This is a genomic window from Clostridium bowmanii, assembly GCF_018861315.1.
GTDB lineage: Bacteria > Bacillota > Clostridia > Clostridiales > Clostridiaceae > Clostridium_AD > Clostridium_AD bowmanii.
In genome coordinates this window covers 1-54,454 of the sequence record NZ_JAHLDL010000032.1, presented here as the reverse complement: position 1 = coordinate 54,454, position 54,454 = coordinate 1, and the positions used below count along the sequence as shown (strand labels likewise).

Sequence of the window (54,454 nt, the reverse complement as noted above, 5' to 3'; positions counted from 1 at the left end):
GTTGTTATGTTAAGGGTTACGAGGACGTAGATGTGGGAAAATTTATTGGCAACAATAGAAGCTCGTGACTTCAGTCATGGGAGGTTCACTAAGGGTTATTGCCATGGTAGAAGTGTGATTATTTGTTAACTGTACCTTGTGCTTTTCAACATGACATTTGAGAAATATTGTTAATAAACAATAATAAATATATTGCCTTTTAGTAAGCTATATGTTAAAATAAGTTTATATTAGTTGTATAATAGCGGCTAGTGCTGAGATTAAACTAGATAACAACATATCCTCTTTTTAGAATATAATTGTTAATCGGTTCTACATCTTAATATTTGGAAAAAGGAGGAATGTTTAAAATGGCAGATAAGACTTTAGTTTGTAAAGACTGTTCTAAAGACTTCGTGTTCACTGAAGGCGAGCAAGAATTCTACAAAGAAAAAGGATTCGATAATGAACCTCAAAGATGTGTTGATTGCAGAAGAGCAAGAAAACAACAAAATGACAGAGGATTCAGAAGATAGTTAAAGAGTGTTATAACCCTATAGGATTAAACCTATAGGGTTTATTTTTTTTGTGAAAATATTTAATTATATGTTTCCATGAGTGGAAAATATAGTATAATAATTATTAAGGGGGGATTAGATGATTAAAAGCAAAAGCAAAACTTGGTATAATAGGATAAAATTATTAAAACAGTTTACTGCAATATTTTTACCACTATTAATAATTTTAGTATCAGCATTATTCCTAGTTAATAATTGGCAAAATCAAAAGAATAAGCAATTGCTTATGCAAAGAGAAAATAACATAGGAAAAATTAATAAATTAAACATCCAGGCTACTATTAATTCTATAACCTCAGATTTGAAAGTTATCAAGGACTCAGCTATACTTTATGACTATGCTAATAACCCTACAGGGAAGAATCTTATGGAGCTAAATAAAATGTTTATGAGATTTAGTAAAACTAAGGCAATTTATGATCAGTTAAGATTTATAGACATAAAGGGAATGGAGCTAGCTAGAGTAAATTATAATAATGGAAATGTATACATAGTAGAAGAAAAACAACTTGAAAATAAGAATGATATGGAATATTTTAAGAAAACATCAAATTTAAAACCAGAAGAAATATATATTTCTCAATTTGATTTAAACACTGAAAATGGGATAATTGAAGAGCCAATTAAACCTACCATACGTTTTGGAGTGCCAATATTCAAAAATAATGGTGAAAAGATCGGCATATTGATTTTTAACTATTTAGGTGAGAATCTGTTAGATACAGTTAATGAAAATTTAATAGACATAATTAATGAAAATGCAAAACAAAATAGTGATTTTAATATTGAACTAATAAACCCAGATGGAAATTTTATAAAAAGTATAGATCAAGAAAAAGATTGGAACTTTATGTATGATAATAAAAAACTCTTTTCGTTTAAAAGTGAAAATAGTGATATGTGGGATACCATAAATAATAATGAATTTGGATATGTAGAAAATAAAGACAGAATATTTTATTATAATACAGTTTATCCACTTTCTTATATAAAAGAAAAAAATGACAAAAACTTCTCAAATAATAGTGGATATTCATATTGGAAGACTATCATCAGCTATCCTAGTGAGGACTTTAGTTTTACAAACAGCTTAAGTGCAAACGGTTTTTGGGAAATAGGTTGTATATTCCTTATAATCATCGTATTATGTTCTACTATAGTCACTTATATTATTTTTAAAAGACAGGAATCTCTAAAAAGAGTAAAGGCCTTAAGCAAGGTTTTTGATAATTCAAAGGAAGCTATATTAATTACAGACTCAAAAACTAATATTACATATGTAAATAAAGCTTTTTTAAATATTACAGGGTATAAGGAAGTAGAAGTTTTAAGTTTAAAAACTTCGACTTTTAAATCAGGAAAGCATGACAAAAAATTTTACAAAAATATGTGGCAAGCTATAGAAACTTATGGGAATTGGCAAGGCGAAATTTGGGACATAAAGAAAAATGGTGAACTATATCCTAAATGGTTAAAAATAATTGCTATAAAAGGTGATGGTGATGAGGATATACAATATGTAGGGATATTTGAAGATTTAACTTTAATAAAAGAAAAAGAAGAAAGTATTAATATTTTAAAGAATTATGATAGACTTACTTCACTACCTAATTTATCACTAATGAAAGAGTTAATTCGTAAAAAAATCAATACGAATTCTGATAATTTAGATTATGAGTATAGTTTACTATCATTATCAATTATAAATTATGATACCATAAAAACTGGTTTAGGATTTAAAAAGGCGGATTATCTAATAATAACAACATTAAAAAGAATAAAAATTTATATGAAAGATAACTTTATTATAGGATCTCCAGGAAAAAATGAATTTATTATTCTTTTAGAAGGTAATAAAAATGATAATAAAAATGATAATATTATTATAGAGTTTGTTAATAATATTTTAAATGAATTCAATAATACCTCTATAATAGAGGAACAAGAAATGCACGTTCAATTAGCTATGGGAGTTGCAAGATATGAGGGTCATTTAGATACTGTAGAGCAGCTAATTGAAAATGCTAATATAGCCAAGGCATATGCCGCAGAGGATACTGAAAGCAATGCAAAGTTTTATAAGTCTGAGCTTAAGGATAAATATTTGGAAAATATTAAAATTAAACATCTATTAAGAGGAGCACTAGAAAGAGGCGAAATATATTTAACTTATCAACCACAAGTGGATTTAGCATCTGAGCAAATAGTTGGAACAGAGGCATTAATAAGATGGGAAAGCCCAGAACTGGGAAATGTATCACCAGTTAGATTTATTCCTATTGCAGAAAAAACAGGACTTATTTTGCCAATTGGCGAATGGGTGTTAGATGAAGCTTTAAGACAAAACAAAAGGTGGAGAGAGCAAAAGCTTAAACCTATCTTAATGTCAGTAAATATTTCTCCTGTGCAGTTTAAAAAAGCGGATGTTTTTAAAATTATACAAGAAAAATTAAAGAAGTATGATTTAAGTGGCGAATCACTAGAAATAGAGATTACGGAAGGGTTACTTCTAGATAATGATCTTAATTCGCAGACTCAGTTAGTTAGTATTAATAGTATTGGTGTAAGATTGGCGATGGATGATTTTGGTACAGGATATTCTTCATTAAGTTATTTGAGAAAATTCAAATTCGATAAGATAAAGATAGACAGAGAATTTGTTAAGGATTATCCAGAAAATGATGATGGCACAATAGCAAAAACAATTATAAATTTATCTGAAAATTTAAAGATTACTGTTATAGCGGAGGGTGCAGAAACAAAGGAACAAATTGATTTTTTAAGGAAAAACAAATGTGACCAAATTCAAGGGTACTATTATAGTCCGCCGGTTTTACCAGAGGAACTTGAAAAGCTACTCCAGAAAGGACATTTTATAAGAAGATGAAATTTAAGAAAACACCAAACACTTAAATAGCTTAAGAGTTTGGTGTTTTCTAATATTTAACATAAAAATCTAGAATTAAAAATTATCTAATTTTAGAAATTAGATGTTTTTAGTTGTATTAACTGTATTAATTGTAGAATTTTTTATAATTTTATTGTGCTTTGAATTACTTAAAAACTTAACTATTTCCCACCAACCTGTGGATACAGCACCAAGTAGGCAGGCAATTATAGCTGTTTTAAAATCCAGCGCTACAGTTTTGAAAATAGGATGGGCAGCTGAAATATACACAATGGAGAATAACATTACTAAAGCTAAACTATTAATGTAAAATCTAGCTTTACTACCTTTTTCCTTAAAAAGACTAATTAAATACTTAGTGTTAGATCTATTAACTAAGACTAGAACTACATTTCCCACAATTAAGACCATTAGTGAAAAAGTTCTTGCATAGTCTGCACTGAAACCTGAATCAACCATATAGTGGAAAGGCAAAAAGGCTGCTAAAAACAATGTTGTACCCTGAAATATTACTTTTCTTGTTAACTTTTTTGTGAGTAGTGGTTCACTTGGAGATCGTGGGGGCTGCTCCATGATATAATCTTCTGCAGGCTCACCTTCAAAGACTATAGAACAGGTTGGATCTAGTATTAACTCTAAAAGTACGATATGAACAGGTAGTAATATTTGCGGTAAGTTGAAAATAGGTGAAAATAATGCTAAGGCCATAATAGGAATATGGATTATCATTATATATACCATAGCTTTCCGAATGTTATCAAAAACCCTTCTTCCATCTTCTATGGAGTGAACTATAGTTGTGAAATTATCATCCATTAGAATCATATCTGCAGCTTCTTTGGCAACTTCGGTTCCTCTTTTTCCCATTGCAATGCCTATATTTGCATTTTTTAGTGCTGGAGCATCATTTACACCATCGCCAGTCATTGCAACAATTTCGCCATTCTTTTTAAGTGCCTTAACTATCTTCATTTTATGTTCTGGAATCACTCTTGAGAAAATATCACAATGGCTTACTGCGGTGCTAAGTTCGTCTACCGTCATAGCATCAATTTCTTCACCAGTAATGGCGCAGTTATAAAAGTTAAGACCTATTTCATTTCCTATGGCTATAGCTGTTTTAGAATAATCTCCGGTTATCATCATTACTCTTACACCAGCTTTTTTACAGTTGTTTATAGCATCTTGTACACCAGCTTTTGGTGGATCTTGAAGTCCAATTAATCCCTTAAAACATAGTCTATATTGATCTAAATGATCATTTATAGTATTAGTTACTAAGTCTGCAAGTGCAAGAACCCTTAACCCTTTGCTAGCCATATCATCTATAGTATCTAAAATTTTTGTATCTTCATTTTGTGTTAAATTGCATAAAGGTAGTATGGTCTCTGGTGAACCTTTAGCTGCTACATAATAAGCGCCATTTTCCTTATAAATATTTGCCATTCTTTTAGTTTTAGAATCAAAAGCAAATTTTTTAGTTAGCTCAAGATTGTAAAGTTGATGTATATTTATTTTATCCTTACCAGCATTTACTATAGCTTTTTCCATAGGATCATAGGGATCCCTCTCACAAGCTAAAACTAAAAGTTTAGCTAAATCTTTATCCTTCAATTTATCAGGATCTACGAATCCATTTCTATATATAACTTTAGCTCTCATAATATTTTGTGTGATGGTTCCTGTTTTGTCTACGCAAAGCACTGTGGTAGAACCTAATGTTTCCACTGCAGGTATTTTGCGAATTAAGGTATTCTTTTTAGCAAGTCTGAAAGCACCTAGGGATAAGAATATTGTAAGCACCACAGGAAATTCCTCTGGAATAATTGCCATAGCCAAGGTTACACCTGCAAGGATACTCTTAACAAATTCTCCTGTGTACATATAGGAAAAACCAATTACCATAATACATAGAATAAAGCCAGCAATAGCTAAAGTTTTTACTAACTGAGATACTTTTTTCTGGAGAGGAGAAAGTTCCTGGTTTGTTTCACTTATAGCTTTTCCAATTTTCCCATATTCCGTCTCAAAGCCTATTGTCGTTACTCTAGCGGTACATTTACCGAAATTAGACAAGGTACCTGCATATAAAGTATCCTGTTTCCAATAGGATTTAGAGGAATCTATACTTCCGAGTGGCAATTTGTATACAGGTTCACTTTCTCCAGTAAGTGAAGACTCATCTACTGAAAAATTTGATTCCTCCATAACTTCACAATCAGCAGGAATACGATTTCCCTCGGATAAGAAAATTATATCTGAAGGTACAAGTTCACAGCTTTTGATTACTTGTTTTTTACCATTTCTCATTGCCACAACATGAGGAGAAGTCAAATCTTTTAGAGCATCCATAGTTTTTTCGGTTTTCCATTCTTGAACGAAGGTTATGGTAGCAACAAACATAACAAAGATAAGCATTATACTACCTTCTCTGGGTTCCCCTAATATAAAATATAAGGTTGCGGCTCCTACTAATAATATAAACATTGGCTCTTTGAATACACTTAAAAATTTTAGTATAGGATTAGACTTTTTAATTTTTATAAGTTCATTAAAACCATATTTCTCTCTAAGGGATTTCACTTGTTCAGTGCTCAGACCCTTTAATGATTCAGATTCCATTTATTACACCTCATTATCAATTAATAATATATACATTAATTATTATATGCTACAAACGTGGAAATGTTATACAATTTTTAAAAATAATCATAGAAATAACAATTATCAATTGAGAAATAATTATAGATATTAATGGGAATTAATTGTAAACAAAAAACATTAATATATGATAATAATTATTAATTAAAACGAGTAAAAGAAAAAACTTTACAAAATATAATTAAAGAAATATAATAAGTGAGTAATCACTCATTATATATTATAGTTGAAAGGAAGAAGATAAATGTCTAAAGAAAACAAAGAAGAAAAGATACTGGAATCTGCAATATTACTATTTTCTAAAAAGGGTTTTAGTGCAACGACTACCAGTGAAATTGCAAAAGATGCAGGGGTAGCTGAGGGGACAGTTTTTAGGTATTATAAAACAAAAAAACATATTTTAATCAAAGTTATGAGTAGACTTATTGAAGTTATGAGTGAGGAACTTGTAGCAAACCCTGTGGGGAAAATTTTAAAAGAGAATAGGGACAAAGATGATTCGGATATACTAAAAATGCTACTAATGGATAGATTAGAAGTGTTCAACAAATACTGGGATATCATACAGGTTATTATTACTGAAATTCAGTTTCATGCGGATATTAGAAAAAGTTTTTTCGAAAATGTGGTTTTAAAAGTTAAGGATTTTTTAGGGGAATTTATTAAAAGTGGAATTGCAAAAGGTCGCTTTAAAGACTTTGATCCAACAGTAGTTAGCAGAGCACTATTAGGTACTTTTATGGCTTATATTATTCAAAAGAAAATTATGGGTGACAACAAAGAAATTGGAAATAAACAAGAAGTAGATGAAATAATTGAGTTATTCTTAAATGGACTTACAGTGAATAAAATTGGATAGTAGATGCAATAGTAAAATCAGGAATAAAATTCAAAAGGAGTTGTATGATGAAAAAAATCGGTTTGATGTTGATCAGTTTATTAGTGGTTTTTACTTTCACAGGGTGTAATGCATCTAAAGATGGAGGAGATAATAGTTATACTGCAACTGTAGAGAGTGATAGTTATAATATTTCTACAGAAATAGGTGGAAAGCTAAATTCAATAAATATAGTGCAAGGACAAGAGGTAAAGCAAGATGAAAAGACAGCACAACTTGATACAAAGATGTATGAGCTTCAAAAGAAACAAGCAACTATAGCAATGAATTCTGCAGTGCTTAAAAAAGACTCCTTACCTAGCAATGCTTCTGATAATATGATAAAGCAAGTTGATAATGGAATTGAAGCAACGCAAAATGCCGTGGACCTCGCTCAGCTTCAAATAGACAAGACTAATATAAAAAGTGATTTTAACGGTGTGGTTACAGAGGTTTTTGTAAACAAAGGCGAAATGGTAACACCAGGAATGAATATTGCCAAGGTAATAAATAATAGTGAAAAATTTGCTCAAATATATGTAGAAGAATCAAAAAGAAATGAAATTAAGCTAGGTGGAGTCTTAGATATTTATTTTAATGAAGTGAAAATAGGAAGTGGAAAGATAACATTTATTTCTCCTGTATCTGAGTTCACCCCTAAAAATACTGAAACAAAAGCAGAAAGAGAAAATACTGTGTTTCAAGTTAAGATTTCAATAACAGAAAATAAAAATATTGTGCCAGGAATGATGGTAGATATAATGCTGAAAGCTGGTGAATAATATGGATATGGCTATAGAGGTAAATAATCTTACAAAAAAATTCGGAGACTTTTTTGCAGTTAATAATATAAGCTTTAATGTGCCAAAGGGAAAAATATATGGGTTTTTAGGACCCAATGGTTCGGGAAAATCCACTACTATTAGAATGCTCTGTGGGGTATTAACTCCTAGTGCGGGGAGTGCTAAGGTTTTGGGCTACGATGTTTTTAAAGAGGGAGAAAAAATAAAACAGAATATAGGTTATATGTCTCAAAAATTTAGCTTATACGAAGAATTAACTGTAAATGAAAATCTAGATTTTTACGCAGGGATATATGGATTAAGTAAAAAACAAAGAGATGAGAGAAAAAAAGGAATAATAAAAATGGCTGGTCTTGTTGGACGGGAAAAAACTATAACTAAAAATCTTTCAGGTGGATGGAAACAGCGTCTTGCCTTAGGGTGTGCACTAATCCATAAACCAAAGCTATTAGTTTTAGATGAGCCTACAGCTGGCGTTGACCCGGTTTCTAGAAGGGTATTTTGGCAAATAATTTATTCCCTTGCAAACAGTGGAATAACGGTGCTGGTTACAACACACTATATGGATGAGGCAGCTAGTTGCGATATGGTAAGCTTTATTTTTAATGGTAAAATTATTGCCAGTGGAACCCCTAAAGAATTAATTAAAAAAGAAGGGGTAAATAATCTAGAAGATGTTTTTATAAAGTATGTTGAAAAAGAGAGCAATGAAAAAATTGAAAGTTCCTTTGAAGATATTAAATTTGCTCTGGGAGAGGAGTAACAGATTATGAATATGCAGAGATTTATTTCAATAATTAAAAAGGAATTTATTCAAATTAAAAGAGATAAAGCTAGCTTTGGTATTGCAATTATGATGCCCATCATAATGATGGTGCTTTTTGGATATGCTGTAACTACAGAGCTGGATAATATATCTACAGCAGTGATAGATCAAAACCACACTAAAGAGAGTAGAGAATTTATAAAGAGTTTTGAAAATACAGGATATTTTAATATAACTAAGGAAGAAAACAACATGGAAAGTGTTCAAAGCAAAATGGATAGTGGTCTGGTTCATGCAGCAATAATAATTCCTCCAGACTATAGCAGCAGAATACTAAAAGGAGAAAAGCCTTCAGTGCAATTTCTAATTGATGGTTCAGACCCAACTACAGCTAGAACAGTTTTTAGTAGTGGTGCTTTGACAGGAGAAAGATATGGTGCTAAATTTTGGAGTAAGGCTATGGAAAAGTATCCAAGTATTGCAGACATAGGAGGGGTAGAGGTGAATACCAGAGTCCTCTATAATCCTAGTTTAAGAAATCAAAACTTTGTAATTCCAGGCCTTGTAGGACTAATAATGCAGAATATAACTATATTATTAACAGCCTTTGCCTTAGTTAGAGAAAGGGAGAGAGGAACTATAGAGCAGTTAATGGTGTCTCCTGTGACAGCTCCAGAATTAATACTGGGGAAACTTGTACCATATGTTGTAATTGGGTATTTAGATTTTATTTTTGCACTGTCCTTAGGAGTTGGATGGTTCTCTGTACCTGTTATTGGAAGTTTGCTACTACTATTATTTTTGGGTCTAGGTTTTGTTATTTGTTCACTAGCTATAGGAATTTTAATATCTACTGCCGCAAAAACTCAGCTTCAAGCAATGCAACTTAGTTTTCTAGTACTACTTCCAAGCATTCTTTTGTCTGGTTTTATTTTCCCAAGAGAATCAATGCCAAAAATAATACAGTTTTTAGGTAGCATTATACCACTTACGTATTTTTTGAATATATTAAGAGGCATCGTACTCAAGGGAGTAGGAATGGAAGTGCTATATAAGGATGTGCTTATTCTATTTTCTTTAGGACTAATTTTATTAACACTAAGTATAGTTCAATTTAGAAAAACTTTAGATTAATTGGCATATATAAACTCTTGTAATTATTAGAAGAGCAGTAAAAAGCTCTACGGCTGATATATTTTCTTTTAATATAGTTACTGAAAGTATAATAGAAATAGTCTATGTTTTAAAATGATAGGAGGCTAAGCATTGTTAAAAAAATCCACTATAATTTTAATGCTGATATTGATTATATCAATATTGTCTGCTTGTAATATAATTAAGAAGATTAATAATAAAGATGTAAATAATAACACGTCACAGGAGATGACAACAAAAGGCAATGATTCACAAGATTTAGAAGTGATAGAGGAGCCTAAGGTAATAGATCCCATTATAGAGCAAATAGGTAAAATGACTATAGAGGAGAAGATAGGACAAATGCTCCTAGTAGGAATTGAGGGATATGATTTAAATGAGAATACTAAAAGTCTCGTACAAAAGTCTAAGGTAGGAGGAGTTATATTATTTGCAAATAATGTTCAAGAGAGCAATCAGTTACTTAAACTACTAAATTCATTGAAAGGTGAAAATCTACAAAATAAAATACCATTATTTTTATCTGTTGATGAAGAGGGTGGTAGAGTAACAAGAATGCCTAAGGAGTTTGAAAAATTTCCAACAAACAAAGCCATAGGAAAAATAAATGATGAGACATTATCGTACAATATAGGTGGTGCCATAGGAAATGAGATAGGTTCTTTTGGTTTTAATATGGATTTTGCACCGGTTCTTGATGTTAACAGCAATCCTAATAATCCAGTTATAGGTAATAGATCCTTTGGAGCAAATGTAAGTGTTGTAAGCAACTTAGGGAGTCAAACTATGAAGGGAATTCGATCACAAAATATTATACCAGTAGTGAAACACTTTCCGGGACACGGAGATACCTCCGTAGATTCTCATATGGGATTACCTTCTGTAAATAACGATTTAAAAAGGTTGAAGAGCTTTGAATTAAAACCTTTTGCAGAGGCAATAAAAAACAATGCAGATGCAGTAATGATTGCACATATACTTTTGCCTAAGATAGATAAGGAAAATCCCTCATCAATGTCAAAAATAATCATTACAGATATCTTAAGAAAAGATCTTAATTTTAAAGGGGTTATAATTACTGATGATATGACCATGGGAGCTATAACGAAAAACTATAATATCTATGAAGCTGCTGTTAAATCAGTAAAGGCAGGAACCGATATAGTGCTTGTGTGTCATGGTTATGATAATGAAATGGCAGTAATTAATGCATTGAAAAATTCAGTTTTAAAGGGAGAGATATCGCAGAAAAGGATAGATGAAAGTGTTTATAGGATATTAATGTTAAAGGGGAAATATAAATTAAAAGATGAAATAATAAAGTCGATAGATGTTAATGATATAAATAATAAAATTAATGATGTATTAAAAAATATATTTTAAAACGCAATTGATTATAAAAAGTATATATATGCTAAAAAAACATGAAAAATAAGGGTGCTCAATTATGTACCCTTATTTTTTGTTTTTACCTTCAGCGAATTATTTGATATGTATTAAGTAGAAATTAATATTTTTATCTCCCCAGCCTAAATCCCAAGGCACATGATATCTATCAATGGTATGGGAGTTAACAAGAGGATAACCATGAGAATCAAAGCCTGTAACTAAAGCAAAATGGTCTATATCACTGCCTTTGGCATAACAAATAACATCGCCTATATCTAATTTTTGAACTGCACCACATGGATAGCCAGGCAGGGGAGAAATTAATTGAGCAAAAGTTCCTTTTCCCAGTAGTTTTCCTCGACCACTGTAAAGTAAATATTTCTTGAAGGCATCTGCATTAACCCATGCAGAGCTTCCTTCAGCTCCGCCATATTTCTTATAAGTACAGTTCCAAATACTATCCAATGGTAGCCCACCACCTTCTATATCGCCAATTGATTGAGATACATAATTAGTACAATTTCCACCATTGCCAGTATAATTTGTATACTTTTTATTATATTTTGTTGAGCTTCCACTTGCCCAAGGCACTCCACAATATTTATCTGCATATTTAACAGCATTTATTTTGTCATAATGACTTTTAGTAACAATGCCTACTTCGCCTGGTGTTTTAGGACAATTACCTAGCTGATAAATAGGCTCTTTATAAGTAGGGAGCTTTAGGTTTTTTAATTCTCCCAAATATGATTTTAAAGCATCTTCAAAGCAATCCAAATACCAATCATAATATATTATCCAATTTTCTCCGTTTTTTATTAATTCCATAGTGTGTATTAGTCCAACTCCAAAAACATTTGTAGTGGGAGTTATATCATTTTTATAAGTATACTCAAATTTATAATACTCATCCACCAATAAGCGAATACCTCTCATGGTTGTAGCTATTTTTCTAACCTTGGGAGTAGATTCAACTTTTATAACATTCATTCCTCTTTTACTTGACCAATCATTAAAATAATTAAAGCGTTTTACCTCATGTTCTAAGCTCCACTTCCCAAGCTTTTGAGATGAATCATAGTAACTAGGTAGAGTAGAAAGATCTTTAGTGATAAACATAGAGCAACGCTTCTTATAAATATTTTCAAGCACCTTTGTAATTTCTGTATTATCATAAGTATTAAAATCTATTGTAGAAATAGCCACGGTAGCAATGGTATTATCACTATTGGTGTAAAAATTATTGATATCATAGCTAACAAAGCAAAATATTAAAGTGAAAAATAAAATAATAATTTTGTGAATATGTTTTTTCACGAATTTATACACCTCCAACTTATTTAAATAAAGAAAAAAATAACCACTAGTTTAGTATTCCATATTAATATGATTTCTTGCAGAAATAAAGTGTGAAATAATTTCCACTCATTATATATCCTACTTTGGATAAAATAATTACTAAGATTATATATTTTAATCAATTTAAAAGGAGAAGATATGAAAAAAAAATATTTGAGTGGTATTACAGTTTTATTACTAGTGGTATTTTATTTGTTTATTAATTGTTATTCATTTATAAGTCCAAAGGCATTAGCATATTCTGTATTAAGTAAAGATGAAGAAAAAGTTATATATTTGACCTTTGATGATGGACCTAGCATTATGACAAATAGGGTTTTAGATATACTTAAAGAAAATCATGTAAAGGCCACTTTTTTTCTTATAGGGAACCAAATTAAAGGTCAAGAAGCTGTGGTTAAAAGAATGTATAATGAGGGGAATAGTATAGGACTGCATACTTATACCCATACATATAAGAAAATTTATCCCAGTAGAAAAGGGTTTATAAATGAAATGTTAAAAACACAAGGTGAAATTAATTCTCTTACAGGAATTAAACCAACAATAATAAGATTTCCATTTGGTAGTAGAAAACATTTAACTATGTCTTTTTTAGAAGAACTTCATAGCTATAATTTTAAAGTATACGATTGGAATGCTAATATGTCCGATGGAATTAAAGCTAGAACACCAATAGATCAGTTGTACAGAGAAGCTACAAAAACGACCATTACAGAGCACCCTATAATTTTACTTATGCATTGCGACTATATGCATAAAAACACTTGTGTGGCACTTCCTAAAGTAATAAAATTCTATAAGGATAATGGATATGAATTTAAGATTATAAATGATGGAACACCTGAAAATTACTATCCTATAAAATAATTAATAGTAGAAAATATAAAAGACTAATTGCAAATTTTGCAATTAGTCTTTTATATTTTCTTTTGAATATTTATCTGCAAAATTTATACCCGTTGGTAATATTAATCAAATCCCTAAGAATAGATGCTGCTGCAGGGGTTACTCCTGAGGCACCTCCTAAAATGGTTAAATCACCAAGGGTATCAGAAGTAAATCTTACAGCTTTATTTTTGCCTTCTACCTTGTATAAAGCATGGTTAGGTTCAAGTTTTTCAAGTTTAACTGTCATTATTAGTTCATTGTTGATTTTGCATGCGCTACCAATAAGTTTATATTTTTTATTTTCACATTTGGCATTGTTTATATCCTTAAGTGTGATACTAGTAATTCCATCTATAGTAATATCTTTTAATGTTTTATTTTCATGCATTAGAACATTGGTAAGAATAAGTAGTTTAGAGGCAGTATCCCATCCTTCCACATCTAAGGTAGGATCAGTTTCTGCTATGCCTAATTTTTGTGCCTTTTTAAGAGCTACATTGTAGGTTACATCATTATCTTCCATTTCTTTTAAAATGAAATTTGTTGTACCGTTTAAGATACCTTCAATAGATAGAATCTCTGAACCAGCCAAATCAAACATACCAGCATTTATAGTGGGAAGTGCTCCTCCAGTAGTGCATCCAATAGCCAATTGTACATTATTCTTCACAGCTAGTTCACATAATTCATTATAGGCTAAAAGGATTGGACCCTTATTTGCTGTTATTACATGAATACCACTTTCTAAGGCTTGTTTAATATGAATCATACCAGCTCCACCAGTTTCTTTATTAGTGGGGGTAAGTTCTATTAGAATATCAACATCATTATTTTTAAGTAGTGTAGTAAAATTAAGTTCAGAACTGCCACCTTTAGGGTAATTGATTATATTTTTACCCTTTAGTGAGAAACTTAAGACGTCTTCACAATTTATTCCTTTTGGGTCATAAATTCCACCACTTGAGTTTAAAATATAATTTATTTGAAAATTATATCCATCCCTATGTAACTCAGCTTCTTTATTTTTGATTAAAGTTATAAATGCTTTTCCAAGGCCGCCATACCCAATTACTGCAATCTTCATAAAATTTACTCTCCCCATATTTTTGGATAATCTAAGTTTGATAGTTATATTAAAGCATAATAGTAATCAATCGTAAAGAAAGTTCTGATAAAAAATTGGTGCCACCAAAATTGGTGGCACCTAGTTATTTATTTAGGGGTAGTGAATCCATCAATGCAAGTTACAAGTTGCCCAATTTCTGGTTTACTTAGCTGTGCATCTGCTCCAACGGCGTTTCCCTTATGTTTTAAATCACCCGTGATTAATGAGGAGAAAAGTATAACTGGCAATTTTTTTAGAATGCTATGTTCTTTAATTTTTCTTGTTAGTGTATGACCGTCCATTTGTGGCATCTCAATATCAGTTATTAGTACATTAACATCTTCTATAAATTTTTCTTTTTTCTGTCCGACTAAATTAAGTAAATAGTCTAAAACTTGCTTTCCATCATCAAATATCAATAAGTTATTGAACCCAGCCTTAATAAGAGTATCCTTTAATAATTTTCGAATTAGTGGAGAATCATCGGCGAGTACTAGTTTAACTGATGATCTGTCTTTATATGCTATATCCACAATTTTATCCTCACTGATTCCTGTAGAAGGACTGATATCTGTAACTATTTTTTCGAAATCTAACAATAATATTATTTTATTATTTAGAACGATATTTCCTATAACTAGTGAATTAACAGAAATGTCATCGGGCTTGGTTATTTTTTCCCATTTAATACGATGAACACCAACAATATTATCGATACTAAAGGCAACCTCAATCTTATTAAATTCACAAAGGATAATTTTTGCTTCAACTTCATTTTTATGCTGTTTTTCTAACACATATTTTAAATCTATTAAAGTTATTATTTTATCTCTATAGAGCGTAAGTCCTGCAATAGCTGGATGTGAGTCAGGGAGTTTTGTTAAATTAGTGGAATTTATTACCTCTTTAACCTTTATAATATTAATTGCATAATGTTTGTTATTTATCACAAATTCTAATATTTCAAGCTCACCGGTTCCAGATTCTAGTAGTATATTATTATTCATACTTTTCCTCACTTTCAAATGTATATAAACATAGGATTTAGTAAAAATTAACTGATAATTATTAAAAAAATCTATATACTTAATATTTCGAACAAAATCTTAATAACTTTACTTAAACCTTTGAGAATAATGAATTACTAACATTTCAGCAATATAGTCCATAATTTAAGGGTGTAATACAATTTAAAATTAATAAAACAACATATAAAATTGAAATTTTCAAGGTAAATATGGTAAACTGTATAGTATGCAATAAAATATTAATGGCATTATTAGAGGGTGAAGTAAATTGATATTAAATGGCGGATGGATAGAAACTACAGAAGGTAGACACACTTTTATATTGTGGGGCCAAAACGGAGAAACTAAGTGTACTAGAAGAGGTAGATTACCTAAAAATGGACTTTCACTATATGAGGATATGGCCTCAGTTCTAGAATTACGTAACAAAACAAATAACGAAGCATCAGAAATAAGATGTGGAAAATATAAATATGATGTGATAAAGAAGCAGCTTCTAAAAAGAGAAATTAGAGGCATTACTTTTAATAATTTAGATTTATTTCATATGATTTTAAATATAGATAGAAACCATCTAAATGGGATAGAGTTGTCTCATGAATTAAAGTTTTGGATTACAGTGGCAAAATTTACAGCTGAGTTAATTATAAAACATAAATATTTGCCTTCCTTAACTATAGATAGAATAAATAAAAAAGTAAATTCTAGGTGGAGATGGCATACAAGTGACTCTGAGTATATTGTTAAAAAGAAGGTACTATGCAGTAATATGCCTACAGAGTGTAAGGCTTATTTTCCTTTAGAAAATCAAGAGTTTATTTATACCAATACCACTAAATTGGTAAGTGATTTTATGGATTCTATGATTGATACTATGGTGAGAACTAGTTGCAGCGAAATAAACAAGGATAATGAAAGTTTGGAGGAATATTATAGTAATTTAGGAAGCAACTGGATACATTCTCTTTTTTCAGAACGTCCTGAGATTTTAATTGAGACAAGTGATCAAATTAAAATGCTAAATGAGTACAAGAAATGGATAGAACCCATAAAGATAAAAAACACTAATTTTAAGTTTCGTACCTGTTTCAAGGTTGTTCCACCTAGCCACGGGGATGAGTGGACAATTGAATATGTACTTCAAGCAAAGGACGATCTTAGTCTTATGCTTCCAGCAAAAATGATTTTTGAAGAATCCTTGGATACTATAACCTATTTAAATAAAAAATTTAACAATCCACAAGAAAGGCTTCTAGAGGATTTAGCAATTGCATCAAAAGTATTTATTCCTATTGAAAGGAGCCTTTATGATGCAGTACCCATAGAGTGTAAATTATCTATGGAGGAGGCCTATTCATTCTTAAGAGAGTCAGCTTATTTTTTAAGAGAAAAAGGTTTTGGTATTATTGCGCCAGCTTGGTGGAAGAAACCTTCAAAGCTTTCAGTTAAATTGAAGGATAGAAACCACACTACAAATAGTAATTTGGCAACAAAAAGTACATTTAATATGGATACTATTCTTGAATATGATTGGAAGTTAGCCTTAGATGGAAGTGAGATAAGTGAGAAAGAATTTGAAAGGATTTCAAACTTGAAAGTACCATTTATCCAATTAAGGGGTCAATGGGTACAGGTTGATATACATCAAATTAAGATACTTTCTAAGATGAAAATGAATAAAAGCTTAAATGGAAAGATTCCTGTTGGAGAATTATTAAGACTAAACTTAAGTGACGAGGAAATAATTCCAGGAGTTAGTGTTGATAATATTGATAATCAAGAAGCCGTGGGGAATTTTTTTGAAAAATTATTTGATCACAATACTATAGAGGAAGTTGATATTCCTCAAGGATTTAGGGGCACTTTAAGGGAATATCAAAAGAGAGGTTTTTACTGGCTAACATTTTTGCGAGATCATGGTATAGGTGCTTGCCTTGCTGATGATATGGGTCTGGGGAAAACAATACAAAGTATATGTCTTTTGCTTTATGAGAGAGAAAATAAGTTAACTGACAAACCAACACTTATAATATGTCCTACTTCAGTTGTGGGAAACTGGGAAAAAGAAATAGAAAAATTCGCACCAGGACTTAAATCTACAATTCATCACGGAGATAATAGGTGGGGTTATGAAGCTTTTAGTAAGGGAATACATAAAAATGAAGTTGTTATCACAACGTATGCACTAATAGTAAGGGATAAGGCACTATTTCAAAAGCAAGAATGGGCGGGGATTATATTAGATGAAGCTCAAAACATTAAAAATAGTGCGTCCAAACAGACTCAGCACATAAAGTCCCTTAAAGCAGAATATAAGGTTGCATTAACAGGAACACCAGTTGAAAATAGACTTTCAGATTTATGGTCCATTATGGACTTTTTGAATAAAGGGTATCTATACAATTGGTCAACCTTTAGGGCGGAATATGCAGTGCCTATAGAGAGGGATGGAGATCCTAAAAAAAGTACTAAGCTAAGAAAAGTAATTTCTCCTTTTGTACTAAGAAGACTTAAAACTGATGCAAATATTATTAAAGATTTACCTGAGAAAATTGAGACTAAGGAATATGCACCTTTAACAAAGGAACAGGCTACATTATATCAGGCGGTAGTAGTGGACTGTCTAAATAAAATTGATAGTTCTGAAGGCATTCAGCGTAGGGGTCTTATTATTTCTTCTTTAACAAAGTTCAAGCAAATTTGTAATCATCCTGTGCAGTTTTTAAAGGACAATGGCGAAATTGAAGGCCGTTCTGGAAAACTTGAGAGGCTTTTGGAAATGCTAGAAGTTATTATAGAAGAAGGAGATAGGTCATTAGTATTTACTCAGTTTGCAGAAATGGGTCATATTTTGCAGACAGAACTTGAGAAAAAACTGGGGGTAAGAACACTATTTTTACATGGAGGTACTAGTAGAAAGAAAAGAGAAGAACTCATTAACATTTTTCAAAATGACACAAAGGAGCCTATGATATTTGTATTATCTCTAAAGGCTGGTGGACTTGGGCTGAATCTTACTAAAGCTAATCATGTATTTCATTTTGATAGATGGTGGAACCCTGCGGTAGAAAATCAAGCAACAGATAGAGCTTTTAGAATAGGTCAAATTAAGAACGTTCATGTGCATAAATTCATATGTATGGGAACTTTAGAAGAAAAAATTGATGAGATGCTAGAACGAAAACAAGCACTTGCTGAAAGTATAGTTTCTACAAATGAGAACTGGATTTCAGAGATGAGCAATGAAGAACTTAAAGAACTGTTTATACTAGAGCATGACAATATATTGGATAAATGATAGCTGAGGAGATGTTGTCTTTTGACTGGAAGGATAAGGAATGAGTTTGGCATAAATTGGTGGTCAAAGAAATGGAATAATGCAATTTCAAGTTTTACTATAAGTTCTAGAATTGACAAGGGACGGGAATATGCAAGAGCTGGTAATGTTTTAAGTATGCGTGTTTCAAAGGGAGAAATTGAGGCAGAAGTTCAGGGTGGTAGCCCAACCCCTTATAGAGTTAATATGGAAATTGATGTTTTTTCAAAAGAGCAGTGGAAAAATATAATGAATATCATGGCACAAAAGGCTATATTTTGCGCCATGATATTAAATGGAGAAATGCCGGAAAACATTGAGGAAGCTTTTAAAGAAGCTGGAGTTTCTCTCTTTCCTAAAAAACAAATACATTTAATTACGGAGTGTTCATGTCCAGATTCTGCAAATCCCTGCAAACACATAGCTGCAGTTCATTATATGCTTGGGCTTGAATTTGATAATGATCCTTTTGTAATTTTGAAATTAAGAGGAATGGAAAAAGAGGAATTTTTAAAAGCCCTGAGGGTTTTGAGAAGTGGGAATGAAAGCGAGCAGGTGAAGAGAAAAGTAAGAAAACAACTAAAATCAAAAAAAACTATCCAAGATTTAAAAAGAGAATTTGCCAGTTTTAAAGAGATGGATGAAGATATATTTGACATGCCCTTCTCTTATGTAACTCCTGAAGTTAAACATGGAGTTATAAAAACATTGGGAATTCCAGATTTCTGCACTAGTGAAGATGAATTTGTACATAAAATGAGGATGGCATACACAAATGCTGAGGAAGAGACTAGAAAGTACTTGATGGAAAAGTAAAAAAATACTATCTGGCCATAAGGGGGGGATTTATATGAAGAAACTTTTAAAACTAACTAAGGGAAATAGACTACTATATTTTACTGCAATACTTTCTATAGCAGCAGCTACATTTATAGCAATGCTTGAACCTATGATTATAAAAATAACAATAGATTCTGTAATAGGAAATAAACCATTAGACGTTCCGGTGCCTATAGAAAAGTTAGTAACACTGGTTGGCGGTACAGGAGTGCTTCTTAGAAATTTGTGGATATGTTCTTTATGTCTTGTAATATTAACCTGTGTAAGAGGAATTTTCTTATTTCTTAGAGGAAAGCTTTCTGCAAAGGCAGCTGAAAACATAGCAAGGAATATGAGAGGGAAGCTTTATGATCATATTCAGAATTTGCCTTATGCATATCATGTAAAAGCAGAATCTGGAGACTTAATTCAAAGATGTACTTCAGATGTAGAGACCGTTAGAAAATTTTTTGCAACGCAAATGGTGGAAATCGGAAGAGCATTCTTTATAGTATCTTTTGCAATTATCATGATGTTGTCGCTGAATAAAAAAATGACGGTTATTGCAATGGTTATAGTACCTATTATATTTATATTTTCTTACGTGTTTTTTTATAAAATTAAAAATACCTTTGAGAAGGCGGATTCGCAAGAGGGAGTTTTAACATCAGTGCTTCAAGAAAATTTAAGTGGAGTTAGAGTTGTAAAAGCTTTCGGAAGACAGAACTTTGAAATTGAAAAATATGAAAGTGAAAATATGAAATATAGGGATTTGAATTTCAAATTAGTAAAGCTGCTTTCAACTTATTGGTCTACATCAGATATTCTTTGCATGACTCAAATTGGTCTGGTTTTAGTATCAGGCATATATTTTGCAGTTAATGGAGAAATAAGTTTGGGGACCCTTGTGGTATTTAATACTTATGAAGGAATGCTATTATGGCCTGTAAGGCAACTAGGTAGAATTCTTTCCGATATGGGGAAAATGTCAGTTTCTCTTCAGAGAATAACAAATATTATGGATGTTCCAGTGGAAGAGGAATATGGTAAAGCACTAAAACCAGAGATTAGTGGAGAAATAAGTTTTGTAAATGTAAATTTTGAGTATGAGAGTGATAATGAAATTCTTAAGGATATAAGTTTTAAAGTGAAGAAGGGCGAAACAATTGCTATTGTTGGGCCAACAGGTTCAGGTAAATCCTCACTAGTACATCTTTTATTAAGACTTTATGACTATGATAGTGGTTCTATAAAAATTGATGGAGTAGAGCTTAAAAATATTGAAAGAAAGCATATGAGAAACAATATAGGAATAGTACTTCAAGAGCCCTTTCTCTATTCAAGAACCATAAAGGAAAATATCAAAATGGCGAAGATAGACTCAAAGGACATAGAAATTCAAAATGCTGCCACAGTAGCTGCTGTGCATAATGTTATAAATTCCTTTGAAAAGGGGTATGACACCGTCGTCGGAGAAAAGGGTGTCACCTTGTCAGGAGGACAAAGACAAAGAGTTGCCATTGCGAGAACACTGATAAAAGATATGCCTATATTAATATTTGATGATTCATTAAGTGCAGTGGATACTGAAACGGATAGGGTTATAAGGGAAGAACTTAAAAACAAAAATAAAGGTAGCACTACTTTTATAATCTCACATAGAATTTCCACGGTTATGGCTGCAGATAAAATTATAGTATTAAATCATGGAAAGATTGAGAATATAGGCACCCATAAAACACTTATTAAAAAAGATGGTATCTATAAAAGAATATGGGAGATACAGACATCATTAGATGCACTAGATGATGAAAAGTAGGTATGAAATGAGTAAATCAGTGTACAGCAGGTGCACTAAATATTCAAGGGCGGTGATATTATGGCTAGTAATGATAGTAAAGACGAAAATAAATTAGTGGAAAACAAATCAGCAGAAAAAATAGATATAGGAATATGGAGAAAGCTATTTAAATACCTTACGGAATTTAAAAAGGGACTTGCATTTTTGGCTTTCTTAATGGTGGGTGTGGCAGGAATAGATGTTGTAATGCCACTACTTACAAGGTATGCCATCGATAATTTTATAATGAAGAAAACAACGCAGGGGCTTACCATCTTTGCAATAGTTTACTTTTGCATAATTGTTTTTCAAGCATTAAATGTAAGATTATTTATAATAAATGCAGGTAAGATCGAAACACATCTGGCCTATCATATAAGAAAGCTTGGGTTTAAAAGACTTCAACAGTTATCCTTTTCATATTATGATAGCTCCTCAGTGGGATGGCTTATGGCAAGAATGACTTCTGACGTAGCAAGACTTAGTGAAATAATATCTTGGGGACTAATTGACATGGTTTGGGCGCTAGTTATGATGATTGGGTTTATAGGAGTAATGCTTTATTATAATGTACGATTAACCCTGATATGCATGAGTGTAGTACCACCCTTATTTTTAATAGGAATATTTTTTCAAAAGAAAATTTTGAAATCCTATAGGAAAGTAAGAAAATTAAATTCAAAATTAACTGCAGATTTTAGTGAAGAGGTATCTGGGGCTAAAACTACAAAAACTCTTGTTCGAGAAGAAGAAAATTTAAAAGAATTTAATATTGATGCAGGTCATATGAGAAATGCTTCTGTAAAGGCAGCTATGTTTTCCGCTTTATTTCTTCCCATTGTTATATCCATGGGAAGTTTAGGAGCAGGATTTGTTCTTTGGATAGGAGGGAAAAGCGTTATATCAGGAGCACTAACCTACGGTACTTTTGTAATGTTTATTGCGTATACAGTACAGTTTTTTGACCCTGTAAGTCAGTTAGCTGGAACCATTGCAGAACTTCAGAATGCACAGGCATCTGCAGAAAGAATAATAACACTAATAGAAACAGAGCCGGAAATATGGGACACGGAAGATGTAATTGAGAAGTACGGAGATTTATTTAACCCCAAAGCGGAAAACTTTGAAGATATACAAGGAGATATTGAGTTTAAAGATGTATGCTTTTCCTATAAAAATGGAGAAAAGGTGTTTAAAAACTTTAATCTAAAGGTTAAAAAAGGAGACACCATAGCACTAGTTGGAGAAACCGGTTCTGGTAAAAGCACCTTAGTAAACTTACTCTGTAGATTTTACGAACCAAGTAGTGGAGAAATATTAATTGATGGTGTAGATTACAGAGAAAGATCACTATTGTGGCTTCAATCAAATATTGGCTATGTACTTCAAAGCCCACATTTATTTAGTGGAAATATTAGAGATAATATTATGTATGGAAAGCTTAATGCAACTCAAGATGAAATTGAAAATGCAGCAAGGCTTGTAAATGCTCATAGTTTTATAAGTAAACTAGAAAAAGGCTATGATTCTGAAGTTGGTGAAGGGGGAGGAAATCTATCTACCGGAGAGAAACAACTTATTTCCTTTGCTAGAGCCATTGTAGCAGACCCTGCACTATTTGTTCTTGATGAAGCCACCTCTTCTATAGATACGGAAACAGAAAGAATGATACAAAATGCCATAGAAAGAGTTCTGAATGGCAGAACTAGCTTTGTGGTTGCCCATAGACTTTCTACAATTGTGTCTGCAGATAAAATTCTTGTCATAAGACATGGAAAGATTACAGAATCAGGAACTCATAGAGAACTACTAAGAAGAAAAGGTTACTACTATACCCTATATACCAATCAGCTGCTTGAGGAAAAGGAACTAGAAAGCAAATCAGTGGTCTCCTAAGGAAGGTGCCACCCACGTGGCAAGTGGCAAGTTGTACATGCTGGTGGTCACTGAATGTAAATTTGATTTGTTAACAAATGTTTTTATACGCAAAAAAAAGTATATATTACGCGTATTGCAATACGCGTAATATATACTTTTTTTCTATGAAAATAAATCATTTATAATTGGGATTATATTAAATACTGGTTCTTCATATGGATGAATTTTCTTCATTATAAGCACTGCATTTTTAACATACTCTATTTTACATCTTACTTCAACCTTGCATTCCTCACCACTACAAATCTCTCCTATTTGGCCATTATAAGGATTAGCGCCTTGTAGAGGTCTCCAATATCCCATAACATTGGTTATTGATATACAATTATCATAATCACCCACTCTACAAGCATTTATTCTATTAAGTTCATCTCTCAGCACAATGACAAACTCTTTTGGAATATATATTTCGATTTTAACTTCTTTAAATTCCATATATTTGCTCACTCCCTTTGTTATTTTAGCTATTTAAATAAAGTTTTATTTAAATCATCAGTAGGCATTTGCAATACAAGCTATCCTTTCGAACAGTTATTAACTGTCTTTATTTGGCTTAAGTTAATCTACCTCCATTTTGATAAATATTACTTATTAATGTATTGTTTTACTAAAATAAATATAGCTAATTATAACATAATTGATTTGATAAATAAGTATGTAAAAATATATTACCAGCTTAATAGTATCCTAAGATTATTCAAATTATAAAATATGAATTAAATTTGTTTATTAAAGTAAACTTTTAGAATATAATTGAAGGATGTTTAAATTCTAAATCTCTAAATTTAATATATGAAAAATAATGATGTGTTAACATGTTGTTGACATTACACAAAATTGAAAGGGCAAGGTAATCTTTATGTTTGAAAAATTTCTTTCAAAAAAATCTATAATATTCATTGTTGTTATTATGTCATTAGTTTGCTTTTCGTATTTCGAAAACAATAATATAGTAATTTCTAAGTACAATATAAATAGTAATACACTACCAAAAGCTTTTAATAATTTTAAGATCGTTCAAATTTCAGATTTACATAACAAAGTTTTTTATAAAGATAACAATACACTTGTAGCCAAAATAAAATCACAAAAGCCAGATATTATAGTAATTACCGGAGATTTAGTAGATAGAAGATACTACAATGAAGAAAAGGCTGTAGGCCTTATTAATAAAATAAAATCCATAGCACCAATATATTATGTTAACGGAAATCATGAGGGATTGTCTACTAAATTTGCATCTTTAGAAAAGAAACTTAAAGAAAGAGGAGTATTTGTTTTAAGAAATAAATCTATTTTTTATGAAGTGGGTAATGAAAAAATTCTTATTTCGGGAATAGATGATCCTGTCTTCAGTACTATTGGTCAATATAAAGTTCTTTTCAATGAAGATATAATGAAAAGAGAATTGCTACTTGTCAATAATAAAAAGTATTATAATATACTGCTTTCTCACAGGACTGAGTTTTTTGACTTTTATGTTAATAATAATATAGATCTTGCTTTTACTGGTCATTCTCACGGTGGGCAATTTATAATTCCCTTTATAGGCGGAGTTTTTTCGCCTGGGCAAGGATTTTGGCCAAAGTATTACAAAGGAATGTACACAAAAGATAATACAACTATGGTAGTAAGTAGAGGACTTGGTAATAGTGTTATTCCTCAAAGAATATTTAATAGACCAGAAATAGTAAGTGTGACATTAAAAGCAGTTGAAAAGGCGGATTAATATAGGATAAACACTGGCTAGAGAATTTACAATACTTCAGTTATTTTTATCTCATACTAAAAAAGTATTTATTAAAAAGTTATAAATGATACTATAAATATTAGAAAACAATGTCAGGCAAGCAAAGTTATCCATTATAACATTAAATATATGTATGCTAAAAAGGGGATGTATTTGCTTATTGCCATAAAATGCTACAGAAAGATATTAGCATCTCTCTGTAGCATTTTATGATTATACTAGAATATTACTTATGATCTCTTACAAATATTAGTTTATATATTTGAATAAGAATTAGAGGCATAAGTGATAACCCGTATACTACAGCACGTTGATTTAAAGTTAGTGGGACTACTTCAAAAACACCCATAAGTGGCTTAAAGCTTAAAACAAATTCTAAAAGTAAATACCCGAGTATGGTGGCAATCCATAAATATTTATTTGAGAAAACACCTATTTTAAATATGGATTGTTGTGACCTAGAGTTAAATCCATGGAGCAGTCTTGAAAAACACAGTGTTGCAAATGCCATTGTGCTGGAAGCCGAGGTATCACCTGTTGATAATCCTATATAAAATGCTGTCATTGTACCTAGTGCAATAATTAAACCTTCAATTAGTACTCCTATTGAAAAGGATTTACTTAATATAGGTGAGTTTATACTTCTAGGTTTTTCATCCATTATATTTTTATTATGAGGCTCAAGCCCTATTGCAATAGCTGGAAGACTATCTGTTACCAGGTTGATAAACAAAAGGTGTACCGGTGCAAAAGGCATTGGAAGCGCTGCAAGTGAAGTATAAAGTACTGAAATTACAGCGGCTGAATTTCCAGATAACAGAAATCTAATTGAATTTTTTATGTTCGAATATATACTTCTGCCATTGGAAATTGCCTTTACAATAGTTGAAAAGTTATCATCCATAAGAACTATGGATGCAGCATCTTTAGCAACCTCAGTACCTGTTATTCCCATAGCAATACCAATATCTGCTTGTTTTAGTGCAGGAGCATCATTTACACCGTCACCGGTCATTGCGACGATATTTCCTCTTTCTTGCCATGCTCTTACTATTCTTATCTTATGCTCAGGGGATACTCTTGCATATACAGAAATATTTTCTACCTTAGCTTTAAGCTCTTCATCACTTAAAGAGTCAAGCGCATAGCCTTCTATAGCTTCAGATTCATTATTTAATATACCTATTTGTTTAGCTATGGCAGAGGCAGTTATTTTATGATCTCCAGTTATCATTACTGGCCTGATGCCAGCCTTAATACATTCTGCAACTGCTACTTTAGATTCCACTCTCGGAGGGTCCATCATGGAAATTAGCCCTACAAATATCAAGTCATTTTCATCGTCAGTACCTAATATTTTTCCATTTTCTATTTCTTTATAAGCAAAGGCTAAAACTCTCAGGCCACTTTCAGAAAACTCCTTATTTACCCTTTCAATCTCCTTTTTATCATCTACAGTTAGGGTTTTAACACCATTTGATGTGACAATACTTATCGCTTTTAATAAAAGTACATCAAGTGCACCCTTGGTTATCATAAAGGTTTTGTCTTTACGTTTATTTGCTGTACTCATTAACTTCCTATCAGAATCAAAGGGTACTTCAGAAGTTCTTGGATAGTCTTTTCTGATATCTAGCTCATCCAAATCATATATTTCACCTAGGTTCACAAGTGCAACTTCAGTGGGATCTCCTATCTCTTTGTCTTTAATAGTTACAGCATCATTACATAATAGAGCCATTAGTACAAGATTCTTTTCTAAAAGCTTATCATGGTCAAGTTCATCATGTAATATTACTTTTTTATCAACATATACCTTTTGTACAGTCATTTTATTCTGCGTTAGAGTTCCAGTTTTATCTGAGCATATTACTGAAATGCTTCCTAGGCTTTCAACTGCATGAAGTTTTCTTACAACAGCATTTTCACGAGACATTTTTTGTGTTCCAATAGCAAGAACTATTGTTACTATTGAACTTAAGGCTTCAGGTATTGCAGCAACAGCAAGAGATACAGCAAACATGAAGGAGTCAATAATTGCATATCCTCTAAATATATTTAGAATAAAAATAAGGGCGGATATTGCAAGTATAACAAAGGCAAGTTTTTTTCCGAAGTTGTCCAAATTAACTTGTAATGGAGTCTTCTTTTCCTTTGCAGTTTCTAAAAGGTTAGCTATTTTACCTAGCTCTGTTTCCATTCCAATAGATGTAACTAAAATTAAAGCTCTTCCATAGGTTATAAAGCTTCCGGAAAATACCATGTTTTTTTTATCTCCAATCGATACATTAGCCTCAGTTATTATATCGGTTGTTTTTAAAACACTTTCAGATTCACCTGTTAAAGAACTTTCATTTACCTGAAGACTGTAATTTTCAATTATTCTTCCATCAGCACTTACATAGTCGCCTGCATCTAAATACAAGATATCGGAAGCCAGCAATTCCCTTGAAGGGATTTCTAGCTTTTGACCATTTCTTAAAACCTTGGCGGTGGGAGAGGAAAGAGCCTGAAGGCTTTTTAAAGATTGTTCTGCCTTAACATGCTGAACAGTTCCAAGAATAGCATTTATAAAAACAACAACAATTATAACAAGTGTACTCTCAAACTTACCAAGGAAGGCTGATATAAGAGCAGCAGCTAAAAGTATTAGTACTAAAAAGTCCTTAAACTGTTCTAGGAATACCTGTAGGTTACTTTTTCTAGCGCCTTCAGTTAATTCATTAAAGCCCTGCTTTTCTCTTCGAATTTTTATTTCAAGGTCATTTAATCCTTTGTCATTAACTCCCAGAGTTTTCATCGCCTCTTCTGATGTTTGTTTATAAAATACGTTCATTAATATTCCCCCTTGAGTAATATTTATTTTATTATAACCAAAGGAATAATAGCTAATGCATGTAGATTCCCTTTGTCGTATATAAAACTTATTGATTATAATAACAAAATAAAAGACTCTACAGTTGGCATAAATACCAACTGTAGAGTCTCACTAAACTTTAGAAGTTATCAAAGCCGGGATTTAATCCGTGGTGACGACTTTGATCCTGTTAATAACAGGAAGTTACTCCCTCTACATATATTATTTTTAAGACCTACATAATCTCTATATTAATATATTAACGTGTTTTAATTTAATTGTCAACAAATATACTTTTCATTTTTTATACAAAATCTTGACTTAATCTTTCAATAACACGTTTTTCACCCATAACCTGCATTACTTCATACAAATCTTGAGTTTGTGTTCTATTAGTTAAGGCCACTCTGATAACTGCTGCAACATCAGAAACTACACCTTTATATATATCAGGATTCTTTTTATAAACTCTTCCGTTTTTTGCATATCCAAGTTTTTCAGAAAGTTCTTTAACTCGTGAAAACCAAGTATCTGCATCATCACTATGATTATATATAGCTATATAGCCATCAAGGATTATTTTCACTTCTTCACTTAATATATGATCAGGGAAATTAGTGCCAGCACTAATGCTATTTTTATAAAAATCATCAAAGAAATATTCAATATGTTCTTTTACATCTAACCATTTTACAAAATCTTTTCTTGGTTTTTCATTTTCTCTTTCAATGTTAAATATTTTCTTTGCATAATCCTCATTTTTAGTAAGTAAACACGCAACTTCGGTATCATTCTCTTTAGCCCAAGCAAGGTATAAGTCATAAACGGTGCTAGCGCTCATAGTAGCTATAACGTCCTTACTCATGTCGTTAAGTTTTAAAATATCAAATAGTGCACCGCTTTTACTCATATTTTCAAGTATAATAGTAAAGTTTGCACAAGGTTCATCTGCATGCTCTATTCTCCATTCTTGAAAATTAGAATTAATTAAATTTGAAAGATATTCAGTAACAGAAACAAGAGGATAACCTTCAGATTTATAATAATCTACACGTATTTCTGGATCTTTTCTTTTACTAAGTTTACGCCTTGATGTCCCATCCATTTTCATTATTGTGGGAATATGAGCATATTTTGGAACAGCAAAGCCTAACATTTCAAATAATTGCAAATGTATAGGTAGAGAAGAAAACCATTCTTCTCCACGTATAACATGGGTTGTTCTCATTAAATGGTCATCTACAGCATGAGCTAAATGGTAGGTTGGAAGACCATTAGTTTTAAGTAATACAATATCTTGATCATTTTCTGGCATACTTATATCACCTTTAATTAAATCATTACAAATTACTCTTTTATTTGGATCACCAGGAGATTTAAGTCTTATAACAAAGGGTTTGCCTTTTGATAAATTTTCATTAATTTCATCGAAAGTGGCATTTCTGTGAATTGCCCATTTTCCATGATATCCTGTATTAATTTTAAGTTCTTGTTGAATTTTTCTTGTTTCATCCAATTCTTCTTCCGTGCAAAAGCAAGGATAAGCTAAGCCTTTTTTTATTAAATCTTTTACATAGGCATGATATATTTCCATCCTATCGCTTTGCTTGTAAGGTCCATAAGCACCTTTTTCACTCTTAGAATCCACAACTCCTTCATCAAAGAAAATTCCAAAATCGCGTAGAGTGGTGGTGCTTTCTTCAATGGCACCAGCTACCTCTCTTTTCTTATCAGTGTCTTCTATTCTAAAATAAAATATTCCTCCGCTCTGATGAGCCGTACGCTCAGATATAAGAGCAGCAAATACCCCTCCAAGATGTTGAAAACCAGTGGGACTAGGGGCATATCTCGTAACCATAGCGCCTTCTTTAAGGTTTCTTTCTGGGTAAAGATTCGTATAGTAGTCTGGAGTTTTGTCTATGCTTGGAAGTAGTAAATCTGCTAGTTTCATGTTATCCATTTTAATCATCCTTTCTTGTTCATATTATTTCATCGCAAAAAAAACCTCTCATCCTATACTATAATAGGACGAAAGGTAAACTTCCGCGGTACCACCTAAATTGATGTAAAGGCATCTTTCAATACCTAAATCCACTCATTAACAGTATAAATTCATACTGTACTTTTTTAACGGAAAGTTCCCGTTGGACTTACTCAAAAATTTCAGCCCACTGCTCCAGAGCTTCTTTCTGTAGTTACAAATGCCAAATTTCCACCATCATTGGCTCTCTTTAAATTGAAATATACATACTTTTCTCGTTCATTGCATTATATGTTCAAATTTTATTATTTCATTGTTTAACTATAATTATACATGCATTATTTAGAATGTCAACATAAGAGCATTTTGTTATTTAAACAAAAATTATAAAATTATAATATAATATTCGCTCAATAAGTGTATTCTATAAAAAAAGCTATTGATAAAATTTTATAATTAAATTGTTTTATATTGACAATATGTTGACAATACCATAATATATAACATATACAGTGAGTGTACCTAACAAATTGTAAGCGGTACAGGGAAACATCCTACACGTAGATAACTTTACGGAGTCACTTCCAAAGTGATTTTGTGGAGCTTTTTTTGTTTTATAATTAATATTTCAAGGTGGGGTATTTGGTAGTTAGTGGTAAGAGCACATTTTAATAAGTTTGAGTGATTTATGTTAGTCTATGTTAATTTTATGCTAAATTTAATTACAAATAGTTGATAATTTGGTAAAGGATATGTATGATTATATTTGAATAAGTAACAAAAATGGGGGAGTAGATGTGGATTTTATAATAAGACCAGTAAAAATTGAAGATGCAGTATTTATAAATGAAATACGACGTCAAGATGGGGTTAGAGAAAATATATAATAGAGGGGGAATAATAATATGTACACTGGTGAAAAAATTAGATTAAGGGAATATAGAAAAGAAGATGTAAAGCAAGCTCAATGTTTTATAAATGATCCTGAGCTAAAGAGACTCTTACACCCAGGAATTCCTTATTTATTCACTCTTGAAGATGAACAAAAGTGGTTTGATGGAATGTCAGCGGCTAAGGAAATATACAGTTTTGCCATAGAGACATTAGAAGATAGCAAATATATAGGCGGCTGCGGAATAAATAATATAGATTGGAAAAATAGTGTTATAGTTGTAGGTATATTTATTGGGGATAAAGACTACTGGGGTAAAGGTTATGGCACTGATGCAATGAAGGTACTAATTAAGTTTATTTTTGAGCAGATGAATATACACAAAATAAAATTGCAGGTATATTCTTTTAATGAACGTGCAATTAAATGCTATGAAAAATGTGGATTTAAGCAAGAAGGAAGGCTGAGAAAAGAAATTTTCAAAGATGGTAAGTATTATGATGAAATTGTTATGGGGCTATTAAGTGAAGAATATTTTGCATAAAAGGGTATTTATATTAAATTTTACTTTAGCACCTCAGGTACAAATTTAAGGAACAAAGCATAAATATATAAGTATGCAATATGAAAGGAGATGATAATAATATGGGAGCCTTGATTATGCTCAGTGATTTTACTGGAAATGATAATGTGAATTTGAAAAGAAAAATGAAAGAAATATTTTCTGATAAAAAATATACTATAAGCTATATACCTTCAATGACTGATAAAGAATTAAAATATTTTAAAAAAACAAAAGATAAATTAAGTGAATATGGAAATTTCAATGTTGATTATTTTGATATAGATGATTTTTGTAACATGGATAAAATAGAAAAAATATTTAAATCAGACATAATATATCTATCAGGAGGGAATACCTATTATTTTTTGAATAACCTAAAGAAAAGATATTTTATAACTAGACTGAGGAAATATGTTGAAAATGGGGGCCACATTATAGGAGTAAGTGCAGGTGCAATACTTATGTCAAAAGATATATCAGCAGCTCAATTTGGTGACGAAGATATAGTTGGATTATCAGACTTATCATCCTTAGCCCTAGTTGATTTCGATTTTATGCCACATTGGAATGAGGACAGCCATTATTTAGTTGATTTAAAAGAATATTCTAAAAACACAGGAAACACAGTTTATGCATGTAATGATGGCGATGGAATTATTGTAATGAATAATAAAGTGCATTTTTATGGAAATATAAAAATGATAAAACAAGGGGATATAGTGGAAGTCAAAGTGAAAAATGATAAAATAATCTAATTAAGGCATCCTAAAAAAAATAAACTAGTCTGATAACTAGTTGTTTTTTTAAGATGCCTTAGTGCTATCTTAGTGCCACCCACGTGGCAAGTGGCAAGTTGGACAAGCAATTTATTCTAAAATACTTAAATTTAAAACTACACATTTTTTTTAAATGTTTGCATTAGCGAGTCTAGCTTTTGTAAATTTAGCCTTGTTTATCTTATAAATTTGATGCATCTCTAATATTTCTAAAGAAATGTAAGTATATTTAATGAATATTGCAGCTGTAATGAAGGATATAACATCTGATATTGGGTAAGCAAGCCATGCCCCAAGTACTCCCATATCTAAGCCTATTACAAGGGTATATACTAGTGGGATAAATATTATTAGTTGTCTATAAATAGATAGCTTGAAAGATGCCTTAACCCTATTTATAGCTTGGCAATAAGAAATTGCCAAGTAATATATCCCAAGACAAGGGAAGACAGCTATGATTATTCTAAAAGCCTTTGCCGTGGATTCTATAATAGCACTATCATTTATAAATATGCCTATAAGTGGCTCTGCAAAAATCATAAATATTGCCCATAATATAGTTGAACTTACAGATACCGCAATGATAGATGTTTTAACAACTTCTTTTAATCTTGTATAATTTCCAGCACCATAGTTATAAGCGGCTATTGGTTGCATAGCTGAGCTTATGCCCATTACTGTCATAAATAAAAACATGGAAACTCTTGTAGTTAACCCAACTGTTACAATGGCCATATCTCCACCATAAGAAGACAGTAAATTGTTTAAGATAGCAGCTACTATTGCATCTGATATTTCTACTATAAAAGTTGAAAATCCAACATATATTATTCCAATTGATACTGCTTTATTAAGAGTTAATTTAATAGAAAACTTTAAGTCGTTTTTTATTTTCATAAATTCAGTTAGTACATATATAAAAGCTATTATTTGAGATATTACTGTTGCTATAGCAGCGCCTTTTATACCATAAGAAAAAACATTTATTAGTAAATAATCTATAATTACATTGAAAATTGCACCAAGAGAGGTACTTAATAGAACTATTTTGGTATTGCCAAAGGCAGTTATAATATATGAAGCAATTACTGTAAAGGATTGAAACAATACTCCAAGGAGTATTATACTTACATAATCTTTTGCAAGAGGGAATATATTTTTTGAAGCACCTAAACCTTTTATTATTGTATCTTGAAAAATAAAAATACCAGCACTAATTGTACATACTATTATAAGCATTAGAACTATAGCATTAGGTATTATAGTTCTTAAATTTTCATAATCTTCATCTCCACAGCTTCTTGCTACAGAGGTAGAAGCACCGATAGCTATAAGCATTGAAATAGCTAAAAACAATCTTTGAATTGGAAAGGCTATGGTTAGTGCACCAATAGCATCTGCCCCTATGGCTTGCCCCAAAAACATGGAATCTACCATGTTGTACATTTCTGATACCATTAAAGAAATTATTGCTGGCACGGAAAATTTTAATAATAGTTTCCCAATCTTTTCCTCACCAAATGTTTTATTGCTTTCTGCTACATTACCCATTGTCATGAAACCCACGTCTCCTTAAGAATTCTTTGTTTCCATAAGTATTATTCTACGCCATTATGAATATATTAACATTCACAGGGTTGCTAGATAAAAAGGACAAAATTGCTAACCTATTACTTTCAATAATACACAAATAACAAAAAAACACCTTAAAATAGGTGTTTTTGTACTTTTTGAAGAACTATTAAAGTGGCGCCATAGCCTTCAATCTTTATTATGTTATTGTAAACTGTAGTTTTTTTTGCAAAAGATAGTGAAACATTAGGAGCAGAAATCTTAGTTAGGATTTTCCACTCATCATAACTAAGTCTTTTTGGTTTACCCATACGTAACCAAATGTCGTAAGCTGATCCAATTTTTTCACCAATTTCATATTTGATTACTTTATAGTCATTAACTAAATTTTTAATGGATAAGGATATCTTTCTCTCAGTAATATTTTTGCTACCCTTACCTTTGGATAAGTCCTCTAGCTTAATTAAGGAATTAAGTTCATCACTATAACTGTAAAGGAGGACCTGAATATCCTCATCTTGCCTTGTGATAATATATCCATCACCTTGCTCTATAGTCTCATTTCCTAGTTTTGATAATAAATAATAAGCATAGTAGGAAACTTTCTTTATTCCGTTTAAAGTAAGAAGTCCTGGGGAACCAAAAAATAATTCGTTATTTAAAATAGAGTTTTCCTCCACAGTATCAAAAGCTTTTAGTGTAAGAAGATTATTATTGTTGCTAATAAAATTATGAATAATATATGGAAGCATGTACGAGGAGTCGTAAATAGTATTTATAGCTTTAGGAACATCAAAAGGCTCCTCTATTAAATTCAGCAATTCATATTTATTAAAAATTTCACGTGTAATATCTATATACTCTACCGATAAATCTTTGGAGGCTTGGAATTTCCACAGCCTAACTATTTCAATGCCATATATATCAGCAAAATATAGTATAAAGCTTTCTAAAAGTTTTATAAAAGAACTTTTATCTTCAAAAGTCTGGTTTAAAATTATTAATGGTACAAGAGATATATCCATTAAAAATTCTAATAGTTTTTCAACCTCATTCCAATTTAAAAATCTTACATTTTCATTGAAATATATTTTCATTTCTTTTCCAAATAAATTTTGAACAATACCATTTTCAAAGCCAATAGCTTCTTGAATAGATCTCAGATATCCCTGTTCACCAGATTTTATAAGTTCTTCTGCTTGACCTAAATTCAATTTTTCTTTCCATATATGTTGTAATTTTATACCTGGCAAGAGAGAATCTATCTGGAGTTTAATGATTTTATTGGTATAGTTAAATCTATCATAGTTTTCTAAATAGTAAGATATATATGGCAGAGTTTCGGATAAATCATGAGTTTGTATATTTTTAAAGCTATCAAATTTATCTTCATCTATATGATATTTTTTTCTGAACTGCAAGGGAGTACATTTATAGTAATCTTTAAAGCTCTTATTGTAATATCTAGCATGAGAAAAACCAACATCTAAAGAAATATCTGAGATGGTTCTATCTGTATCTAATAATAATTTAATAGATTCATCTACCCTCACAATATTGACTAACTCAGTAAAACTTGTTCCAGAGATATCCTTTATTTGATGAGATAAATAATAAGTACTTAAATATTCTGTATTAGCTATATCTTGTAAACTAATTTTATTCATGTAGTTATTATAGATGTACTTTCTTATTCTGTGATACCTTTGAAATTGGATTACATTTTCTTTTAAATCTTTCTCATCGTAATTAAGATAGTGAAAGTTATTTATTAAATGAAATAATAATTCTACTAAAACAACTTCTATTTGATCATCAAAGTTTTCACTCTTTTGTATTAATTCGCAAGCTAGAATAGATAAGTATTTCCTAAGAACGTCATACTTTTCTTCAAGCTGTGCGCCTTCCTGCGTAGAGTTTGTATAAAAATAAATGTTTTTCATATCATCATAATATTTCTCGAAAAATGTGGGGTCAACGTGAAAGATTAACACCTTGTTTTTTTCTTTTGCATAAATTCTGTGGGCTTCGTCACAATTTATAATTTCAATTTCACTGTCTTTAATTTCATAAGTTCCAGATTCTATAAGTACATTAACACTGCCCTCAAGCACAAAAATTATTTCTATAGAATTATGCCAATGTATTGGATAGTCCTTTATACTCTCAAGGGAGATGGTTATAGGTAAATCGTTTATATAAGTTATATATTTCTTTCTCATTGTAATTAATCTCCTTTGGTGCACGGTGCCACCCAGGTGGCAAGCTTGCAGTATATATATTCATTATACATCATGAATTAAAAAGCGCCACCACATGACAAGTGGTAAGTAAGGAAAAATGAAATAAATAACTAGATTTATTATTTAATAGAAGGCAAGGTTTTTACAAATTCATAGAAATCCTCGTATTCTCCACTATAATCAGTTATTATTTCTTCTTCGGTCCTATGTAGAAGATTATTTGTTATTAGATATGTCTTTAGTCCAAGGTTTTTAGCAATTATATCTTCTTGAACATCATTTCCAACCATCAAGCAGTCTTCTGGTGTTTTTTCTATATCCTTTAGTATCTCTTCATAATATTTTAATTGAGGTTTACAGTAATGGTTTTTTTCAAAGGTTGAAATATATGAAAAGTCTTCTGGCTCAAAGCCTGCCCAACGTATTCTATGATGAATAGCTTTTTCAGGAAACAGTGGATTTGTAGCTAGTGCAACGGTATAACCTTTTGATTTTAATAGATTAACACTTTCTTTTATGCAATGAATATCCAAAGCATATTCACTGATTTTTAAAAAGTTTGTATCATAAAAATCATCAAAGCGTTTTTGCAAAGCAGGAAGCTTCATGTTCATTCTAGTGGTAAAATCAGCCATGAATATTTCTTCATTGGTTTTGTATTCTGTGTTTTCTACCATTATTTTAGTAGAACTCCATATATTTTTGGCTAGTTCACTAGGGGATATTATATTAGCAAAATTTTTTGAAAGTTCTTTAAAATATAGCTTTTCAAATAGAATCATGTCTATAGGAAGCAAAGTACCATCAAGATCAAATAATAATGTATTCATTTATTTACGCTCCTTTACCTTAAATAATATTTGTGTTTTATATTATAGGTAATAAAGAAATATTATGTGTAATTCTAAGTTTTGTCAATAATAACCTATGGTATTATAATAGTAACTATATGTTATAAAAGTGTGTACTTGCATTAAATGATTATAGTGGTAAAATTGTATTTATAAAGTTAATATTATTGAATTGTTTTAAAAATATTGTACTTTGTGTAATGTCTGGGGTCCCAATTAAATAATAAACTAGGGAAGAAAAAATAAAAAATAAAGAGGAGAATTTAATATGAAAAATTTCAATTATTCAATTCCAACTAAAATATTTTTTGGCAAAAATCAGATAAAGGTACTTGGTAGTGAAATAAAAAAATACGGCTCTAATGTATTGCTTGTTTACGGAGGAGGTAGCATTAAGAAAAGTGGATTATATGATAAAATCGCTGGAATATTAAAAACCAATGATATTAATGTTTGGGAGCTTTCAGGAGTAGAACCAAATCCAAGAGTAACTAGTGTTAGAAAAGGTGTTCAGCTCTGCATAGACAATGAAATAGACCTTATACTTGCAGTTGGTGGGGGAAGCTCAATTGACTGTGCAAAGGTTATTGCAGCAGCCTGTTATTATGAAGGCGATGCATGGGACATAGTGCTTGATCCAAGGAAAATTAAAAAGGTGCTTCCACTTGCTACTATATTAACACTTGCAGCAACAGGTTCTGAAATGGATGCTGTAGCTGTAATTACTAATTTCGATACAAAAGAAAAATTAGGAACAGGACACAAAGATATGGCACCTAAGTTCTCTATATTGGATCCTACTTATACATTTACATTACCTGAAAAACAAACTGCAGCGGGTACTGCAGATATAACTAGTCATATATTTGAAGTGTATTTTAGTAGCACAAAGGAAGCTTTTCTGCAAAACAGAATGGCTGAGGCAATGCTAAAAACTTGTATAAATTATGGACCAATAGCTCTAAAAGAACCAGAGAATTATGAAGCTAGATCTAATTTAATGTGGACTTCAAGCCTTGCAATAAATGGTCTTTTAAGCTACGGAAAAGAAACAGAGTGGAGTGTTCATGCAATGGAGCATGAATTAAGTGCATACTATGATATCACTCATGGAGTGGGCCTTGCAATATTAACACCACATTGGATGAAATACATTCTTAATGAATCGACCTTAGAAAAGTTTGTTGAATATGGAGTAAATGTTTGGAATATAGATGAAAGTGGAGATAAGTATGAAATTGCAAATGAGGCAATTGAAAAGACAAGAGAATATTATAATTCCTTAGGGATTCCTTCTTCATTAAGTGAAGTTGGCATAAGCGAAGAGAAATTAGAAGAAATGGCAAAGCAAGCTACAAGAAATGGTAATCTAGGAAACTTTAGAGTTTTAGAAGCTCAGGATGTATTAAATATATTTAGAGCATCCCTGTAGTACAAATCACATAAGAATAAATATAAAGTTGAAATATAGTAGGATAGAGTGATATTTATTATAATCAACTTATGTAAATAAGAACTCCAAAAGCTTAGAAACATTAAGGTTTTGGAGTTCTTATTTAGTTGGAAAATTGAGTAAGAAGTGTGTAATAGGTAAATAATACTACAAGAACATTTTACAAATAAATTGGCAAATATGCTGAAAAAATAATTTTATGGAAAATAATTAAATAAGGTTTATAATAGAATTACTTTTATATTTCATAAAGTTTATTTAAATAATAATTAGGTAATTTCAAGGAGAAGTAAAATGGAAAAGTATGTTTATGTTATTATTTCAAGAACACCAACTTCTATGGGCAAGATAATTAGAAAATTTTTAAAAGGAAAATATAATCATGCATCAATAAGTTTAGATGAGAAATTAAGCAAAATGTATTCCTTTTGTAGATTGGCAGTTACCAATCCTCTTGTAGGCGGTATTATCAGAGAGAGTGTGTTTACACTTACCATAGGAGTTAAGGATGATGTACCTATTATTGTATATCGCATACCTGTAACTACAGAGCAATATGAATTAATAAGTAAATTCATATATGATATATATAATGATAAAGAGGTTTATTACTATAATTTCATTCAAGCCCTTGGGCTTATTTCTAAAAAGAAGCATGCTATGTATAAGACCTACATATGCTCTGAATTTGTCATGGAAACCCTAAGACAAGGAGGACTTAAACTTACAACATTAGAATCCTATAAGATAACACCAACAGATATTAGCGAAATTATAGGTGAATTTATTTATTATTCAGGTAATCTCAAGGATTATCCATTTATACAGACGATAAAAACAAAAGATGATGATCGTTTCTTTTGTAAAACAGGTCTTCTTTATGAAGGGGTTCACACCATTAGGCACTTTTGGAGGGTTATATCTAGAGATAGGAATATCAAAAGGGGTAGGAGACTGCTTTAAATTGGAATTATTATTAATACAATGTATTATATAACTATAAGACTAATTAGAATATATTTATAAACTCTTTTAAATATATTCGTTTGGAGTAGTAATGTAGGGTATATTTTAAGTAGATATTTTAGAAACTAGGGGGCAAATACAATGAATAATTATCAGCATACAATTTCTATGAAATTTGAATTAAATGAAGAAGACTGTAATGCTATTAAAAGGTTAGAATCAATATGTTATGAGCAGCAGAAAATTAATTTGAAATTAGAGCTTGATTTTAAAATGCGCCAAAGGGAGAATTGTATAAAGAATAAAATTATGACTGAGTTTTTCTATTACGAAAATGAAATTTTAGTGGGTTATTTAGGCTTAGGTAATTTTGGTGGAAGTACAGTAGAAATCAATGGTATGGTGCATCCTAAGTTTCGAAGAAAAAGAATTTTTAAAAAACTATTTTTGCTTGCTAAGGAAGAATGGCAAAGAATATACCCAGCAGAAGTTTTAATGTTATGTGACCATACATCTATTTCAGGGCTAGAATTTATAAACTCACTTGGAGCTGAATATGCTTCCTCAGAGTATAAAATGTGCTTGAATAAAAAAACTTTGGAGGTTACGCGCACAGATGTTATAAACCTTAGGTTAGCAACTAATGAAGATGCAGCTGAAATTAATGGGCAAACATCTATTTACTTTGGACACCCTGAAAATGAGGATAAAGAGGATGTGCAGCAATTACCCATTCAGGTAGATAATAATTTTATTAGCTATATGGCAGAGCTTAATGGAAAAATCATTGGTAAAATTCATACTAGTGTAACAGATAATGAGGGGTTTATTTATGGATTTGGAGTACTTCCAGATTTTCGAGGAAAGGGCTATGGTCGTGAAATTTTAAATTCTGCTATAGATATTTTAAAGAATAAGGACGTGGATAATATACTTCTTGATGTTGCTACTGAAAACAAAAATGCATTGGGACTTTACGAATCCTGCGGCTTTGAAGAGATTTCAGTAATGGATTATTATTTAATATCTTAATATCTTTCTTAATAAATAAGAGAAAGAAATTTGATAAAGATGCCACTTGCCACGTGGGTGGCAGCTGGCATCTTTAGATTTTCTCACATTGTATATTACCAAGTATGTCCCTTAGCGCATTTGTGATTACCAAAATGTCCTTCACTTAATTCACATTTTCGTACACCACACTTAGGACAGGAATTACTGCAATGAGCTGTAGTTTCATCATTATTAGAAGAATTAATTAGTTGGCCTTTAACTAATAGTTCCTTTTGCATAAAACCGTCATATGGTAAATTTTCCATTTAACAACATCTCCTTGTAGTTTATTCTTATAGTTATTATTTGTTTTTTAACGATATATATTCGTAGTTTAAATATTACTAAAATTCTCAAAATTTAAACAAAACATAATCAATCATTAACGTGTTCTTAACCTTCCAAGCATATAATGAATACATAAGGGAGGTTAACAAAAAATGAAAAATTTAAATATATGTATTGATATTGATGGAACAATAACGGATGCTTATTATTGGCTTAATATTACCAATAAGTATTTTAACAAAAATATAACTGAGGATCAAATAACTAATTATTATATCCATGAGGTAATGGGCATTAAGCAAAGCGAATATGAGAAATTTTATGATGAAAATAAAATTCAAATTCACTTACAGCAAAAGCTTAGAGAAGATGTACAAATTGTAATAAAAAGACTAAGTCTTATGCATAATATATTTTTCGTTACGGCAAGAGAAAAATCACTAACTATGTTAACTCATTCTTATCTAAGAAAAAATAGAATTCCCTATGATGATCTGTTTGTTTTAGGAAGTCATTACAAAGTGGATAAAGCAAGAGAATTAGAATGCAATGTGTTTATCGAAGATAATTATGACAACGCAATTCAGCTATCAGATGCAGGATTTAAGGTTCTTTTGTTAGATGCTAATTATAATCGAAAGCCATTGAATGAGAATATAGTTAGGGTTTATAGTTGGAAAGAAATATACTCAATAATAAATAAACTGTTATTACAGTGCAAAGCAATGTAATGGCAGCTTATTTTATTTTTTTGATAAATTAAAAGAGTTAAAACTGTTTACTGCTGCATGAAAGCATGATACTATTTAACCATAATATAACAATAATGATAAAAAATATTTGCGTTTAGCTTTTAATAAAAACAAGAAGGGTTAAATTGAAGTTGTTATGGGGAGGTGGGTATTATGAAAAGCAGATTGAGAAAGAAAAGATACATAAAGAGAATTTTACTCCTAATATTAATTATAATCTTAGGATTTTTTGTTTTTGATTTATATAAATACCAACATGAAAAAAATAAATTTAATATTGTATTAAGGTATGGTGTTGAAGAAGATGTAAATCTAATATTATTCAAGTATAGTGGAAAGCCAAAAAATGTATTAAACACTTTAAATGATACTTTTGTGAGGGAATTGGTGAATAAGGGGAAAGCTAAAACAAAGTTATCACTTACTAAAAGTGAAATGAAGGGAATTGAAACTTACATCACTGAAAAAAGCATTATGAGCTATCCTGATAAAATCACAGATGAGACTAAAATGGATTCAAGCATTATGAAATCATACTTAATCATATACCTAAGAGGGCACAAGAAAACTATAGAGTGGGATAACTTAGGCTCTGGAAAAAATTACACAAAAGAAATGAAGAATCAAGTGAAAAATTTAGACCAATTAGAACTTAGAATTATAGAAATTATTGAAAACAAAAAAGAATTCAAATGAAATTCGCGATTTTGTAATGAGTTGACGAAAATTGGAGATATTGAGGTGAATTTGTTATGTCGTCAGTGATTGGTGTGTTAAAACCAGATAAACTGATGTTTAATACAGCTCTTTTGGAGCTAAACATAAAACCACAAGAAGTTATATTTATTGATGATAATATCGTTAACGTTGAAGCTGCTATAAAGCTTGGCATGCAGGGGATTGTGATTTTAAGGGGTGATGAATTAAAAGAAGATACGGATATACTATGTATTGATAATTTGAGTGATTTTGAAGAGCTATTAGCTGTGCATTGACATGTTTTAAATAAAAGGATAATATATAGGGGGCGGGGGTATGCAAGAGCTAATTATTTAATAATGAATCTAAAAGATGCCACTTGCCACGTGGGTGGCACCGAGCACCGTCTAGGAGGAATAATAATGATACAACTAAATACCTTAGATGAAATAGATAAGTTCATAAAAAACAATACTATAGCAATGCTTTATTTTAGTTCAGGAGGATGCAACGTATGTGGTGGACTGCTTCCTAAGATTGAAGAAATGTTAATTAAGTTTCCACAGATTGTGATAAGTAAAATTAGCGTTGATAAATTTACGCAGGCAGCGGGGCAGTATTCAATATTTACTTTGCCAGGGATTTTGGTTTATATTGAGGGAAAAGAAATTATTCGTGAGGCAAGATTTATCAGTGTAAACATGCTAGAAGATACTATAGAAAGATATTATAATATGTTGTTTTAGAAGAATAAAAATATAGCGCAAGCAAACTCATAAAATGGATACAATAATAGGGTCCATTTCATTATTAAATTTGCCTGCGCTCTATTTATTTTAAAGATATTCTTCTTTGAATTCTAAATATCCTTTTTTTCTTAATTTACAAGAAGGGCAGTTTCCACAACCATTGCCTTTTATTCCATTATAACAAGTTAAAGTATCTTCTTTAACTACATCGAGTACACCTAAATCATAAGCCATTTTCCAAGTTTCGGACTTGTTAATCCACATTAAAGGTGTTTCAATTACAAAATCATAGCCCATGGCTAAGTTTAAGGTAACATTTAAGGATTTTATAAATACATCTCTACAATCTGGGTAACCACTAAAGTCACTTTGGGATACACCAGTTATAATAGTGTTTATTCCTCTTTGCTTTGCAAATACTGCTACAAAGGTTAAGAATAATAAGTTTCTTCCATCTACAAAGGAATTAGGTACAGTACCACTGGGCGCTGACTTGTCCACTTCCATATCTTTTCTTGTTAATGAATTTGGTGCCAGTTGATTTAATAGGTTTAAGTCTAAACAGTGATACTCTACATTGTGCTTTTTACATATATCCTTTGCACAATCCAGTTCTAATATGTGTTTCTGACCATAATCAAAAGATACAGCTATAACTTTTTTATATTTTTTTAAGGCCCAAAATAAACAAGTTGTGCTATCTTGTCCGCCACTGAAGACTACTATTGCTTTCTCACTATTCATAATTAATACACCAACCTTTATTTATTAAAAAGCATCATCAATTTATTATTTAAAATTACATCGGTATTAAATCTTCCGGTATAAGTAGTTGTCATTGTTTTAGTGCCTGGCTTTTTTATACCTCTTGTGGTCATGCAACCATGTTCACCTTCTATAATAACAGCCACATCGGAGGAGTCAGTTACTATCTGCATAATCTCAGCTATGTCTGTGCCTATTCTTTCTTGAAGTTGCAATCTTCGGCCTACCATGTCAGCTATTCTTGCTATTTTACTTAAACCAATAATTTTTTTAGTAGGGACATATGCAACTGAAACTTTCATATTATACATAAGAGCTAGATGATGTTCACAATGACTAAAGATTTGGATATCCTTCATTATGACTATATCAAGGCAATCCTCTTTAATTATTAAATTATCTTCAAAGGTTGTATTAAACATCTCAGCAATTTCATTATTGCTGTAGCACATGCCTGAAAATACCTCTGCATACATCTTAGCTACACGTGCTGGAGTATCTTTAAGGCCTTCTCGACATGGGTCATCACCTAGAGCTATTAAAATACCTTTTATATGTTCTTCTATTGCTTTCGTATCTATTGCCATAATTTTATACACCTCTCTTATTTTGATCCCAGATAATTTTATGAAGTTGAATTTGAAGATTAATTCCATTCATTTTATTATACACCATAAATCCTACAATCTTCTCTAGGTCAATTTGTCCAAAAACTGGACTAATATACACATTAGTTTTATCTGAAAGTTCATATGTATCTATTATTAATTTAGATTTTTGTACATCTTCCATAGTTCCACATACAAATTTAACTGTATCTCTAGGGCTTAAACCATGAAAGTTGTTTAAATCCATTTTATCTTCCATATTGCTACAAGGCAATTTATAATCCATAGTAAAACTTGGTGGGTTTTCTATGTGGCCAAATTCATTTAGAGGAATACTACCATTAGTTTCAATTTCTACATGAAGGGATCTATCTTTAGAAAGTAATTCTAATAGTTCAATAATTCCTTCTTGAAGTAATGGTTCACCACCGGTTAAAGTTACATTTCTTATTTCAGTAGATTTAATATATTTATATATATCATTTGAGGTCATGAAGTCATAACATACATTGTCTTTATTAGCCCATTTAGTATCGCAGTAGCTACAATTTAAATTGCAGCCTGCAAATCTTATAAATACTACTAGCTGTCCTGCTAGTGGACCTTCACCGTTAATGCTTGTAAATTTTTCAACTACTTTAAATTTCATGCTACTGTGCCTCGCTTTCTTCATATGCTGCACTATTAGTAGGTGTTTCATAAACTGTAGTTCTCTTTACCTGATATCCTATATCCTTAATTAGTTTAAAGAAAAAAAAGGCAAAGTTCTCTGCTGTTGGTCTAAAATCAACTTCAATTACATTGAAGCCATCTTGCTTTATACAATTTAAGGTAACATCTCTCATGGTACATTTTTGCACTATTAAGGCATGATCATAAGAATCTATAATAGCTTTAACATCTTTTTTCAAATCACCAAAATCTATTATCATTCCATCAAGCTGACCGCCTTGTGCCAAGATTTCAGATTGCACTTCAACTTCAACCCTCCATCTATGTCCGTGAATATTTGAACATTTTCCATCATAGCCAGAAAGAAAATGTGCACTGTCAAAGCTATGTTCTGCCTTTAGAATATACATATGGTACACCCCTCCTAGAATTTATGTTAATTTAATAAACATTCTTTATAAAATCTGTGGCAGTTCTAATATCTTATAATTTTTTGCAAATAAAAAAGGGTATTATCCACCCTTATACAAAAAAAGCTACCTAAAACGGTAGTTACGTCCTAGTTTTGTTTATAGACAGGATGGTTTAGAACTGTCTTATTTAGTTTTATAATTACTAACTTTACTATAAGTTAGGAGGTATGTCAAATTCCAATGTAAAATTTTAAGCTCAAATTCAGTTTACTTTGAACTAAAATTGTGTAATAATATAAAGTTGTAAAAGCAAATTTAATTATATTATTATGTAAAAGTATTGGTTATAATATATCTAACAAAAAACGGTGTTAGTGAGGAGTAAAAATGAAAATAGGATTTGATCAGAAAAAATATCTAGAAGAGCAATCAAAGTATATTTTAGAAAGAGTTAACAATTATGATAAGTTATATTTAGAATTTGGTGGAAAACTTTTCAACGATCTTCATGCAAAAAGAGTTTTACCAGGATTTGATGAAAATGCAAAGATTAAACTATTACATAAATTAAAAGAAAAAGTTGAGGTTATTATTTGTGTATTTGCAGGAGATATTGAAAGAAACAAAATAAGAGGAGACTTTGGGATCACTTATGATGTGGATGTTTTAAGATTAATTGATGATTTACGTGCATACGAGCTTGATGTAAATAGTGTTGTAATCACTAGATATGACGGGCAACCAGCAACTACAATTTTCATAAATAAGCTTGAACGCAGAGGAATAAAAGTTTATAAACATAGAGCGACTAAAGGATATCCTACAGATGTAGATGCAATTGTAAGTGATGAAGGATATGGCAAAAATCCATTTATTGAAACTACAAAACCTATCGTAGTTGTAACAGCTCCAGGTCCAGGGAGTGGAAAGCTAGCAACTTGCCTAAGTCAGCTTTATCATGAACATAAGCAAGGAAGAGCTGCTGGATATTCAAAGTTTGAAACTTTCCCAGTGTGGAATATCCCACTAAAGCATCCTGTAAATATAGCATATGAAGCTGCAACAGCAGATCTTAACGATGTAAATATGCTAGACTCATTCCATTTTGATGCCTACAATAAGATATCCGTAAACTACAATCGTGATATTGAAACTTTTCCTGTACTTAGACGAATTATAGAAAGAATAACAGGAGAAGAGGCTGTTTATAAATCCCCAACAGATATGGGAGTTAATAGAGTAGGCTTTGGAATTATTGACGATGAGGTTATTAAAGAAGCATCAAGGCAAGAGGTAATAAGAAGATATTTTAAAACAGGTTGTGAGTATAAAAAAGGGTATATAAACAAAGAAACTTTTGATAGGGTTAAGCTTCTTATGGAAGAACTTAATTTAAAACAGCAAGATAGAAAAGTTGTTATGCCTGCAAGAGAACGTTCAGCTACTTTAAAGCAATGCTCAATTAAAACTGAAGCTTGTCCAGCGCTTGCAATAGAGCTTAATGATGGAACGATATTAACTAGTAAAAGTTCAGATATAATGGATGCAACAGCTGCTATAATTTTAAATGCTGTTAAATATTTTGCAAATATAAATGATGAAATTCATCTTATTTCTCCAGTTATACTTGAGCCAATTATAAATTTAAAATCAAAAGTATTAGGCAGTAAGAAACCAGCTTTGGATTGTGAAAATATACTTATTGCACTTAGTATATGTGCTGCTACGAACCCAATAGCAAAGGTAGCTATGGATAAGTTAGTAATGCTAAAAGGATGTCAAGCTCACTCAACTACAATTATAAGTACAGCTGATGAGCAAACTTTTAGAAAGCTTGGCATAGACATAACATCTGATGCGGAATACGCAACTGAAAGTCTTTACTACATATAGAACAAAAGAGTTGCTATACCAGAGATATGTGGCAAGTTGTATAAGTGAACAATCAAAAAAGAAATAAGGACAGATTATAATTTTAATGAATTATTATCTGTCCCTATTTCTTTTTTAATGATTATTTTAAATTATCTTGCATACATAATTGAAAATTCTCTTTTACCAAAAGAGTCTTATTATAAAAAAAAGACCACTATAAAAACGTACTTCCATAGTAACAGCATCCAATTGCACCGTTAAATTGTGGTTCTTTGATGGATACTATATCTTCATAATCTTGTCTTAAAAATTCTTTTATTGCAGTATTATTAGCAACACCGCCAGTTAAAATTAATTTCTTATCTTTGAATTTACTTAAAAGAGGTTTAAGTCTCTTGTATAAAGAGTAGTTAACACTAGAGCACAAGTTTTCTATACTAACACCTTCAGCTATTTTACCAATCAACTCTGACTCGGAAAATACAGCGCAGGTTGAATTAAGTTCCACAGGATTCTTGTAATGCAAACTCATGTCTTGGAGGGATACTTCAAGTACATGTGCCATATTCTCTAAATATCTTCCACAGGAGGCAGCACATTTTTCATTAAGCTCAAGGTCTGTAATGATGCCTTTTTCTACTTTTACAACCTTAACATCTTGGCCGCCTACATCTAAGAGTATAAAATCCTTTAGGCCAGTTTGATAGAAACCTCCGTAAACATGGGCTTTTAATTCATTTATTGGAGTAAATAGCAACAAATCAGTATTGTTTTTTCCATAGCCTGTGGACACCGCATTATTGATTTGTCCGATATGAAGCTTTTCTAGATTAACAATAACCTTACCATTAAAGTCGCAGTAATTTTTGTAAAAGTTCATGGTGCTTACTTTCATGGAATGAATTATTTTATTATCTTCCATTAAAACAATCTTAACTGCGCGACTTCCAAGGTCTATACCAAGTACTCGCATTTTTTAGCCTCCTTTATGTCTATTAGCATATCAAGAAAGGCTTCTAATCTAAGTTTCGTTCTTGCATCTAAGACGTTTAATTTGTCTCCCTCAATATTTAATATGGGTATATCTAATTTTTCTTTTAAAACAATATGTTCTACTGCTCTATAGCAAAAGGCTTGAGTGTAATGAATTATACCATCTAATTTTCGTTGGTATATTTGCTTTTGTAATTCTCTAATTCTAAATTCAACATTATATGGATAAGTGTAGTCGTAATATTGATGAAATATATCTAACGCACTATCAACTCTTGGAAAAGCAAATTCTCTTTGAACTTCATTGTACACAAAATTAGCATCTAGCTTTTCAACAAATTCATATATATCTGAAGTCATAGGCGGAACACCTATGTATCCAAGTCGCAACTTTCTATTTAAGGGCTTTCTATTTTTAATATTAAGAATAACTTTTTTTAGGTCAGCTTCAAAATCATCTACATCTCCATTAAAATCACTTGTGCATAATTGATATAGGTGATTTTCAAAACCTGTAGTCTTATTACTAATATAAGTTAATTCATCAATTTCTTTAGCGAGGTTTCTAACTTCATTTAACCTTTTTCTAACTAATTCAACTTTTTCAATGGTTACGTCAAAGGTATTCATAAATTTGTTTATTTCATATTTTACGTCCTTCACCTTGTGACTATGTGGAAAAGAAAAAGGATAGATTTTAATTCCTCGAAGTTCAAGCACTTCAATAAGAGCTTTTGTATTAGAACAGTCACCTTCCACAACTCCAACTATTTCTTTAATATTGTTTTCTAAGCAAGCTCCATAAATTCCCTTTATCCAAGAGCATAGGTTTTTAGGAAAACCATCTCTCTCAGCAATATCTATATATTTCATATAGTCCTTAGAGGTTATGAAAATATTATTTAAGTCTAAAGGTGTATAACCTGCTGCAATAAGAACCTCTATTGGTACTGTAGTTGTTAAACCTATTTTTTTCATTATGAATCCTCCTATATGGTTATAACTAATAATTAACAGATGATAGTAAATTAATCTATTAATTATTTATCTGTATAAAAATTGAGTAAATAAAAAAGGGCGCAAACCGCCCTTAAACAAAAAACTACCTAAAACGGTAGTTACGTCCTAGTTTTGTTTATAGACAGGATGGTTTAGAACTGTCTTATTAACTTTTATATTAATAGAGTCTACTATATGTGGCCTAGTATGTCAAATAAATAAAAAATTTATATTGACTCTGACGTAGTGTTATAGTTTATTATAAATTATAGGGACAAAGCAAATAAATGTGGGGATTTTATGTCTTACAAAATAAAAGAAGTAGCTGATATGGTGGGGGTAAGTGTGCGTACACTTCATCATTACGATCAAATTGGTATTCTAAAGCCAGTAGCTGAGTTAAGACAGCAAATTACAGATAATTTCTACAATTGTACTATAGAAATATTTAGGGGACTTGGAGATTTATACGTTTGTGATGAATGTTTTACAACTAACATTGATAAGCATAAGGTGGGATTAGCTAAGTTTTTAAGTGAGGCAATGATTTACTATTGTGATAACAACTAGGTGCTACCAAAGTAGAAAGTAAAGAATACAAGCAAATGCTAGGTACAGTCAATAATTATTACTAATTATTAACTGTACCTATTTTTTTCGATAATATTGTACTGAAAGTTGTTAACTATCCCCTTAAAAATTTATATTATTACTAAATACTTGTAAAAGCAACAAAATAAATTGCAACATATATATTGAAATGGTACTATTAGACTGTAAACCTTTAATAATTTTTAACAACTTTAAAAAAATCTAGTTGTGAGGATAAATGCATATGACAATTATGAATACTGAAAAATATAAAAAAATGATTATAATATCTATAATTATTGCAATAACTTCACAGATAAACATGAATTTACTTATATCTGACTTTAGAGTTTCAGTTGCCATAATACTATTTCCAGTATTTCTGTACTTGTTTGATGAGATAGATACAATAAAAACGGGGGTTATGTGTGCTATTTCTGTTTATATTTTAAGAGTAGGTATTTATTTTATTGAAAATGGGAGCTTTATTGAAATTTTATTGGCCTATTTTCCTGAGATTTTTTTCTATACTTTTTACAGTATATTTTTCAAGATTTTAAATAAGAAAAATTCAATTAAATTTAATCGTTTATTGATAACTTTGATATTAAGTGATTACTTAGGGAACTTTGTAGAAATATTAATAAGAAACCTTAGAAATTTTAATACACTAAAATTTCAGATAGTTACTACACTATTTTATGTTGCAGTTATACGTTCTATTATAAGTTTAATAATAGTAAATAGCTTAAAGTTTTATAAGTTACTGCTTATAAAAGAGGAGCACGAACAAAGATATAAAAAACTTGTATTACAAACCTCTGAATTAAAAACCGAAATGTATTGGATGAAAAAAAACATGAGTAGCATAGAAAAAATTATGAGTAATGCCTATGGACTATTTGAAAAAATCTCTATAAAAGAAGATTCTGATACTTGGGCTCAACTTTCTTTAACTATTGCTAAAGATGTGCATGAAATAAAGAAAGAATATGGACTTGTTGTACGAGGGATTGAAGAAATAACAGAAGATAAAAGTCAAGATAAAGGTATGTACTTTAAAGATATTATCAATATATTAGAAGATAGTATGAAGAATGAAGTTAAATTTAGACAACTTAATGTAGGCTTAATTTTCAATGTGAATAAAAATTTCTATACAACTAAACATTATTATCTTATGTCTATTTTTAGAAATTTGATAATGAATTCACTAGATGCATTAAGTGCTAAAACTGATAAAGTTTATATTTCTTTTATACAAAAGGCTATAGATGAAAGATATATTTTTATAATAAGTGATACTGGTTGTGGCATAAAAGAATCTGATTTGATGTACATATTTTCTCCAGGATTTTCAACTAAAATCAATTATGATACTGGTGAAATAAATCGTGGTCTTGGGCTGAGTATTGTTAAAAATATTGTTGAAGAAGATTTAAAAGGTAATATTAATGTAGATTCTATAGAAGACAGTGGAGCTACCTTTTGTGTGACTATTAATAAATCAGAATTGGAGGATGTATAATGAACATATTTATAATTGAGGATGATATTAATATCGTAAAAAATTTCGAAAAGATAATATGTGATAGAGATTTAGGCACACTCATGGGTTATTCGTTAAAAGGATGAGAGGGCTTAGTGGAGATTCAGTGTTTGAATCCAGATATAGTTCTAGTTGATCTTTTTATACCTGGTATTGATGGATTATCACTAGTTAAGAATGCAAAATCTATGCATCCTGAAATGCAATTTATAATGGTTTCCCAGGTATCAGCTAAAAATATGATCGAAAAAGCTTATAAAAATGGAGTGGAATTTTATATACAAAAACCAATTAATGCAGTTGAAATTGAAACTGTTATAAAAAAAGTATCTGAAAGTTTAGAAACAAATAGAACTTTAAATCAAATTCAGAAGCTTTTTAATAAAGATACTAATATTTTAGATGGTAATTCACTGAAATCAGGAAATGAAATACAGACAATAAAAAATATAATGTTGAGAATAGGAATAATAGGGGAGGCCGGAAGTAAGGATTTAATAGATATCACTGTGTTTTTAAGGGAGAAAAATGAGAATATGGGAAACTACACTCTAAATCAATTATGCAAAAGATTTGCTGATAGTCCAAAATCAATGGAACAAAGAATTAGGAGAACAATATCCATAGGCATGACAAATATTGCTAACATAGGAATAGAAGATTATATGAATGATGTTTTTGTAGAATACTCAACTGGACTTTTTAATTTTGAACAAGTAAAAAAAGAAATGGACTATATTAGAAAAAAAAGTTCTGATAGAGGAAAAGTAACAATTAAAAAGTTTATTGATGGATTAATTTCTTACTGTGAAAAATAATTTTATAAATTCTCATTTGCATTTTGAAGTCTTGTGAAGTTTTCTGAAACTTCGGAATTATAATAATTGTGAAACAAATCACAATATTAAAAATAATTTATTATAATTATTCTGAAATGCAAAGGAGGAAAAATATGTTTGTATTAATTAAAGGTATTGGATTATTACTTTTCACATTATTCTTGTTCTCACTTTTTAGTTTAAAAATGCCTAAAGGTCAAAAGGCTATGTCAGGCCTAGCAAATGCTGCTGTAGCAACATTTCTAGTGGAAGCGATACATAAATATATAAGCGGGAATTTAATGCATATAAAATTTTTAGGTGAAGTAGGTGCCTCTTCTGGAAATATGGGTGGGGTTGCCGCTGTAATACTAGTTAGTATAAATATGGGATTAAATCCTATATATGCTGTAACAGCTGGGGTAGCAGTAATGGGATATGGTATTCTTCCAGGTTTCGTAGCTGGATACATAATTGCATTTATCGGACCAGTTTTAGAGAAAAAACTTCCCAAAGGAGTAGATATAATAGTTGGTGCTCTTTTAATTGCACCACTTGCTAGAGGAATCGCTTTTGGGGTTGATCCAATAGTAAATTTAACTTTACTTAGTATTGGAGGTATGATAACTGTGGCTGCAAATCAGTCTCCTTATTTAATGGGATTCTTATTAGGTGGAATTATGAAAATGATATGCACATCACCTTTAAGTTCTATGGCATTAACAGCAATGCTTGGATTACAAGGCCTTGCAATGGGGATATCATCTATTGCCTGTGTTGGTGGATCTTTTACAAATGGTATAATTTTCAAAAGACTTAAACTTGGTGATGCAGGTAACGTAATAGCAGTAATGCTTGAACCACTAACACAAGCTGAATTAGTGACAGCAAATGCAATTCCTATATATTGTTCAAACTTCATAGGTGGTGGACTGGCTGGTTTAAGTGCTGCTTATTTTAAAATAATAAATAATGCGCCAGGTACAGCTTCACCTATTCCTGGGTTACTAGCACCATTTGGTTTTAACGAGCCTAAATCAGTTATTTTTGCGGTGTTCTTTGCTATATTAGGAGGAACTATTGCTGGAATTTTTGGTTCTACTATAACACTACATATTAAAAAGAAAAAGAGGGAAATAGTTGAAAAAGAGTCGCTTGCAGCATAAAGCAGGATAAGGTGCAATCCGCATAGCAAGTGGCAAGATACTTTCTTTAATATATTTAGGTGAAATAAAAACTGCCACAGAAATTCTCTGTGGCAGTTTTTGTGGTTGAGTATTATTTAACCATATAATGAATTTTGCGAAAATAATTAATCTAGTATTTGCACTTTAATGTATTTAACACCCCAATTAAGAGCCTCTTTATTGGTATTGAAAAATACATCTATAAAATTTCCTTTTATTGCAGAACCTTTATCTGCTGCGATAGCATAACCGTAATCTTCAACATATAGCTTTGTTCCCATAGGGATTATTCTAGGATCTACAGCAATGGTACTATAGCCATTTGGATTCCGGACAGTTTTTAGTCCGGAGGCAGTATAGGTATTGTTCATTTCATCTGCAGAATAAGCAGTAGCTTTTACAGTAATTATATCTTTAGAGCTGGTTAAAGATCCGCCTCTTGAAAAGGTTATCCTTGGCAGCGTACCTTGAACTATAATTTTATCTTTAGCTGATTTAATTACCTTTTCACTAGTAACTTTTCTAGATACTTCTTTACCATTCTCATAGGTAACATTTACTGTAACACTTTTTTGACCTAATATTCCGTTTTGTAGAACCTTAATTTTAGAGTTCAAGGTATTAACATCTTTTTTAGTAATGGTTTTAAAAGCAATTGGTGCTGTTTGCTTAATTGTTGATATTTTAACCCTAGTTATGATAATATTCATTCCGGGAAATAACATAGCTCCTATTGATGGCGAAACCCTATCAGTGGTACTTAAAGATATTTTTTCAGCTTTTAACATTAGATCAATAGTTTTTTCTGAAGAATTTATATTAAGCTCTTTATTGTCAACAAATACCGTTACATTTACAGGCATGGTATCATTTATTTCAGCACTACTTAGAGTGCTTTGAAAAGTTTCCTGGTAGGTTACTAATTCCATCGGTTCGCCATCTACAATTAATGTGCTGTTTTTACCTGCGAAGCACATGAAAGTAGTTAAGGTGGTAATTATTGTTATCATAATAAAATTAATTGCAGATTTTTTCATCTTATATTTTATAAATTTAACGATAATAATCATCTCCTATTATAAATTTCCATATAATTATTTATGTGGTGGGTGGGGGGGGGGGTTT

The 54,454-nt window shown here is 30.8% G+C and carries 45 protein-coding genes, 2 pseudogenes and 1 other annotated feature; of the genes and pseudogenes, 29 read left to right on the top strand and 18 right to left on the bottom strand.

Translation table 11 applies throughout. The features are described from left to right. Positions 1-350: 350 nt before the first annotated feature. On the top strand, positions 351-515 hold the full coding sequence (locus KPL51_RS18225; protein ID WP_125002068.1) for a zinc-ribbon domain-containing protein: 165 nt from the start codon (positions 351-353) through the stop codon (positions 513-515). 121 nt (positions 516-636) lie between these two features. Beyond that, the gene (locus KPL51_RS18220; protein ID WP_216164569.1) at positions 637-3,444 is read left to right on the top strand and encodes an EAL domain-containing protein; all 2,808 of its coding nucleotides are present in this window, start codon (positions 637-639) and stop codon (positions 3,442-3,444) included. Positions 3,445-3,543: 99 nt separating this feature from the next. Here the strand turns inward: KPL51_RS18220 and KPL51_RS18215 are convergent, their stop codons facing one another. Next, positions 3,544-6,087: a cation-translocating P-type ATPase gene (locus KPL51_RS18215; protein ID WP_216164567.1), complete on the bottom strand. Its 2,544-nt coding sequence runs from the start codon at positions 6,085-6,087 to the stop codon at positions 3,544-3,546. Positions 6,088-6,370: 283 nt separating this feature from the next. On the opposite strand from KPL51_RS18215, the gene KPL51_RS18210 reads away from it, so the two are divergent. From KPL51_RS18210 to nagZ, 5 genes are all read left to right on the top strand, one after another. Beyond that, complete coding sequence (locus KPL51_RS18210) at positions 6,371-6,985, top strand: TetR/AcrR family transcriptional regulator (RefSeq protein ID WP_216164564.1); 615 nt, start codon at positions 6,371-6,373, stop codon at positions 6,983-6,985. A 47-nt stretch (positions 6,986-7,032) separates the two neighbouring features. Continuing rightward, complete coding sequence (locus KPL51_RS18205) at positions 7,033-7,785, top strand: HlyD family secretion protein (RefSeq protein WP_216164561.1); 753 nt, start codon at positions 7,033-7,035, stop codon at positions 7,783-7,785. Between the two features lies 1 nt (position 7,786). Further along, positions 7,787-8,569 (top strand): ABC transporter ATP-binding protein, encoded by a 783-nt coding sequence (locus KPL51_RS18200; protein WP_216164558.1) that lies wholly within the window; start codon positions 7,787-7,789, stop codon positions 8,567-8,569. A gap of 6 nt (positions 8,570-8,575) precedes the next feature. Then, the gene (locus tag KPL51_RS18195) at positions 8,576-9,706 is read left to right on the top strand and encodes an ABC transporter permease (RefSeq protein WP_216164555.1); all 1,131 of its coding nucleotides are present in this window, start codon (positions 8,576-8,578) and stop codon (positions 9,704-9,706) included. A 132-nt stretch (positions 9,707-9,838) separates the two neighbouring features. Continuing rightward, complete coding sequence (gene nagZ, locus KPL51_RS18190; RefSeq protein WP_224854410.1) at positions 9,839-11,110, top strand: beta-N-acetylhexosaminidase; 1,272 nt, start codon at positions 9,839-9,841, stop codon at positions 11,108-11,110. A 99-nt stretch (positions 11,111-11,209) separates the two neighbouring features. Here nagZ and KPL51_RS24385 read toward each other — a convergent pair whose 3' ends face one another. Continuing rightward, complete coding sequence (locus KPL51_RS24385) at positions 11,210-12,433, bottom strand: amidase domain-containing protein (protein WP_224854407.1); 1,224 nt, start codon at positions 12,431-12,433, stop codon at positions 11,210-11,212. 180 nt (positions 12,434-12,613) lie between these two features. On the opposite strand from KPL51_RS24385, the gene KPL51_RS18180 reads away from it, so the two are divergent. After that, positions 12,614-13,345: a polysaccharide deacetylase family protein gene (locus tag KPL51_RS18180; protein WP_216164550.1), complete on the top strand. Its 732-nt coding sequence runs from the start codon at positions 12,614-12,616 to the stop codon at positions 13,343-13,345. 70 nt (positions 13,346-13,415) lie between these two features. Here the strand turns inward: KPL51_RS18180 and KPL51_RS18175 are convergent, their stop codons facing one another. Both KPL51_RS18175 and KPL51_RS18170 read right to left on the bottom strand, forming a co-directional pair. Beyond that, a complete protein-coding gene (locus KPL51_RS18175; protein ID WP_216164547.1) occupies positions 13,416-14,450 on the bottom strand; it encodes a homoserine dehydrogenase in 1,035 nt (344 codons plus the stop codon). Between the two features lie 128 nt (positions 14,451-14,578). Continuing rightward, positions 14,579-15,478 carry a chemotaxis protein gene (locus KPL51_RS18170; protein WP_216164545.1) on the bottom strand — a complete coding sequence of 300 codons (900 nt, stop codon included), beginning with the start codon at positions 15,476-15,478 and terminating at the stop codon, positions 14,579-14,581. 289 nt (positions 15,479-15,767) lie between these two features. Here KPL51_RS18170 and KPL51_RS18165 point away from each other — a divergent pair, with 289 nt between their 5' ends. From KPL51_RS18165 to KPL51_RS18150, 4 genes are read left to right on the top strand one after another with little or no spacing between them, the layout of a single operon-like run. Continuing rightward, positions 15,768-18,797, top strand: coding sequence for a DEAD/DEAH box helicase (locus KPL51_RS18165; protein WP_216164542.1), 3,030 nt, complete (start codon positions 15,768-15,770; stop codon positions 18,795-18,797). A gap of 21 nt (positions 18,798-18,818) precedes the next feature. Beyond that, positions 18,819-19,631 (top strand): SWIM zinc finger family protein, encoded by an 813-nt coding sequence (locus KPL51_RS18160; protein WP_216164539.1) that lies wholly within the window; start codon positions 18,819-18,821, stop codon positions 19,629-19,631. A gap of 34 nt (positions 19,632-19,665) precedes the next feature. Then, positions 19,666-21,453 (top strand): ABC transporter ATP-binding protein, encoded by a 1,788-nt coding sequence (locus KPL51_RS18155; protein ID WP_216164536.1) that lies wholly within the window; start codon positions 19,666-19,668, stop codon positions 21,451-21,453. A 60-nt stretch (positions 21,454-21,513) separates the two neighbouring features. Beyond that, the gene (locus tag KPL51_RS18150) at positions 21,514-23,370 is read left to right on the top strand and encodes an ABC transporter ATP-binding protein (protein WP_216164533.1); all 1,857 of its coding nucleotides are present in this window, start codon (positions 21,514-21,516) and stop codon (positions 23,368-23,370) included. A gap of 144 nt (positions 23,371-23,514) precedes the next feature. On the opposite strand, the gene KPL51_RS18145 is transcribed toward KPL51_RS18150, so the two are convergent. After that, the gene (locus KPL51_RS18145) at positions 23,515-23,847 is read right to left on the bottom strand and encodes a YqfO family protein (protein ID WP_216164530.1); all 333 of its coding nucleotides are present in this window, start codon (positions 23,845-23,847) and stop codon (positions 23,515-23,517) included. Between the two features lie 424 nt (positions 23,848-24,271). Here KPL51_RS18145 and KPL51_RS18140 point away from each other — a divergent pair, with 424 nt between their 5' ends. Further along, positions 24,272-25,141 carry a metallophosphoesterase gene (locus tag KPL51_RS18140; RefSeq protein ID WP_216164527.1) on the top strand — a complete coding sequence of 290 codons (870 nt, stop codon included), beginning with the start codon at positions 24,272-24,274 and terminating at the stop codon, positions 25,139-25,141. A 247-nt stretch (positions 25,142-25,388) separates the two neighbouring features. Here KPL51_RS18140 and KPL51_RS18135 read toward each other — a convergent pair whose 3' ends face one another. Then, the gene (locus KPL51_RS18135; RefSeq protein ID WP_216164524.1) at positions 25,389-27,998 is read right to left on the bottom strand and encodes a cation-translocating P-type ATPase; all 2,610 of its coding nucleotides are present in this window, start codon (positions 27,996-27,998) and stop codon (positions 25,389-25,391) included. Positions 27,999-28,323: 325 nt separating this feature from the next. Beyond that, positions 28,324-29,979 (bottom strand): glutamate--tRNA ligase, encoded by a 1,656-nt coding sequence (gene gltX, locus KPL51_RS18130; protein ID WP_216164521.1) that lies wholly within the window; start codon positions 29,977-29,979, stop codon positions 28,324-28,326. 61 nt (positions 29,980-30,040) lie between these two features. Next, positions 30,041-30,292: a binding site (T-box leader), on the bottom strand. Positions 30,293-30,797: 505 nt separating this feature from the next. On the opposite strand from gltX, the gene KPL51_RS18125 reads away from it, so the two are divergent. The 3 genes from KPL51_RS18125 to KPL51_RS18115 all read left to right on the top strand — a co-directional run bounded on the left by KPL51_RS18125 (position 30,798) and on the right by KPL51_RS18115 (position 32,212). Continuing rightward, a complete protein-coding gene (locus KPL51_RS18125; RefSeq protein ID WP_216164518.1) occupies positions 30,798-30,887 on the top strand; it encodes an acetyltransferase in 90 nt (29 codons plus the stop codon). Positions 30,888-30,905: 18 nt separating this feature from the next. Further along, on the top strand, positions 30,906-31,436 hold the full coding sequence (locus KPL51_RS18120; RefSeq protein ID WP_216164514.1) for a GNAT family N-acetyltransferase: 531 nt from the start codon (positions 30,906-30,908) through the stop codon (positions 31,434-31,436). Between the two features lie 101 nt (positions 31,437-31,537). Then, positions 31,538-32,212: a Type 1 glutamine amidotransferase-like domain-containing protein gene (locus KPL51_RS18115; RefSeq protein WP_216164511.1), complete on the top strand. Its 675-nt coding sequence runs from the start codon at positions 31,538-31,540 to the stop codon at positions 32,210-32,212. Positions 32,213-32,362: 150 nt separating this feature from the next. Here KPL51_RS18115 and KPL51_RS18110 read toward each other — a convergent pair whose 3' ends face one another. From KPL51_RS18110 to KPL51_RS18100, 3 genes are all read right to left on the bottom strand, one after another. Then, on the bottom strand, positions 32,363-33,790 hold the full coding sequence (locus KPL51_RS18110; RefSeq protein WP_216164507.1) for an MATE family efflux transporter: 1,428 nt from the start codon (positions 33,788-33,790) through the stop codon (positions 32,363-32,365). 149 nt (positions 33,791-33,939) lie between these two features. Next, positions 33,940-36,027, bottom strand: coding sequence for a helix-turn-helix domain-containing protein (locus KPL51_RS18105; RefSeq protein WP_216164504.1), 2,088 nt, complete (start codon positions 36,025-36,027; stop codon positions 33,940-33,942). 140 nt (positions 36,028-36,167) lie between these two features. Continuing rightward, positions 36,168-36,878: an HAD family hydrolase gene (locus KPL51_RS18100; protein ID WP_216164501.1), complete on the bottom strand. Its 711-nt coding sequence runs from the start codon at positions 36,876-36,878 to the stop codon at positions 36,168-36,170. Positions 36,879-37,167: 289 nt separating this feature from the next. Here KPL51_RS18100 and KPL51_RS18095 point away from each other — a divergent pair, with 289 nt between their 5' ends. The 3 genes from KPL51_RS18095 to KPL51_RS18085 all read left to right on the top strand — a co-directional run bounded on the left by KPL51_RS18095 (position 37,168) and on the right by KPL51_RS18085 (position 40,350). Next, a complete protein-coding gene (locus KPL51_RS18095) occupies positions 37,168-38,331 on the top strand; it encodes an iron-containing alcohol dehydrogenase (protein ID WP_216164498.1) in 1,164 nt (387 codons plus the stop codon). 315 nt (positions 38,332-38,646) lie between these two features. After that, the gene (locus KPL51_RS18090; RefSeq protein ID WP_216164495.1) at positions 38,647-39,315 is read left to right on the top strand and encodes a hypothetical protein; all 669 of its coding nucleotides are present in this window, start codon (positions 38,647-38,649) and stop codon (positions 39,313-39,315) included. Positions 39,316-39,459: 144 nt separating this feature from the next. After that, a complete protein-coding gene (locus tag KPL51_RS18085; RefSeq protein WP_216164492.1) occupies positions 39,460-40,350 on the top strand; it encodes a GNAT family N-acetyltransferase in 891 nt (296 codons plus the stop codon). A gap of 95 nt (positions 40,351-40,445) precedes the next feature. Here the strand turns inward: KPL51_RS18085 and KPL51_RS18080 are convergent, their stop codons facing one another. Beyond that, positions 40,446-40,637 (bottom strand): hypothetical protein, encoded by a 192-nt coding sequence (locus KPL51_RS18080; RefSeq protein WP_216164489.1) that lies wholly within the window; start codon positions 40,635-40,637, stop codon positions 40,446-40,448. Between the two features lie 174 nt (positions 40,638-40,811). Between KPL51_RS18080 and KPL51_RS18075 the strand changes: the two genes are divergently transcribed. The 4 genes from KPL51_RS18075 (at position 40,812) to KPL51_RS18060 (ending at position 42,856) form a co-directional block, all read left to right on the top strand. Further along, on the top strand, positions 40,812-41,390 hold the full coding sequence (locus KPL51_RS18075) for a 5' nucleotidase, NT5C type (RefSeq protein WP_216164485.1): 579 nt from the start codon (positions 40,812-40,814) through the stop codon (positions 41,388-41,390). Between the two features lie 174 nt (positions 41,391-41,564). Continuing rightward, positions 41,565-42,107 (top strand): hypothetical protein, encoded by a 543-nt coding sequence (locus KPL51_RS18070; RefSeq protein WP_216164482.1) that lies wholly within the window; start codon positions 41,565-41,567, stop codon positions 42,105-42,107. Positions 42,108-42,163: 56 nt separating this feature from the next. Then, on the top strand, positions 42,164-42,406 hold the full coding sequence (locus KPL51_RS18065) for an HAD-IA family hydrolase (RefSeq protein WP_216164479.1): 243 nt from the start codon (positions 42,164-42,166) through the stop codon (positions 42,404-42,406). Positions 42,407-42,532: 126 nt separating this feature from the next. Beyond that, on the top strand, positions 42,533-42,856 hold the full coding sequence (locus tag KPL51_RS18060) for a thioredoxin family protein (protein ID WP_216164476.1): 324 nt from the start codon (positions 42,533-42,535) through the stop codon (positions 42,854-42,856). A 90-nt stretch (positions 42,857-42,946) separates the two neighbouring features. Here the strand turns inward: KPL51_RS18060 and queC are convergent, their stop codons facing one another. The 4 genes from queC to queD are packed head-to-tail and all read right to left on the bottom strand — an operon-like array spanning position 42,947 to position 45,314. Beyond that, complete coding sequence (queC, locus tag KPL51_RS18055; protein ID WP_216164473.1) at positions 42,947-43,603, bottom strand: 7-cyano-7-deazaguanine synthase QueC; 657 nt, start codon at positions 43,601-43,603, stop codon at positions 42,947-42,949. A 17-nt stretch (positions 43,604-43,620) separates the two neighbouring features. Next, positions 43,621-44,211 carry a GTP cyclohydrolase I FolE gene (gene folE / locus KPL51_RS18050; RefSeq protein WP_216164470.1) on the bottom strand — a complete coding sequence of 197 codons (591 nt, stop codon included), beginning with the start codon at positions 44,209-44,211 and terminating at the stop codon, positions 43,621-43,623. 4 nt (positions 44,212-44,215) lie between these two features. Next, positions 44,216-44,881 carry a putative 7-carboxy-7-deazaguanine synthase QueE gene (gene queE, locus KPL51_RS18045; RefSeq protein WP_216164467.1) on the bottom strand — a complete coding sequence of 222 codons (666 nt, stop codon included), beginning with the start codon at positions 44,879-44,881 and terminating at the stop codon, positions 44,216-44,218. A 1-nt stretch (position 44,882) separates the two neighbouring features. Further along, positions 44,883-45,314 carry a 6-carboxytetrahydropterin synthase QueD gene (gene queD / locus KPL51_RS18040; protein WP_216164464.1) on the bottom strand — a complete coding sequence of 144 codons (432 nt, stop codon included), beginning with the start codon at positions 45,312-45,314 and terminating at the stop codon, positions 44,883-44,885. A 390-nt stretch (positions 45,315-45,704) separates the two neighbouring features. On the opposite strand from queD, the gene KPL51_RS18035 reads away from it, so the two are divergent. Further along, entirely contained in the window at positions 45,705-47,210 is a 1,506-nt protein-coding gene (locus KPL51_RS18035) for a DUF1846 domain-containing protein (RefSeq protein WP_216164460.1), read from the top strand. Positions 47,211-47,406: 196 nt separating this feature from the next. On the opposite strand, the gene KPL51_RS18030 is transcribed toward KPL51_RS18035, so the two are convergent. Then, positions 47,407-48,165, bottom strand: coding sequence for an acyl-CoA dehydratase activase (locus tag KPL51_RS18030; RefSeq protein WP_216164457.1), 759 nt, complete (start codon positions 48,163-48,165; stop codon positions 47,407-47,409). Beyond that, positions 48,147-49,163: a 2-hydroxyacyl-CoA dehydratase family protein gene (locus KPL51_RS18025; RefSeq protein WP_216164454.1), complete on the bottom strand. Its 1,017-nt coding sequence runs from the start codon at positions 49,161-49,163 to the stop codon at positions 48,147-48,149. Before KPL51_RS18025 ends, KPL51_RS18030 begins: the two co-directional genes overlap by 19 nt. A gap of 321 nt (positions 49,164-49,484) precedes the next feature. Between KPL51_RS18025 and KPL51_RS24580 the strand changes: the two are divergent. The 5 genes and pseudogenes from KPL51_RS24580 to KPL51_RS18005 all read left to right on the top strand — a co-directional run. Next, positions 49,485-49,568 (top strand): annotated as a pseudogene (locus tag KPL51_RS24580) (MerR family DNA-binding transcriptional regulator); the annotation flags it as partial. An 18-nt stretch (positions 49,569-49,586) separates the two neighbouring features. Beyond that, positions 49,587-49,754, top strand: a pseudogene (locus KPL51_RS24575) (TipAS antibiotic-recognition domain-containing protein); the annotation flags it as partial. 265 nt (positions 49,755-50,019) lie between these two features. After that, positions 50,020-51,303, top strand: coding sequence for an ATP-binding protein (locus KPL51_RS18015; protein WP_216164448.1), 1,284 nt, complete (start codon positions 50,020-50,022; stop codon positions 51,301-51,303). A 116-nt stretch (positions 51,304-51,419) separates the two neighbouring features. Continuing rightward, entirely contained in the window at positions 51,420-52,142 is a 723-nt protein-coding gene (locus KPL51_RS18010) for a response regulator (RefSeq protein ID WP_224854403.1), read from the top strand. 134 nt (positions 52,143-52,276) lie between these two features. Further along, on the top strand, positions 52,277-53,308 hold the full coding sequence (locus KPL51_RS18005; protein WP_216164445.1) for a PTS sugar transporter subunit IIC: 1,032 nt from the start codon (positions 52,277-52,279) through the stop codon (positions 53,306-53,308). A 146-nt stretch (positions 53,309-53,454) separates the two neighbouring features. On the opposite strand, the gene KPL51_RS18000 is transcribed toward KPL51_RS18005, so the two are convergent. Next, entirely contained in the window at positions 53,455-54,399 is a 945-nt protein-coding gene (locus KPL51_RS18000) for a resuscitation-promoting factor (RefSeq protein ID WP_216164442.1), read from the bottom strand. Positions 54,400-54,454 lie beyond the last annotated feature (55 nt).

Coding starts and splice junctions, on each gene's coding strand:
- KPL51_RS18135 (WP_216164524.1), bottom strand. CDS start 27,998: ATGAACGTATTTTATAAACAAACATCAGAAGAGGCGATGAAAACTCTG.
- queD (WP_216164464.1), bottom strand. CDS start 45,314: ATGTATATTCTAAAGGCAGAACATAGCTTTGACAGTGCACATTTTCTT.
- KPL51_RS18075 (WP_216164485.1), top strand. CDS start 40,812: ATGAAAAATTTAAATATATGTATTGATATTGATGGAACAATAACGGAT.
- KPL51_RS18210 (WP_216164564.1), top strand. CDS start 6,371: ATGTCTAAAGAAAACAAAGAAGAAAAGATACTGGAATCTGCAATATTA.
- KPL51_RS18090 (WP_216164495.1), top strand. CDS start 38,647: ATGGAAAAGTATGTTTATGTTATTATTTCAAGAACACCAACTTCTATG.
- KPL51_RS18005 (WP_216164445.1), top strand. CDS start 52,277: ATGTTTGTATTAATTAAAGGTATTGGATTATTACTTTTCACATTATTC.
- KPL51_RS18200 (WP_216164558.1), top strand. CDS start 7,787: ATGGATATGGCTATAGAGGTAAATAATCTTACAAAAAAATTCGGAGAC.
- KPL51_RS18110 (WP_216164507.1), bottom strand. CDS start 33,790: ATGACAATGGGTAATGTAGCAGAAAGCAATAAAACATTTGGTGAGGAA.
- KPL51_RS18105 (WP_216164504.1), bottom strand. CDS start 36,027: ATGAGAAAGAAATATATAACTTATATAAACGATTTACCTATAACCATC.
- KPL51_RS18100 (WP_216164501.1), bottom strand. CDS start 36,878: ATGAATACATTATTATTTGATCTTGATGGTACTTTGCTTCCTATAGAC.
- KPL51_RS18225 (WP_125002068.1), top strand. CDS start 351: ATGGCAGATAAGACTTTAGTTTGTAAAGACTGTTCTAAAGACTTCGTG.
- KPL51_RS18140 (WP_216164527.1), top strand. CDS start 24,272: ATGTTTGAAAAATTTCTTTCAAAAAAATCTATAATATTCATTGTTGTT.
- KPL51_RS18195 (WP_216164555.1), top strand. CDS start 8,576: ATGAATATGCAGAGATTTATTTCAATAATTAAAAAGGAATTTATTCAA.
- KPL51_RS18175 (WP_216164547.1), bottom strand. CDS start 14,450: ATGAAGATTGCAGTAATTGGGTATGGCGGCCTTGGAAAAGCATTTATA.
- KPL51_RS18205 (WP_216164561.1), top strand. CDS start 7,033: ATGAAAAAAATCGGTTTGATGTTGATCAGTTTATTAGTGGTTTTTACT.
- KPL51_RS18035 (WP_216164460.1), top strand. CDS start 45,705: ATGAAAATAGGATTTGATCAGAAAAAATATCTAGAAGAGCAATCAAAG.
- KPL51_RS18070 (WP_216164482.1), top strand. CDS start 41,565: ATGAAAAGCAGATTGAGAAAGAAAAGATACATAAAGAGAATTTTACTC.
- gltX (WP_216164521.1), bottom strand. CDS start 29,979: ATGGATAACATGAAACTAGCAGATTTACTACTTCCAAGCATAGACAAA.
- KPL51_RS18030 (WP_216164457.1), bottom strand. CDS start 48,165: ATGCGAGTACTTGGTATAGACCTTGGAAGTCGCGCAGTTAAGATTGTT.
- KPL51_RS18220 (WP_216164569.1), top strand. CDS start 637: ATGATTAAAAGCAAAAGCAAAACTTGGTATAATAGGATAAAATTATTA.
- folE (WP_216164470.1), bottom strand. CDS start 44,211: ATGGCAATAGATACGAAAGCAATAGAAGAACATATAAAAGGTATTTTA.
- KPL51_RS18150 (WP_216164533.1), top strand. CDS start 21,514: ATGGCTAGTAATGATAGTAAAGACGAAAATAAATTAGTGGAAAACAAA.
- KPL51_RS18120 (WP_216164514.1), top strand. CDS start 30,906: ATGTACACTGGTGAAAAAATTAGATTAAGGGAATATAGAAAAGAAGAT.
- KPL51_RS18215 (WP_216164567.1), bottom strand. CDS start 6,087: ATGGAATCTGAATCATTAAAGGGTCTGAGCACTGAACAAGTGAAATCC.
- KPL51_RS18095 (WP_216164498.1), top strand. CDS start 37,168: ATGAAAAATTTCAATTATTCAATTCCAACTAAAATATTTTTTGGCAAA.
- KPL51_RS18000 (WP_216164442.1), bottom strand. CDS start 54,399: ATGATTATTATCGTTAAATTTATAAAATATAAGATGAAAAAATCTGCA.
- KPL51_RS18155 (WP_216164536.1), top strand. CDS start 19,666: ATGAAGAAACTTTTAAAACTAACTAAGGGAAATAGACTACTATATTTT.
- KPL51_RS18170 (WP_216164545.1), bottom strand. CDS start 15,478: ATGAATAATAATATACTACTAGAATCTGGAACCGGTGAGCTTGAAATA.
- KPL51_RS18180 (WP_216164550.1), top strand. CDS start 12,614: ATGAAAAAAAAATATTTGAGTGGTATTACAGTTTTATTACTAGTGGTA.
- KPL51_RS18015 (WP_216164448.1), top strand. CDS start 50,020: ATGACAATTATGAATACTGAAAAATATAAAAAAATGATTATAATATCT.
- KPL51_RS18085 (WP_216164492.1), top strand. CDS start 39,460: ATGAATAATTATCAGCATACAATTTCTATGAAATTTGAATTAAATGAA.
- KPL51_RS18080 (WP_216164489.1), bottom strand. CDS start 40,637: ATGGAAAATTTACCATATGACGGTTTTATGCAAAAGGAACTATTAGTT.
- KPL51_RS18060 (WP_216164476.1), top strand. CDS start 42,533: ATGATACAACTAAATACCTTAGATGAAATAGATAAGTTCATAAAAAAC.
- KPL51_RS18145 (WP_216164530.1), bottom strand. CDS start 23,847: ATGGAATTTAAAGAAGTTAAAATCGAAATATATATTCCAAAAGAGTTT.
- KPL51_RS18065 (WP_216164479.1), top strand. CDS start 42,164: ATGTCGTCAGTGATTGGTGTGTTAAAACCAGATAAACTGATGTTTAAT.
- KPL51_RS18025 (WP_216164454.1), bottom strand. CDS start 49,163: ATGAAAAAAATAGGTTTAACAACTACAGTACCAATAGAGGTTCTTATT.
- queE (WP_216164467.1), bottom strand. CDS start 44,881: ATGAAATTTAAAGTAGTTGAAAAATTTACAAGCATTAACGGTGAAGGT.
- KPL51_RS18115 (WP_216164511.1), top strand. CDS start 31,538: ATGGGAGCCTTGATTATGCTCAGTGATTTTACTGGAAATGATAATGTG.
- queC (WP_216164473.1), bottom strand. CDS start 43,603: ATGAATAGTGAGAAAGCAATAGTAGTCTTCAGTGGCGGACAAGATAGC.